55 protein-coding genes, 3 tRNA genes, 3 other RNA genes and 1 riboswitch (1 of these 62 cut by a window edge) are annotated in these 56,335 nt (G+C 54.9%); of the genes, 37 read left to right on the top strand and 24 right to left on the bottom strand.

All coding sequences use genetic code 11. The features are described from left to right. Window positions 1-2: 2 nt before the first annotated feature. The 8 genes from WFN87_RS15585 to pnuC all read left to right on the top strand — a co-directional run bounded on the left by WFN87_RS15585 (window position 3) and on the right by pnuC (window position 2,910). A tRNA-Lys gene (locus WFN87_RS15585) sits at window positions 3-78 on the top strand. A gap of 13 nt (window positions 79-91) precedes the next feature. Beyond that, a non-coding RNA gene (locus WFN87_RS15590) (RtT sRNA) lies at window positions 92-207 on the top strand. Window positions 208-253: 46 nt separating this feature from the next. Further along, a tRNA-Lys gene (locus WFN87_RS15595) sits at window positions 254-329 on the top strand. 13 nt (window positions 330-342) lie between these two features. Beyond that, a non-coding RNA gene (locus tag WFN87_RS15600) (RtT sRNA) lies at window positions 343-458 on the top strand. Between the two features lie 47 nt (window positions 459-505). Further along, window positions 506-581, top strand: a tRNA-Lys gene (locus WFN87_RS15605). A 31-nt stretch (window positions 582-612) separates the two neighbouring features. After that, a non-coding RNA gene (locus WFN87_RS24160) (RtT sRNA) lies at window positions 613-728 on the top strand. Window positions 729-1,108: 380 nt separating this feature from the next. Continuing rightward, window positions 1,109-2,170, top strand: coding sequence for a quinolinate synthase NadA (nadA, locus tag WFN87_RS15610; protein ID WP_336982295.1), 1,062 nt, complete (start codon window positions 1,109-1,111; stop codon window positions 2,168-2,170). A gap of 23 nt (window positions 2,171-2,193) precedes the next feature. Continuing rightward, window positions 2,194-2,910, top strand: a complete 717-nt coding sequence (gene pnuC, locus WFN87_RS15615; RefSeq protein ID WP_166875773.1) for a nicotinamide riboside transporter PnuC — start codon at window positions 2,194-2,196, stop codon at window positions 2,908-2,910. Here pnuC and zitB read toward each other — a convergent pair whose 3' ends face one another. After that, a complete protein-coding gene (gene zitB, locus WFN87_RS15620; protein WP_336982243.1) occupies window positions 2,911-3,846 on the bottom strand; it encodes a CDF family zinc transporter ZitB in 936 nt (311 codons plus the stop codon). A gap of 332 nt (window positions 3,847-4,178) precedes the next feature. Here zitB and aroG point away from each other — a divergent pair, with 332 nt between their 5' ends. Further along, window positions 4,179-5,231: a 3-deoxy-7-phosphoheptulonate synthase AroG gene (aroG, locus tag WFN87_RS15625; RefSeq protein ID WP_008456184.1), complete on the top strand. Its 1,053-nt coding sequence runs from the start codon at window positions 4,179-4,181 to the stop codon at window positions 5,229-5,231. 224 nt (window positions 5,232-5,455) lie between these two features. On the opposite strand, the gene gpmA is transcribed toward aroG, so the two are convergent. From gpmA to modE, 7 genes are all read right to left on the bottom strand, one after another. Next, on the bottom strand, window positions 5,456-6,208 hold the full coding sequence (gene gpmA / locus WFN87_RS15630; protein ID WP_008456186.1) for a 2,3-diphosphoglycerate-dependent phosphoglycerate mutase: 753 nt from the start codon (window positions 6,206-6,208) through the stop codon (window positions 5,456-5,458). A 209-nt stretch (window positions 6,209-6,417) separates the two neighbouring features. Continuing rightward, window positions 6,418-7,458: a galactose-1-epimerase gene (gene galM / locus WFN87_RS15635; RefSeq protein ID WP_336709353.1), complete on the bottom strand. Its 1,041-nt coding sequence runs from the start codon at window positions 7,456-7,458 to the stop codon at window positions 6,418-6,420. Further along, complete coding sequence (galK, locus tag WFN87_RS15640; RefSeq protein ID WP_336982244.1) at window positions 7,452-8,600, bottom strand: galactokinase; 1,149 nt, start codon at window positions 8,598-8,600, stop codon at window positions 7,452-7,454. Before galK ends, galM begins: the two co-directional genes overlap by 7 nt. Beyond that, complete coding sequence (gene galT, locus WFN87_RS15645; protein WP_336982245.1) at window positions 8,597-9,649, bottom strand: galactose-1-phosphate uridylyltransferase; 1,053 nt, start codon at window positions 9,647-9,649, stop codon at window positions 8,597-8,599. Before galT ends, galK begins: the two co-directional genes overlap by 4 nt. 9 nt (window positions 9,650-9,658) lie before the next feature. Then, the gene (galE, locus tag WFN87_RS15650) at window positions 9,659-10,675 is read right to left on the bottom strand and encodes a UDP-glucose 4-epimerase GalE (protein WP_008456192.1); all 1,017 of its coding nucleotides are present in this window, start codon (window positions 10,673-10,675) and stop codon (window positions 9,659-9,661) included. A gap of 209 nt (window positions 10,676-10,884) precedes the next feature. Further along, complete coding sequence (modF, locus tag WFN87_RS15655; protein WP_008456204.1) at window positions 10,885-12,363, bottom strand: molybdate ABC transporter ATP-binding protein ModF; 1,479 nt, start codon at window positions 12,361-12,363, stop codon at window positions 10,885-10,887. Between the two features lie 77 nt (window positions 12,364-12,440). After that, window positions 12,441-13,232: a molybdenum-dependent transcriptional regulator gene (gene modE / locus WFN87_RS15660; protein ID WP_166995320.1), complete on the bottom strand. Its 792-nt coding sequence runs from the start codon at window positions 13,230-13,232 to the stop codon at window positions 12,441-12,443. A 299-nt stretch (window positions 13,233-13,531) separates the two neighbouring features. On the opposite strand from modE, the gene WFN87_RS15665 reads away from it, so the two are divergent. From WFN87_RS15665 to modC, 5 genes are all read left to right on the top strand, one after another. Then, window positions 13,532-15,094 (top strand): AbgT family transporter, encoded by a 1,563-nt coding sequence (locus WFN87_RS15665; RefSeq protein ID WP_166995322.1) that lies wholly within the window; start codon window positions 13,532-13,534, stop codon window positions 15,092-15,094. Window positions 15,095-15,185: 91 nt separating this feature from the next. Further along, window positions 15,186-15,338, top strand: a complete 153-nt coding sequence (locus WFN87_RS15670; RefSeq protein ID WP_008456213.1) for an AcrZ family multidrug efflux pump-associated protein — start codon at window positions 15,186-15,188, stop codon at window positions 15,336-15,338. Between the two features lie 187 nt (window positions 15,339-15,525). Further along, a complete protein-coding gene (modA, locus tag WFN87_RS15675; RefSeq protein WP_166995326.1) occupies window positions 15,526-16,302 on the top strand; it encodes a molybdate ABC transporter substrate-binding protein in 777 nt (258 codons plus the stop codon). After that, window positions 16,299-16,991 (top strand): molybdate ABC transporter permease subunit, encoded by a 693-nt coding sequence (gene modB, locus WFN87_RS15680; protein WP_008456216.1) that lies wholly within the window; start codon window positions 16,299-16,301, stop codon window positions 16,989-16,991. Before modA ends, modB begins: the two co-directional genes overlap by 4 nt. Continuing rightward, window positions 16,991-18,049 carry a molybdenum ABC transporter ATP-binding protein ModC gene (modC, locus tag WFN87_RS15685; RefSeq protein ID WP_336709390.1) on the top strand — a complete coding sequence of 353 codons (1,059 nt, stop codon included), beginning with the start codon at window positions 16,991-16,993 and terminating at the stop codon, window positions 18,047-18,049. The genes modB and modC overlap by 1 nt, the downstream gene beginning before the upstream one ends. Here modC and WFN87_RS15690 read toward each other — a convergent pair whose 3' ends face one another. Next, on the bottom strand, window positions 18,050-18,880 hold the full coding sequence (locus tag WFN87_RS15690) for a pyridoxal phosphatase (RefSeq protein WP_166995328.1): 831 nt from the start codon (window positions 18,878-18,880) through the stop codon (window positions 18,050-18,052). It lies immediately after the preceding gene. A gap of 128 nt (window positions 18,881-19,008) precedes the next feature. Between WFN87_RS15690 and pgl the strand changes: the two genes are divergently transcribed. Beyond that, window positions 19,009-20,007, top strand: coding sequence for a 6-phosphogluconolactonase (pgl, locus tag WFN87_RS15695; protein WP_008456226.1), 999 nt, complete (start codon window positions 19,009-19,011; stop codon window positions 20,005-20,007). Window positions 20,008-20,063: 56 nt separating this feature from the next. Here pgl and WFN87_RS15700 read toward each other — a convergent pair whose 3' ends face one another. From WFN87_RS15700 to bioA, 3 genes are all read right to left on the bottom strand, one after another. Next, window positions 20,064-21,332 (bottom strand): putative acyl-CoA thioester hydrolase, encoded by a 1,269-nt coding sequence (locus tag WFN87_RS15700; RefSeq protein ID WP_008456229.1) that lies wholly within the window; start codon window positions 21,330-21,332, stop codon window positions 20,064-20,066. Between the two features lie 145 nt (window positions 21,333-21,477). Next, window positions 21,478-21,717: a hypothetical protein gene (locus WFN87_RS15705; protein WP_008456230.1), complete on the bottom strand. Its 240-nt coding sequence runs from the start codon at window positions 21,715-21,717 to the stop codon at window positions 21,478-21,480. A 162-nt stretch (window positions 21,718-21,879) separates the two neighbouring features. Beyond that, window positions 21,880-23,166 carry an adenosylmethionine--8-amino-7-oxononanoate transaminase gene (gene bioA, locus WFN87_RS15710; RefSeq protein ID WP_336982246.1) on the bottom strand — a complete coding sequence of 429 codons (1,287 nt, stop codon included), beginning with the start codon at window positions 23,164-23,166 and terminating at the stop codon, window positions 21,880-21,882. Window positions 23,167-23,255: 89 nt separating this feature from the next. On the opposite strand from bioA, the gene bioB reads away from it, so the two are divergent. The 5 genes from bioB (at window position 23,256) to WFN87_RS15740 (ending at window position 27,834) form a co-directional block, all read left to right on the top strand. Then, complete coding sequence (gene bioB / locus WFN87_RS15715; protein ID WP_336982247.1) at window positions 23,256-24,296, top strand: biotin synthase BioB; 1,041 nt, start codon at window positions 23,256-23,258, stop codon at window positions 24,294-24,296. After that, window positions 24,293-25,444, top strand: a complete 1,152-nt coding sequence (bioF, locus tag WFN87_RS15720) for an 8-amino-7-oxononanoate synthase (RefSeq protein WP_336982248.1) — start codon at window positions 24,293-24,295, stop codon at window positions 25,442-25,444. Before bioB ends, bioF begins: the two co-directional genes overlap by 4 nt. Continuing rightward, entirely contained in the window at window positions 25,428-26,186 is a 759-nt protein-coding gene (bioC, locus tag WFN87_RS15725; protein ID WP_166875736.1) for a malonyl-ACP O-methyltransferase BioC, read from the top strand. Before bioF ends, bioC begins: the two co-directional genes overlap by 17 nt. Then, window positions 26,179-26,862: a dethiobiotin synthase gene (gene bioD, locus WFN87_RS15730; RefSeq protein ID WP_336982249.1), complete on the top strand. Its 684-nt coding sequence runs from the start codon at window positions 26,179-26,181 to the stop codon at window positions 26,860-26,862. Before bioC ends, bioD begins: the two co-directional genes overlap by 8 nt. Before the next feature lie 453 nt (window positions 26,863-27,315). Further along, entirely contained in the window at window positions 27,316-27,834 is a 519-nt protein-coding gene (locus WFN87_RS15740; protein WP_336982251.1) for a helix-turn-helix transcriptional regulator, read from the top strand. 12 nt (window positions 27,835-27,846) lie between these two features. Here WFN87_RS15740 and WFN87_RS15745 read toward each other — a convergent pair whose 3' ends face one another. Further along, window positions 27,847-28,557 carry an ABC transporter ATP-binding protein gene (locus WFN87_RS15745; protein ID WP_166995344.1) on the bottom strand — a complete coding sequence of 237 codons (711 nt, stop codon included), beginning with the start codon at window positions 28,555-28,557 and terminating at the stop codon, window positions 27,847-27,849. Between the two features lie 791 nt (window positions 28,558-29,348). Between WFN87_RS15745 and uvrB the strand changes: the two genes are divergently transcribed. After that, window positions 29,349-31,364: an excinuclease ABC subunit UvrB gene (gene uvrB / locus WFN87_RS15750; RefSeq protein WP_166995346.1), complete on the top strand. Its 2,016-nt coding sequence runs from the start codon at window positions 29,349-29,351 to the stop codon at window positions 31,362-31,364. Between the two features lie 10 nt (window positions 31,365-31,374). Here uvrB and yvcK read toward each other — a convergent pair whose 3' ends face one another. After that, entirely contained in the window at window positions 31,375-32,283 is a 909-nt protein-coding gene (gene yvcK / locus WFN87_RS15755; protein ID WP_008456260.1) for a uridine diphosphate-N-acetylglucosamine-binding protein YvcK, read from the bottom strand. 208 nt (window positions 32,284-32,491) lie between these two features. Beyond that, window positions 32,492-32,626: riboswitch (molybdenum cofactor riboswitch) on the top strand. On the opposite strand from yvcK, the gene moaA reads away from it, so the two are divergent. The 7 genes from moaA to WFN87_RS15790 all read left to right on the top strand — a co-directional run bounded on the left by moaA (window position 32,582) and on the right by WFN87_RS15790 (window position 36,716). Continuing rightward, complete coding sequence (moaA, locus tag WFN87_RS15760; RefSeq protein WP_336982252.1) at window positions 32,582-33,604, top strand: GTP 3',8-cyclase MoaA; 1,023 nt, start codon at window positions 32,582-32,584, stop codon at window positions 33,602-33,604. (Overlaps the previous riboswitch by 45 nt.) 24 nt (window positions 33,605-33,628) lie before the next feature. Further along, on the top strand, window positions 33,629-34,141 hold the full coding sequence (gene moaB / locus WFN87_RS15765; RefSeq protein WP_336982253.1) for a molybdenum cofactor biosynthesis protein B: 513 nt from the start codon (window positions 33,629-33,631) through the stop codon (window positions 34,139-34,141). Between the two features lie 3 nt (window positions 34,142-34,144). Next, on the top strand, window positions 34,145-34,630 hold the full coding sequence (gene moaC, locus WFN87_RS15770) for a cyclic pyranopterin monophosphate synthase MoaC (protein ID WP_008456267.1): 486 nt from the start codon (window positions 34,145-34,147) through the stop codon (window positions 34,628-34,630). Further along, complete coding sequence (gene moaD, locus WFN87_RS15775; RefSeq protein WP_008456269.1) at window positions 34,623-34,868, top strand: molybdopterin synthase sulfur carrier subunit; 246 nt, start codon at window positions 34,623-34,625, stop codon at window positions 34,866-34,868. The genes moaC and moaD overlap by 8 nt, the downstream gene beginning before the upstream one ends. Then, window positions 34,869-35,321, top strand: a complete 453-nt coding sequence (gene moaE, locus WFN87_RS15780; protein ID WP_336982254.1) for a molybdopterin synthase catalytic subunit MoaE — start codon at window positions 34,869-34,871, stop codon at window positions 35,319-35,321. Window positions 35,322-35,411: 90 nt separating this feature from the next. Then, the gene (locus WFN87_RS15785) at window positions 35,412-36,122 is read left to right on the top strand and encodes a Bax inhibitor-1/YccA family protein (protein WP_008456273.1); all 711 of its coding nucleotides are present in this window, start codon (window positions 35,412-35,414) and stop codon (window positions 36,120-36,122) included. 186 nt (window positions 36,123-36,308) lie between these two features. After that, entirely contained in the window at window positions 36,309-36,716 is a 408-nt protein-coding gene (locus WFN87_RS15790) for a YbhQ family protein (protein ID WP_336982255.1), read from the top strand. Here the strand turns inward: WFN87_RS15790 and WFN87_RS15795 are convergent. Genes WFN87_RS15795 through cecR form a run of 5 tightly spaced genes read right to left on the bottom strand, consistent with a single transcriptional unit; the run spans window position 36,678 to window position 42,347 of the window. Further along, entirely contained in the window at window positions 36,678-37,784 is a 1,107-nt protein-coding gene (locus tag WFN87_RS15795; protein WP_166875710.1) for an ABC transporter permease, read from the bottom strand. The genes WFN87_RS15790 and WFN87_RS15795 overlap by 39 nt on opposite strands. 9 nt (window positions 37,785-37,793) lie before the next feature. Continuing rightward, window positions 37,794-38,933, bottom strand: coding sequence for an ABC transporter permease (locus tag WFN87_RS15800; protein WP_336982256.1), 1,140 nt, complete (start codon window positions 38,931-38,933; stop codon window positions 37,794-37,796). Continuing rightward, window positions 38,920-40,668, bottom strand: a complete 1,749-nt coding sequence (locus tag WFN87_RS15805; protein WP_336982257.1) for an ATP-binding cassette domain-containing protein — start codon at window positions 40,666-40,668, stop codon at window positions 38,920-38,922. Before WFN87_RS15805 ends, WFN87_RS15800 begins: the two co-directional genes overlap by 14 nt. Beyond that, a complete protein-coding gene (hlyD, locus tag WFN87_RS15810; protein ID WP_166995356.1) occupies window positions 40,655-41,662 on the bottom strand; it encodes a secretion protein HlyD in 1,008 nt (335 codons plus the stop codon). Before hlyD ends, WFN87_RS15805 begins: the two co-directional genes overlap by 14 nt. Next, complete coding sequence (gene cecR, locus WFN87_RS15815) at window positions 41,652-42,347, bottom strand: transcriptional regulator CecR (RefSeq protein WP_166995357.1); 696 nt, start codon at window positions 42,345-42,347, stop codon at window positions 41,652-41,654. The genes hlyD and cecR overlap by 11 nt, the downstream gene beginning before the upstream one ends. A gap of 253 nt (window positions 42,348-42,600) precedes the next feature. Between cecR and rhlE the strand changes: the two genes are divergently transcribed. The 7 genes from rhlE (at window position 42,601) to WFN87_RS15850 (ending at window position 52,025) form a co-directional block, all read left to right on the top strand. After that, entirely contained in the window at window positions 42,601-43,998 is a 1,398-nt protein-coding gene (gene rhlE / locus WFN87_RS15820; protein WP_336982258.1) for an ATP-dependent RNA helicase RhlE, read from the top strand. A 174-nt stretch (window positions 43,999-44,172) separates the two neighbouring features. Further along, complete coding sequence (dusC, locus tag WFN87_RS15825) at window positions 44,173-45,108, top strand: tRNA dihydrouridine(16) synthase DusC (RefSeq protein WP_166995361.1); 936 nt, start codon at window positions 44,173-44,175, stop codon at window positions 45,106-45,108. A 278-nt stretch (window positions 45,109-45,386) separates the two neighbouring features. Then, entirely contained in the window at window positions 45,387-46,715 is a 1,329-nt protein-coding gene (locus tag WFN87_RS15830; RefSeq protein ID WP_336982259.1) for an OprD family outer membrane porin, read from the top strand. Window positions 46,716-46,739: 24 nt separating this feature from the next. Next, window positions 46,740-47,630 carry a 5'/3'-nucleotidase SurE gene (gene surE, locus WFN87_RS15835; RefSeq protein WP_008456293.1) on the top strand — a complete coding sequence of 297 codons (891 nt, stop codon included), beginning with the start codon at window positions 46,740-46,742 and terminating at the stop codon, window positions 47,628-47,630. Window positions 47,631-47,791: 161 nt separating this feature from the next. Next, entirely contained in the window at window positions 47,792-48,631 is an 840-nt protein-coding gene (gene licT / locus WFN87_RS15840) for a BglG family transcription antiterminator LicT (RefSeq protein WP_008456295.1), read from the top strand. Between the two features lie 136 nt (window positions 48,632-48,767). Continuing rightward, complete coding sequence (gene bglF / locus WFN87_RS15845) at window positions 48,768-50,615, top strand: PTS beta-glucoside transporter subunit IIABC (protein ID WP_336982260.1); 1,848 nt, start codon at window positions 48,768-48,770, stop codon at window positions 50,613-50,615. A gap of 15 nt (window positions 50,616-50,630) precedes the next feature. After that, the gene (locus WFN87_RS15850; protein WP_166995369.1) at window positions 50,631-52,025 is read left to right on the top strand and encodes a 6-phospho-beta-glucosidase; all 1,395 of its coding nucleotides are present in this window, start codon (window positions 50,631-50,633) and stop codon (window positions 52,023-52,025) included. Between the two features lie 75 nt (window positions 52,026-52,100). On the opposite strand, the gene WFN87_RS15855 is transcribed toward WFN87_RS15850, so the two are convergent. Then, window positions 52,101-53,021, bottom strand: coding sequence for a LysR substrate-binding domain-containing protein (locus tag WFN87_RS15855; RefSeq protein ID WP_166995556.1), 921 nt, complete (start codon window positions 53,019-53,021; stop codon window positions 52,101-52,103). Window positions 53,022-53,099: 78 nt separating this feature from the next. Between WFN87_RS15855 and WFN87_RS15860 the strand changes: the two genes are divergently transcribed. Beyond that, window positions 53,100-54,053, top strand: coding sequence for an MBL fold metallo-hydrolase (locus WFN87_RS15860; protein ID WP_336982261.1), 954 nt, complete (start codon window positions 53,100-53,102; stop codon window positions 54,051-54,053). Between the two features lie 38 nt (window positions 54,054-54,091). Here WFN87_RS15860 and yohP read toward each other — a convergent pair whose 3' ends face one another. The 3 genes from yohP to WFN87_RS15875 form a co-directional block, all read right to left on the bottom strand. Further along, on the bottom strand, window positions 54,092-54,175 hold the full coding sequence (yohP, locus tag WFN87_RS15865; protein ID WP_008456306.1) for a small membrane protein YohP: 84 nt from the start codon (window positions 54,173-54,175) through the stop codon (window positions 54,092-54,094). A 111-nt stretch (window positions 54,176-54,286) separates the two neighbouring features. Then, window positions 54,287-55,024 carry a class I SAM-dependent methyltransferase gene (locus tag WFN87_RS15870; RefSeq protein ID WP_336982262.1) on the bottom strand — a complete coding sequence of 246 codons (738 nt, stop codon included), beginning with the start codon at window positions 55,022-55,024 and terminating at the stop codon, window positions 54,287-54,289. Between the two features lie 91 nt (window positions 55,025-55,115). Then, a complete protein-coding gene (locus tag WFN87_RS15875; protein ID WP_336982263.1) occupies window positions 55,116-55,583 on the bottom strand; it encodes a nuclear transport factor 2 family protein in 468 nt (155 codons plus the stop codon). Between the two features lie 105 nt (window positions 55,584-55,688). On the opposite strand from WFN87_RS15875, the gene WFN87_RS15880 reads away from it, so the two are divergent. Beyond that, window positions 55,689-56,258, top strand: a complete 570-nt coding sequence (locus tag WFN87_RS15880; RefSeq protein ID WP_336982264.1) for a TetR/AcrR family transcriptional regulator — start codon at window positions 55,689-55,691, stop codon at window positions 56,256-56,258. Here the strand turns inward: WFN87_RS15880 and WFN87_RS15885 are convergent. Further along, window positions 56,255-56,335, bottom strand: the final stretch of a protein-coding gene (locus WFN87_RS15885; protein ID WP_008456314.1) for a DedA family protein. The gene runs 483 nt beyond the window's last position; 81 of the gene's 564 nt are visible here — the last part of the coding sequence; its start codon lies off the right edge, out of view; it ends in the stop codon at window positions 56,255-56,257. The genes WFN87_RS15880 and WFN87_RS15885 overlap by 4 nt on opposite strands.

Here is a 56,335-nt window from a genome sequence, read left to right on the forward strand (position 1 = left end):
GTGGGTCGTTAGCTCAGTTGGTAGAGCAGTTGACTTTTAATCAATTGGTCGCAGGTTCGAATCCTGCACGACCCACCACTTTAAAGTAGTAAGCAGTAGCAAGGCGTGAAGAGTTCGAACCTGTAGCAGGTTTGAGTTGAGCGAAAGCGAAACAACGTTGTGATAACAACGGCCCGAAGGGTGATAGTCATCCTGCACGACCCAACACTTTAAAGTAGTAAGCAGTAAAGAAGTTTGCAGTAAACCGCACAGTGGGTCGTTAGCTCAGTTGGTAGAGCAGTTGACTTTTAATCAATTGGTCGCAGGTTCGAATCCTGCACGACCCACCACTTTAAAGTAGTAAGCAGTAGCAAGGCGTGAAGGGTTCGAACCTGCAGCAGGTTTGAGTTGAGCGAAAGCGAAACAACGTTGTGATAACAACTGCCCGAAGGGTGATAGTCATCCTGCACGACCCACCACTTTAAAGTAGTAAGCAGTAAAGAAGTTAGTAGTAACCGCATAAAGCGGGTCGTTAGCTCAGTTGGTAGAGCAGTTGACTTTTAATCAATTGGTCGCAGGTTCGAATCCTGCACGACCCACCAGTGTAGAAAGGCGCCCTAAAGGCGCCTTTTTGCTATTCTTAATTCGGGTAGGGTTCGAGCCTGCAGCAGGTTCGACAAAATCGCTTTTTGATTTTGCACGTCGCTTGCGACGACCCGCAGGGTGAAATCATCCTGCACGACCCACCAGTGTAGAAAGGCGCCCTAAAGGCGCCTTTTTGCTATTCTGAATTCGGGCAGGGTTCGAGCCTGCAGCAGGTTCGACAAAATCGCTTTTTGATTTTGCATGTCGCTTGCGACGACCCCCAGGGTGAAATCATCCTGCACGACCCACCAGTGTAGAAAGGCGCCCTAAAGGCGCCTTTTTGCTATCTGCGATTTGAAAACACTGTTATTCCTGGCACTCATTCCCCACTGCTCTGTTTCTCTCTGCGCATCGAGCAATAACCCACGACATTTCGACTAAATTTCGCTATCTTGTTTAGCATATAAAACAATGAATGCCAAAGATGGCGTAAATTACGCTTTATTTGGCCTGTAATGTTAAGTCAGTAAAACGAGATTGCATGATGAGCGTAATGTTTGACCCGGAAACTGCGGTTTATCCCTTCCCACCGAAACCCACGCCTTTGAGCAGGGATGAAAAAGAATTTTATCGCGAAAAAATCAAGCGCCTGCTTAAAGAGCGGGATGCGGTGATGGTGGCACACTACTACACCGACCCGGAAATCCAGTCTCTTGCGGAAGAGACCGGCGGGTGTATTTCTGACTCGCTCGAGATGGCTCGCTTTGGCGCTAACCACCCGGCGTCCACGTTACTGGTCGCAGGGGTTCGTTTTATGGGCGAAACGGCGAAAATCCTTAGCCCCGAAAAAACCATTTTAATGCCTACCCTCAATGCCGAATGCTCACTGGATCTCGGCTGTCCGATTGAGGCGTTCAACGCTTTCTGCGACCAGCACCCGGATCGCACGGTGGTCGTCTATGCTAATACCTCTGCCGCGGTAAAAGCCCGGGCGGACTGGGTCGTGACGTCCAGTATTGCGGTAGAACTGATTGAACATCTCGACAGCCTGGGTGAGAAAATCATTTGGGCACCGGATCGCCACCTTGGCAGCTACGTGCAAAAGCAGACCGGTGCCGATGTGCTGTGCTGGCAGGGTGCCTGCATAGTGCACGATGAATTTAAAACTCAGGCGCTGGCGCGGATGAAGGCGCTGTACCCGAATGCAGCGGTGCTGGTTCATCCTGAATCACCGCAGGCCGTGGTGGATATGGCCGATGCTGTAGGCTCGACCAGCCAACTGATCAATGCGGCTAAAACTCTGCCTCACCAGCAGCTTATTGTGGCTACAGATCGCGGGATATTTTATAAAATGCAGCAGGCGTGTCCGGACAAAGAGCTACTGGAGGCGCCAACCGCAGGAGAAGGGGCAACCTGCCGCAGCTGTGCACATTGCCCGTGGATGGCAATGAACGGGCTTAAAGCGATTGCTGAGGGGCTGGAGCAGGGCGGGGCCGCACACACGATTGAAGTGGATGCGGCGCTGCGTGAAGGCGCGCTGGTTCCACTTAATCGCATGCTCGACTTTGCGGCAGAATTGCGTCGAACGATTAAAGGCAACGCGTAACAGTATTACGCTCTGGGGAGTTCATGGATTTTTTTAGCACGCAGAACATTCTCGTCCACATCCCCATTGGGGCGGGCGGGTATGACTTATCATGGATTGAAGCCGTGGGAACGCTGGCGGGATTGCTATGTATCTGGCTTGCCAGCCTGGAGAAGATAGGCAACTATGCCTTCGGGTTAATTAACGTCACGCTGTTTGCCATCATTTTCTTTCAGATTCAGCTCTACGCCAGCCTTCTTTTGCAGCTGTTCTTTTTTGTGGCGAACATTTACGGCTGGTACGCCTGGTCGCGGCAAAGCAGTAACCATCAATCCCTGCTGCAAATTCGCTGGCTACCTTTGCCTAAGGCAATTGCATGGCTGGTGATTATCGTCGCAGCGATTGGGTTGATGACGCTGTTTATCGATCCGGTCTTTGCCTTCCTGACCCGGGTTGCGGTGTCTGTGATGCAGAGTCTGGGGCTGAACGTCACCTTGCCGGAACTACAGCCAGACGCCTATCCGTTCTGGGACTCGTGCATGATGGTGCTGTCGATTGTGGCGATGATTCTTATGACCCGGAAATACGTGGAAAACTGGCTGCTGTGGACGGTCATTAACGTCATCAGCGTGGTTATCTTTGCCCTGCAGGGCGTTTACGCGATGTCGCTGGAATACCTCATTCTGACGTTCATTGCGCTGAATGGCAGCCGGATGTGGATTAACAGCGCGCGGCAGTCCGGCTCGCGCGCCTTCTCCTGATCAATGGTGATGATGGGCATGACCAGCGCTGTGGTCATGCTCATTCAGGTCGCAGTCAGGGCCGTGACAAACCTGATACTCCATCTGTACCGTGGCATGCTCTATCTGATACTCGTGCTCGAGGAAGTGATGTATGCGCGCCAGCAAAGCATCATGATCGTGGGGCGGTACAACCTGAACATGCAGCGTCATCAGCGGTTTTTCACCTACCAGCCAGATATGGACATGATGCACGTTACGCACTTCTGGTATCGAGCGGGAAAGATTGCGCTTCAGGGCTGCAATGTCGATGGCGCCCGGCGCACCTTCTAAAAGCTCATTGACGCTCTCTTTCAACAAACTCCAGGCGCTGCGTAGCACCAGGCAGGACACCAGCACCGACAGGATTGGGTCAATCGGCGTCCAGCCGGTCCAGAGGATCACCACCGCGGCCACAATTGCCCCCACTGAACCCAGCAAATCACCCAGAACATGCAGCGCTGCCGCACGGACGTTGAGGTTTTTCTCTCCGCTGCCGCTGTGCAGGATCCAGAAAGAGACCAGGTTCGCCAGCAGCCCGGCGATCGCAATGGTCAGCATTGCCCAGCCTGCAATAGGCTGAGGATTTGAGAAGCGCTGAATCGCTTCCCAGACGATAAGTATGGTGATAACCACCAAAGCGATAGCGTTTACAAAAGCGGCAAGCGTCGTCAGGCGCAGCCAGCCAAAGGTATGCCGGGCGTTGGGCGGCCGACGAGCAAAATGCACGGCCAACAAAGCAAACAGCAGCGCCGCTGTGTCGGTGAGCATATGGCCGGCATCGGCCAGCAGAGCCAGCGAGCCGGAAAGCAGGCCGCCGATAACTTCGGCAACCATAAAAATTGCCGTGATGAGAAAGGCAAACAGCAGGCGTTTTACGTTGCTATCAGCAGAGGTATGTTGGTGTGAATGCGCCATGATCTCTCGCAAAAAATTAATCCCGGTGGGCTAATTATAACTGCTCCATGGTTTCAACTGGTTGAAAGAGGCTGAAAAATCCTGCGAGTCAAAAATGGGAATGGGACCTTAATTTTCAAAATAGCATTCAATATTGAAAATTTAACATTCTTCAGTGGTAAGCATTGAAACATGGCGCTAATCCATCGATTCTCATTATGTTTTCACTGTTTTTTTCGAGTTTTCAGGATTAACTTATGAGAAGTGTAAAAGCCCGTTTACACTTGTGGTTATGCGAGTTAGATTGAAAGGATTGCAACGAAGAAAAATATCAGGATGACCCCGGAAATATCATGAATTATCAGAACGACGACTTAAGAATTAAAGAGATTAACGAGCTTCTCCCCCCTGTAGCGCTGTTGGAAAAATTCCCCGCCACTGAAAAAGCCGCCCACACTGTCTCTCAGGCGCGTAAAGCGATCCATAAAATCCTTAAAGGCAGCGACGATCGCCTGCTGGTGGTGATCGGGCCTTGCTCCATCCACGACACCAAAGCCGCCAAAGAGTACGGCGCGCGCCTGCTGGCATTGCGTGAAGAGCTTCAGGGCGAACTGGAAGTGGTGATGCGCGTCTATTTCGAAAAGCCGCGCACCACCGTGGGCTGGAAAGGTCTGATTAACGATCCGCACATGGACAGCAGCTACCAGATTAACGACGGTCTGCGTATTGCGCGTAAACTGCTGCTGGATATCAACGATTCCGGCCTGCCAGCGGCGGGGGAATTCCTCGATATGATCACGCCTCAGTATCTGGCGGATCTGATGAGCTGGGGCGCTATCGGCGCGCGTACCACTGAATCACAGGTACACCGCGAACTGGCTTCCGGCCTCTCTTGCCCGGTTGGCTTTAAAAACGGCACCGACGGCACGATCAAAGTTGCGATTGATGCCATCAACGCTGCTGGAGCGCCGCACTGCTTCCTGTCCGTAACCAAGTGGGGCCATTCAGCTATCGTTAACACTAGCGGGAACGGTGACTGCCACATTATTCTGCGTGGCGGCAAAGAGCCTAACTACAGCGCGAAGCATGTGGAAGAGGTCAAAGCTGGCCTGGTTAAAGCGGGGCTTGAGCCACAGGTGATGATCGATTTCAGCCACGCCAACAGCAGCAAACAGTTTAAAAAGCAGATGGATGTTTCTGCCGACGTTTGCGGCCAGATTGCCGGCGGCGAAAAGGCTATCATCGGCGTGATGATTGAAAGCCATCTGGTAGAAGGCAACCAAAGCCTGGAGAGCGGCGAGCCGCTGGTCTACGGCAAAAGCGTTACCGACGCCTGCATTGGCTGGGATGATACAGAAGTGGCGCTGCGTCAGCTTGCTGCTGCGGTAAAAGCTCGTCGCGGCTAATGGCCTGATTTGAGCAATAAAAAAGGCGTGGTGCTTACCACGCCTTTTGTTTGCTGACAAAGACGGAAAAATCGTGGTTTTTCCCTCTTTGTGGTTATCAGCCGAAAATCAATGAATTGATTTTCCTGTTTTTCAACAAGCCTTCTGATATTTCTTCTATAACCATAGGTTTGTCAGCAGTCTTGGGGCGTGGTGCTTGCCACGCCTTTTTTATGGGCGGAGAATTACTTCGCTTTGCCCTGGTTGGCTACTGCGGCGGCTTTCGCTGCGATTTCGTCAGCGTTGCCCAGGTAGTAACGTTTCAGCGGTTTGAAGTTCTCATCGAACTCATAAACCAGCGGTACGCCGGTAGGGATGTTCAGCTCGAGGATCTCATCTTCGCTCAGGTTATCCAGGTATTTAACCAGTGCGCGCAGGGAGTTACCGTGAGCCGCAACGATAACGCGCTCGCCGGATTTCATGCGTGGCAGAATAGACTCATTCCAGAAAGGCGTTACGCGGTCGATGGTCAGCGCCAGGCTTTCGGTAGTTGGCAGTTCGCTGTCGGTCAGTTTAGCGTAACGTGGATCGTGGCCAGGGAAGCGCTCGTCGTCTTTAGACAGCTCTGGTGGGGTGATCGCGAAGCCGCGACGCCACTGTTTAACCTGCTCGTCACCGTATTTTTCAGCGGTTTCCGCTTTGTTCAGACCCTGCAGGGCGCCGTAGTGACGCTCGTTCAGTTTCCAGGATTTCTCGACCGGCAGCCAGGCCTGGTCCAGTTCATCGAGGATGTTCCACAGTGTGTGGATGGCACGTTTCAGCACAGAGGTGTAAGCGAAGTCGAAAGTGAAGCCTTCATCCTTCAGAAGCTTACCGGCAGCCTTAGCTTCGGTACGACCTTTATCAGACAGATCAACATCATACCAACCAGTGAAGCGGTTTTCGTTGTTCCACTGGCTTTCGCCGTGACGAACCAGTACCAGCTTAGTAACAGCCATGATTTACTCCTTAATGAGCCTGGGATTAATGATAACAATTATCATTATATTGCCGCGCCATAAGCCACGGCAATGATAAACGTTTAACATAGCGAAAAAGCGCGTGGAGTGTAAGGTGGTTGTAAAAGGTTGTTATATTTTTGGCTCGATCTGGCGGGAAAGTCAGCGATTTGGTGAGAAATTGCCCTTAATGAAAAGGGCAATGGGTTTTAATGGGGCTGAAACTGGTATTCCGTAATGCTGAGATACGTCTCATCCGGTTTTAACCAGCAGTCCGGCTGCGGCCATTCCGGGTTATTTGGGCTGTCCGGCAGGAAGCCGCTCTCCAGCGCCAGACCGTTCCAGTCGCTGTAGCTTTCTTGATCGCGTGCAGGGGTGCCCGCCAGATAGTTTCCGCTATAGACCTGTAGCGCGGGCGCCGTCGTAAACACGTTCATTTCCAGCGCACCGTCGGTGGACCAGAGTCGTGCCACGGGTTGACTGAGATCTCCTTTGGCCTGCAACAGGAAAGCATGGTCGTAGCCTTTGGTGATTTGCTGATCGGCGTCGGCCAGAAAATCTTGTGCAAGCGTTTTAGGTTCACGAAAGTCAAAGCTGGTGTCGACTACTTCTTTCAGGTCTCCAGCAGGCAAGCCGCTGGCGTTGACCGGTAAATAGCTGTCGGCCAGCAATTGAAGTTTATGCTGCCGCACATCGCTTTGAACGCGGTCAAGATTGAAGTAGGCGTGGTTGGTGAGACCGACCGGGCACGGCTTATCGACGGTGGCACGAAGCTCGATGCTGATGCGGTTATCTTCCGTTAAGGCATAGCGCGCCGTGGTGTGTAATTTACCGGGGAAACCCTGATCGCCATCGCAGGAATCCAGCGCGTACGTCACAGCCTGCTCATTTTGCACGGCAATGCGCCAGCGGCGTTTGTCGAAGCCTTCCGGCCCGCCGTGAAGCTGATTTTCGCCCTGGTTAATCTCAAGCTGGAGCATTTCACCGCCAACGGTAAGCTTCCCTCCGGCAATACGGTTAGCGTAGCGCCCGACGGTCGCACCCATAAAGGCACTTTGCTGTAAATACTGCTCAGGCGAAGCGCAGCCCAGCAGCGTTTCCCGCACGCTACCGTCTTTGAGCGGCACCCGACAGGAAAGCAAGGTCGCGCCCCAGTCCATCAGCGTGACAACCATCCCCGCGCTATTGCGCAGGGTGGTAAGCCGAAACGGCTGGCCGTCCGGCGCCAGCTGCGGCGTCTCTTTTAGCATTGACCTGCTCCTTCGGAGGCTTTGCAAACGTAGAAGGTTTCTTTAATCCCGGTTTTGCTCTCGTACTGTTCTTCCACAGCCTGTTTCACGGCCGGAACGAGATCTTCAGGCACCAGGGCGACAATACAGCCCCCAAAACCACCGCCGGTCATACGTACGCCACCTTTCTCGCCAATCGTCGCTTTGACGATCTCTACCAGAGTATCGATTTGTGGCACGGTGATTTCGAAATCATCGCGCATGGAGGCGTGAGATTCGGCCATCAGCTGGCCCATGCGAACCAGGTCACCTTTGGCAAGTGCATCTGCGGCTTCCACGGTACGGATATTTTCGGTCAGCACATGACGAACGCGTTTGGCAACAATTGGATCCAGCTCGTGCGCTACGGCATTGAATTTTGCCAGCTCAACGTCGCGCAGGGCTTTCTGGCTAAAGAAACGGGCACCGGTTTCACACTGTTCGCGGCGGGTGTTGTATTCGCTCCCCACCAGCGTGCGCTTGAAGTTACTGTTGATGATGACTACTGCAGCGCCTTTTGGCATGGAGACCGCTTTCGTTCCGAGGGAGCGGCAATCAATCAGCAGGGCGTGGTCTTTCTTGCCAAGGGCGGAAATCAGCTGATCCATAATGCCGCAGTTGCAGCCGACAAACTGGTTCTCTGCTTCCTGGCCATTGAGGGCCAGCTGAGCGCCATCCAGAGGCAGGTGGTACAGATGCTGGAAGACTTTGCCGACCGCGACTTCCAGCGAAGCTGACGAGCTTAACCCTGCGCCCTGCGGCACATTCCCGCCGATCACCATATCCACGCCGGAAAAGTTTTTATCTCGCTTTTGCAGATGCTTCACTACGCCGCGAACATAGTTAGCCCACTGTTGCGTGTTATGCGAGACGATAGGGGCATCAAGGGAGAAGCTGTCCTGTTGATTGTCATAATCGGCGGCAACAACTCGCACGATACGGTCGTCTCGTTTGGCACAGCTGATAACCGTCTGGTAATCAATGGCGCAGGGCAGCACGAAACCATCGTTGTAATCGGTGTGTTCACCAATCAGGTTTACACGGCCAGGGGCCTGAATAGCATGGGTGGCCGGGTAGCCAAATTGTTCAGCGAACAGACGCTGGGTTTTCTCTTTCAGACTCATAATGACGCTCCTGACTGGCGGAAATGGATATCACTGACGGCACGCAAGCGTTCTGCGGCTTGCTCTGCGGTTAAATCTCGTTGGGTTTCGGCCAGCATTTCATAGCCGACCATAAATTTACGTACCGTGGCGCTGCGCAGCAGCGGCGGGTAGAAATGCGCGTGAAGCTGCCAGTGCTGATTGCTTTCACCGTTGAACGGTGCGCCGTGCCAGCCCATTGAGTAGGGGAAGGAGCACTGGAAGAGATTGTCATAGCGGCTGGTGAGTTTTTTCAGCGCTAACGCCAGGTCAGCACCTTGTTCTGCACTGAGGTCGGTGATACGCAGGACGTGGGTTTTGGGCAGCAGCAGCGTTTCGAACGGCCAGGCTGCCCAGTAAGGGACGACGGCCAGCCAGTGTTCGGTTTCAACCACGGTGCGGCTACCGTCCGACCGTTCACGCTGCACGTAGTCCAGCAGCATTGGGGTGCCCTGGTGGGCGAAATATTCACGTTGTAGGGCATCTTCACGGGCGACCTCATTAGGCAAAAAGCTGTTTGCCCAAACCTGTCCGTGAGGATGTGGGTTGGAGCAGCCCATGGCCGCGCCTTTGTTTTCAAATACCTGAACCCACGGGTATGTCTGCCCCAGTTCAGCGGTCTGCTGTTGCCAGGTTTGTACGACTTCTTCCAGAGCGGGAAGCGTAAGCTCTGGCAATGTTTTACTGTGGTCGGGAGAGAAGCAGATAACCCGGCTGGTACCGCGCGCGCTTTCGCAACGCATCAAGGGATCGTGGTTCACTGGGGCATCGGGCGTGTTCGTCATCAGCGCCGCAAAATCGTTGGTAAAAACGAAAGTGCCGGTGAACTCGGGATTTTTATCCCCGGTAACGCGCGTATTCCCTGGGCAAAGAAAACAGTCCGGATCGTGTGCCGGAAGTTTTTCTTGCGCAGGGGGTTCCTGCGCGCCTTGCCAGGGACGTTTCGCCCGATGTGGCGAAACTAAAATCCATTGACCCGTTAGTGGGTTATAGCGGCGATGCGGGTGATCGACCGGGTTAAACTGCTCCATCACATATCCTTAATCTTCATAACCTTGGGGATGGCGTGACTGCCAGCGCCAGGTATCGTCTGCCATTTCCTGCAGCGAACGGCTGACACGCCAGTTGAGTTCTTTGTCGGCTTTGGTGGCGTCGGCCCAGTAGGCCGGCAGATCGCCATCACGACGAGGGGCAAAGTGGTAGTTCACCGGTTTACCGCAGGCTTTGCTGAAGGCGTTCACCACGTCGAGCACGCTGCTGCCGACGCCTGCGCCCAGGTTGTAAATATGGACGCCTGGTTTACCGTTCAGTGCCTGCATAGCGGCGACGTGGCCGTCGGCGAGATCCATCACGTGGATGTAATCACGCACGCCGGTGCCATCTTCGGTTGGGTAATCGTTACCAAAGATAGCCAGCGAGTCACGGCGGCCTACGGCAACCTGCGCGATGTACGGCATCAGGTTATTTGGGATGCCCTGAGGATCTTCACCCATATCGCCCGACGGATGGGCGCCAACCGGGTTGAAGTAGCGCAGCAGCGCAACGCTCCAGTTTGGCTGAGCTTTTTGCAGGTCGGTAAGAATTTGCTCAACCATCAGCTTGCTTTGGCCGTAAGGGCTGGCGGGTTTACCGGTAGGGAAACTTTCTACATAAGGGATTTGAGGCTGGTCGCCGTAAACGGTAGCGGAAGAGCTGAAGATAAAGTTAGTGACATTTGCCGCGCGCATGGCGGCGATAAGCTTCAGGGTGCCGGTCACGTTGTTATCGTAATACTCCAGCGGCTTATTCACCGATTCTCCGACGGCTTTCAGACCGGCAAAATGGATTACGGCGTCAATACGATGATCGTGGAAAATTTCTGCCAGCAGGGCTTCGTCGCGGATATCACCGTTGATAAACAGCGGATGCTTGCCGCCCAGACGTTCAATTTCAGGCAGTACGCTGCGTTTGCTGTTGCAGAGGTTATCGAGGATCACCACGTCATGACCGTTTTGCAGCAATTGTACGCAGGTATGACTTCCAATGTAACCGCTACCACCTGTGACCAAAACTCTCATTTTTCGCTCCATATAGCTTATGGGTTAAGATAACCATAGCATAACAGATGGCTGAAAAATGTGATATGCACCAGATTAGTGGTATCGTTTACACTGCGTCAATAATATGGCTAAAGCAGTATACAAGGCATTGTAAAACAGACAGGTAGAATAAAAGCGTACGGCTATTCCGAAAGTCAGGTCAGGAATAGCCGCCGCGTGTTGCGAGATTATGCGGGAAGAATTTTTTCCAGCTGGTAGCCGTATTTGTCGCCGTCGGGTATGAACGTCAGCCGATGGGTAATGCACTGCGGCGCATCTTCGGCGTGGTGGGACACAAACAGCAGCTGCGTTTCTCCCTCGCCAATCAAAATATCGACAAAGCGGCGTATCAGCTGCCGGTTGAGCGGATCCAGCCCTTGCAGAGGCTCATCGAGGATCAGCAATGTGGGGTGCTTAACCAGCGCGCGGGCGATTAACGCCAGGCGCTGCTGCCCCCAGGACAAACTATGGAATGGCGCATCGGCGGTGGCGTTATCCATCCCTAACATATGCAGCCATTCGCGGGTCAGCTTCTGTTGACGATCTGAAACGGCCTGGTAGATCCCAATGGAGTCAAAATAGCCCGACAAAATAACGTTTCGCACGGTGGTGCTCACGCGGTAATCCAGATGCAGGCTGCTGCTGACGTACCCAATGTGCTTTTTGATATCCCAGATTGTCTCGCCGCTGCCCCGGCGGCGGCCAAACAGCGTCAGATCGTTGCTGTAGCCCTGCGGATGATCCCCTGTGATCAGGCTGAGTAGCGTTGATTTTCCTGCGCCGTTAGGGCCGACAATTTGCCAGTGCTCGCCGGGATTCACTGACCAGCTAAGTTTGTGCAGGATAGGGCGATCGTTGTATTCCACCACGCCATCGTTAAGCACAATACGAGGCTGGTTTTCCGGCAGCGTATAGCGAGCGGACGGATCGTCAGCTTCCGGGAGCGCCACGCCCGCCAGCTTCTCGCTGTGGGCCAACTGAGCGATGAGCGCCTGCTCAAGTAGCGCCTGCTTTTTACCACTTTCTGTCAGCGTGCAGTCCGCCAGCACGCCGGCAAATTGCACAAAATCCGGGATTTCATCGAATCGGTTCAGGACCAGAACCAGGGTGTAGCCCTGGGCGCTAAGCTGCTCGAGAAGGCTTGCCAACTGCTGGCGGGATTTCACGTCCAGCCCGTCGAACGGCTCATCCAGGATCAGCAGTTCTGGCTCTGACATCAACGCCTGGCAAAGCAGCGTTTTGCGCGTTTCCCCCGTCGACAGGTATTTAAAGCGGCGAGTGAGCAAATGTTCAATGCCAAACAGCGCGGCCAGTTCGCCGCAACGAGCCTCATCGACCACCTCTTCCTGTATAATTTCTGCGGTGGTGCGACCGGTGTCGTCTTCGTCGGCGCTTAGCATATCGGTGTTATTACGCTGCCATTCGTCGCTGACCAGCTTTTGCAACTGTTCAAAAGAGAGATGAGCAATGCGGGTGAAGCCGCAGTGGCGTTCGCCCTTCATGATGGGCAGGCTACCGGCCAGCGCACGGGCAAGAGCGGATTTGCCGCTGCCGTTCGCCCCAACAAAGGCCCAGCTTTCTCCGGCGCGAAGGGTAAGGTCGTTCAGGGTAAGGGTTTTTATGTCGCTAAGGTGAAACGTACCTTGCGAAATTTGCAACGCAGACATGTTTTATCCCATTTCTTGCAGCGATGAGGCTACAGAAATACGGCGTGTCTGCGCTGATGTCAATGAGAAGCGGACTTTTAGCAGAGTGTCGCGACAATCACCCTGTCTGCATTGAAATATGCTGTGACCTTAGCACCTTCTGCCAGCGCCTGTTGTTCTACGTGGATATTCGGCAGGGTGGCGCACAGCGTCTGGCCATCCGCCAACTGAACCAGCACTTCACTTTGTTCTTTGCCCTGCTCAATGCTGCTGATTTTGCCCGGCAACTGGTTATCGGCATTGCCCGCCGCATTAGCATCAGTGGTGACGTCTATCCACGGCGCTTTGATAAGCACCAATACTTCTTTGCCTTCGTCCAGCCCAAGCCGCTCTGCGCTTTGGCGGGTAATCGCCGCTTTCAGACGAGTTTCACCGTCAGCCAGCAGAATATCGACGTGCTGCTGAACCTGTTCGTCATCGCGTTTAAGTACCGTACCAAACAGCTGATTGCGGGCGCTTGTTTGCAGCGAAAAGCGGGAAATGGCGGCGAGCAGACTGTCTAAAGGCAGGGCATCATCCTGCAGAACATCAAAGGCCTTTTGTTGAATTTGCGCGAGCAGATCGTAAAGCTGAATAAGGCGCTCGCCGTACCGTGTCAGAACGGCACCGCCGCCGCCTTTGCCGCCGGTGGCGCGATCAACCAGGTTTGATTCTGCCAACTGGTTCATTTCGTTAATGGCATCCCAGGCGCTTTTGTAACTGATACCCGCCAGTTTTGCACCCTGGCTAATGGAGCCCGTGTGGCGAATTTGTTTAAGCAGCGCAATGCGTCGCGGGTCGGCGAACAGCCGTTGCTGGAGTTTCAGCGTTAATAAAATTTCAGCCTGCATAGTTTCTCCGCGCCGCAAACCGGCTCAGCGTTTCCCTTTGTAATCATGGGGAAAATTATATCAGCTCGCCGCCAGGGGACAAATCGTTCCTGATTGAGCACAGCAATTTCAGGGTTACTGTTCGGTTATATCGAATTAATAACCGGTTTTTGTCTGTTTATTAGATTTTAATTTTTATTAACCCGGTCTTATTCAGAGATTAATTTCATTAAAAGAATAGTTTCATCGTGTCATTACCTTTATTATCCCTGCCGTACATTGGATGACAGCACAGACATTTGTCGGGATTGGGGGCAACTATGAGTACGTCGACAACAAAAGGAAATGAGGCAAAAGATAACCGCTTACTGAACGGTTTTCTTAACGCCATCGAAAAAGCTGGTAACCGACTGCCGGAACCCGCGCTGATTTTCTTCTATTTTTTACTGGTTGTGATGGGGCTATCCGCCGTGCTGTCACAGCTGGAGTTTGACATCGTTAATCCGGTAACGCAGCAGGCCGTGCAGGTCAATAACCTGCTTTCCGCCGAGGCGTTAACGCTTACGCTTTCTACGATGGTGACCACTTTTACCAGCTTTGCTCCTTTAGGCATTGTTCTGGTGGCGATGCTGGGCGTCGGCGTTGCCGAAAGCTCCGGCTTTATTAACGTTGCGCTGAAAAAAATGCTGCGCGTTACGCCGAAAAAACTGCTGACGCCGATGCTGATTTTTGTCGCTATGTTTAGCCACGTCGCGGCGGATGCGGGATATGTGCTGGTGATCCCTCTCGGTGCCATTATTTTTATGTCTGCCGGACGCCATCCTTTGGTGGGGATCGCGGCGGCATTTTCCGGCGTATCCGGTGGCTTTGCGGCCAATATGGTGCCAACCGGGAACGACGCGCTGCTGCAAGGTTTCACCCAGGCCGCGGCTCAACTGCTCGACTCAACGTATACCGTGAACACGCTGTGTAATCTGTTCTTCGGGATCGGCTCAACAATATTGATTACTCTCGTTGGCTGGTGGGTGACGGAGAAAATCGTCGAGCCCCGGGTCAGTAAAATGGCGGTTGATGGCGACTTTAAGCATGATGAAGATATGTCCAGCGTCACGCCAGAAGAGAGCCGGGCATTCCGTCGTGCGGGGTTGGTGATGCTCCTTAGTTTGCTGGGGCTTGCCGCTGTTGCCTGGCCTGAAAGCTCAACGCTGCGCAGCCCTGAAGGCGCGTTAACCGACTTCGGCGCGCCTATCATGAAGTCAATCGTGCCGCTTATCTTCCTTATTTTTATCCTGCCGGGCATTGTCTATGGTTTTGCGGCAGGAACCTTTAAATCGGGGAAAGACGTCATTGGGGCAATGAACGACTCAATGAGCAAAATGGGTTCTTATATGGTGATGGCGTTTTTCTGTGCGCTGTTTATCAAAGCCTTCAGCGATTCGAATATTGGTACGCTGGTGGCGCTGGCGGGGGCGGACGGCCTGAAAGCCATGGCGCTGCCGGGAGAGGCGACAATCATCGGTATGGTGCTGCTGACGGCGCTGGTTAATCTGCTGATTGGTTCGGCTTCGGCAAAATGGGCGCTGCTGTCGCCTATTATGGTACCGATGCTTATGGCCGTTGGGATATCGCCAGAGCTTACGCAGGCGGCATTCCGCATCGGTGATTCTTCCACAAACATTATCACGCCGATGATGGTGTTCTTCCCGCTGATTGTGATTTACTGCCAGCGCTATGTGAAAGGCGCTGGCGTGGGCACGCTGGTGTCGATGATGATGCCTTATTCTATCGCCTTCCTGGTGAGCTGGAGCCTCTTCCTGCTGGTATGGTGGGGGCTTGAAATGCCGCTTGGTATTGCGGCACCTTATACCTGGTCAGCCGGATAAGCCGAGGCGGGCGGGCAAATGGCACAAAAGGAGAGTGCGTTTTTCTCAACTGACGCTAGAATAATCACTCTCGTTTTTGCCGGAGGCAACTATGTTCGAGTTATTGAAAAGCCTGGTGTTTGCCGTGGTCATGGTGCCGGTTGTGATGGCAGTGATCCTCGGTCTCATCTACGGATTGGGTGAAGTGTTTAACGTCTTTTCAAAAGTCGGTCATCGCGACCAACAGCCGAAACAGCATCACTGATTCCCTGAAGGCCCGGCATTTGCCGGGTTTTCTCTTTCTGCCGCCTTAGCGCCCTCTACATACGCTCTTTCCGTTGATCTCCGTCAAGAACTTTAAAGCCCTTCTTCTTTCTGCCGATAAATTCTGTATCTTCCGCATTGCAATCGTTATATTTCACGTTACATAACGAAACAAACGGAGTGAAAACATGAATCAACGTTGGGTTCGCCTCGCCCTGGGTGCGGCATTATCTGTTTCTCTGGCAGGCCAGGCACTGGCTGAAAGCAGTAAAATTACCGTCTTTGCGGCGGCGTCGTTAACCAATGCGATGCAGGATATTGCCACGCAATATCAGAAAGAGAAGAAAGTTGAGATTGCTTCTTCTTTTGCCTCTTCTTCCACGCTCGCTCGCCAGATTGAAGCGGGGGCGCCGGCCGATCTGTTTATTTCTGCCGATCAGAAATGGATGGATTATGCTGTTGAGAAAGACACCATCAAAACGGACACTCGCGAAACGCTACTGGGTAACAGCCTGGTTGTCGTTGCGCCAACCGCCAGCAAGCAGGGCGACATCACCATTGATGCGAAAACCGACTGGGCATCGCTGCTGAAAGGTGGCCGTCTGGCCGTGGGCGATCCCGATCATGTTCCTGCGGGGATATACGCCAAAGAGGCGCTGCAAAAGCTGGGCGCATGGGACAGTTTATCCAGTAAACTTGCTCCGGCGGAAGATGTCCGTGGTGCGCTGGCGCTGGTTGAGCGCGACGAAGCGCCGCTGGGCATCGTTTACGGTTCTGACGCCGTCGCTGGAAAAGGCGTAAAAGTCGTGGGCACCTTCCCGGAAGATTCCCACAAGAAAGTGGAATACCCGATTGCGATTGTGAAAGGCCACGATAACCCGTCAGTGACCGCGTTCTATAGCTATCTGAAAGGACCGGAAGCGGCGAAAGTCTTCCAAAAATACGGATTTACGACGAAACAATGATATTGAGCGATCCCGAGTGGCAGGCGGTACTGCTAAGCCTAAAAGTCTCATCTATTGCGGTACTCTTCAGCCTTCCTGTCGGGATCTTCTTTGCCTGGGTGCTGGTTCGTTGCCGCTTCCCGGGCAAAGCCTTGCTCGATAGCCTGATTCATCTTCCCTTAGTCCTGCCGCCGGTGGTGGTGGGCTATTTGCTCTTGGTGGCTTTTGGCCGCCGCGGTTTTATTGGTGCCTGGCTGTATGACTGGTTTGGCATTACCTTCGCCTTTAGCTGGCGAGGGGCGGTGCTGGCGGCGGCGGTTATGTCTTTCCCGCTGATGGTCAGGGCAATCCGCCTTGCGCTGGAAGGGGTTGATCTCCGTCTTGAGCAGGCCGCCAGAACGCTGGGCGCAGGGCGCTGGCGTGTCTTTTGCACCATTACTTTGCCGTTAACGTTGCCGGGTATTATTGCGGGTACCGTGCTGGCTTTTGCCCGCTCGCTGGGCGAGTTTGGCGCGACAATTACTTTTGTGTCCAACATTCCCGGTGAAACCCGAACGCTGCCTTCGGCCATGTATACCCTGATTCAAACCCCCGGCGGAGAAAGCGCCGCCGCACGTTTGTGCCTGATTGCTATCGCGCTGGCGATGGCCTCGCTGCTGGTGGCCGAATGGCTGGCGAGAGTCAGCCGCAAGCGTATGGGGGCAAACTGATGCTGGAACTTAACTTCGTTCAGACGCTGGGTACGCACCGGCTGGAAATCAACGAAACCCTGCCGGGCCAGGGCATCACGGCTGTTTTTGGCGTTTCTGGGGCAGGGAAAACCTCATTAATCAATGCGATTAGCGGCCTGACTAAGCCGGAGAAGGGGCGTATCGTGCTGAACGATCGCGTTCTGAGCGATGCCGAAAAACAGCTTTATCTGCCGCCGGAAAAACGCCGGGTGGGCTATGTCTTCCAGGATGCGCGCCTGTTCCCGCACTACCGAGTTCGCGGCAATTTAAAATACGGCATGGCAAAAAGCATGGCCGGCCAGTTTGATAAGCTGGTGGCATTGCTCGGCATCGAAGAGTTGCTGGAGCGTTTTCCCTGGAGCCTTTCCGGCGGTGAAAAGCAGCGTGTTGCCATTGGACGGGCACTTCTGACCGCGCCGGAACTGCTGCTGCTGGACGAGCCGCTAGCCTCTCTGGATATTCCCCGTAAACGTGAATTGTTGCCTTATCTCCAGCGGCTCGCCCGCGAGATCAATATTCCCATGCTGTACGTGAGCCACTCGCTGGAGGAAATCTTACATCTGGCGGATAAAGTGCTGGTGCTGGATGCGGGAAATGTTAAAGCGTTTGGTAACCTTGAAGAGGTTTGGGGCAGCAGCGTGATGCATCCGTGGCTGCCTAAAGAGCAGCAAAGCAGCGTGCTGAAAGTGACCGTGCTTGAGCATCATCCTCATTACGCTATGACGGCGCTGGCGCTTGGCGATCAGCACCTGTGGGTGAACAAAATCGACAAACCGGTGCAGGCCCCACTGCGCATTCGCATCCAGGCTTCTGACGTCTCGCTGGTGCTTCAGCCGCCGGTTAACAGTAGTATTCGTAACGTGCTGCGGGCAAGGGTTGCCCAGTGCTTTGACGACGAAGGGCAGGTGGAGGTTCAGCTCGAAGTGGGCTCCCGCACGCTGTGGGCGCGCATCAGCCCCTGGGCCCGGGACGAACTGGCGGTAAAACCCGGCCAGTGGCTGTATGCGCAAGTGAAAAGCGTGTCGATCGCAACCTGATTACAGCACGTACTTATAAAGCGTTTCGGCGATTCCGGTTTCCAGATTCGTGCCGATAGTCATATCGGCGCGGGATTTAATTGCGTCGTCAGCATTGCCCATGGCGACGCCCATCCCGGCGCTTTCCAGCATGCTCAGATCGTTGTAGTTGTCACCGAACGCAATCACCTGATCCATGGCCAGACCCTGAGACGCTACCCACTGAGCCAGACGGGCGCCTTTACTGTTGCCTCGCTGGGCGACGTCAACCTGATCGTGCCACGACCACTCGCAGGAGAGATCCAGTTCGCGCTCTACCTCAACGGTAAACTGCTTGAGCTTAGGAATATCTGAATCCGTCAGGGCGAATTTCCAGATAGCCTCCACATCCTGAGCCGCCTCTTTGAGTGAAGGCACGCTACGGAAAACCGGCCGCTGCTGTTCAGGTAATGATTGCGCCCAGGTCTGGGTGCGGGCGACGTGGGCTTTGACGTGTTCTGAGCTTTCGAGATAAAGCATCGCATCGTCGACGTACATCAGGCCATGTACCCGGTGAGCGGCCAGTAAATCCACCATTTGTGCGGCCTGCTCCGGGCGAAGAGGATCGGACGCCAGAACCTTTTTTGCATGATAATCATACAAATAAGTGCCATTGCAGCAAATTGCAGGTGTATCCAAAGCCAGTGCCTGATAAAAAGGATGTATGGCGACATGATGGCGACCCGTTACGATAACCACTTTCACGCCCGCTTCGCGAGCTTGCTGAAGGGCCGTAATGGACTCCGGGAGAATGGTTTTTTGCGGGGTCAGTAGGGTGCCATCGAGATCGAGAGCAATTACGCGATAACTCATTTAGGGTTCCAGTCATTATTCATAAGGTTCGTTCCGATGGTACACCGCTCACGCTATAGCGCAAAATAGCTCGCGCCGTGAGCCGGCCTTATGATGCTTACTTACGACGTCAGGAGGAAAGTAAAGTCATGAAACAGACAGTTTATACCGCCAGCCCGGAAAGCCAGCAGATCCACGTCTGGACGCTGCATGCCAGCGGTGAAATGACCCTTGTGCAGGTGGTTGATGCCCCAGGGCAAGTTCAGCCGATGGTTATCAGCCCGGATAAACGCTTCCTTTACGTTGGCGTGCGCCCCGAGTTTCGCGTAGTGGCTTACCGCATTACGCCGGATGATGGCTCTCTGACAGAAGCTGGCGTGGCACCTCTGCCGGGCAGCCCAACCCACATTTCTACCGATCGCAAAGGCCGCTTCCTGTTCAGCGCGTCATACAACGCGGCAAACGTGGCGGTGATTAGCCTTGAAAACGATGGCCTGCCGGGCGAAACCGTCGATGTGGTTGAAGGGCTGGACGGATGCCACTCGGCGAATATTTCCCCGGATAACCGCACGCTCTGGACGCCTGCGCTGAAGCAGGATCGTATCTGCCTGTTCACGCTGTCCGATGACGGCAAGCTGGTGGCGCAAACGCCTGCTGAGGTCACGACGGTTGAGGGCGCAGGCCCGCGCCACATGGCATTTCACCCGAACCAGCAGTATGTGTATTGCGTGAACGAGCTGAACAGCACCGTTGATGTCTGGGAACTGCGCGACCCGCACGGTAAAATTGAATGTGTGCAGACGCTGGACTTTATGCCGCCTGGTTTCACCGGTACCCGCTGGGCTGCCGATATCCACATCACCCCGGACGGTCGCCATCTTTATGCCTGTGACCGCACCGCCAGCATCATTACCGTCTTCAGCGTTTCCGAAGATGGCAGCGTGCTGAATATCGAAGGCTACCAGCCTACGGAAGAGCAGCCTCGCGGCTTCAACGTTGACCACAGCGGTAAGTACCTGGTTGCCGTTGGGCAGAAATCCCATCATGCCGCCGTGTACAAAATTAACGGCGAGCAGGGGCTGCTGGAAGAAAAAGGCCGCTACGCCGTCGGGCAGGGCCCAATGTGGGTTGTGATTAACGCGCACTGATTGTCAGCCATAAAAAAACCTCGCCGCGGCGAGGTTTTTTCTTACTGAGCTAAAAATTACTTCTCTTCGACGACCGGGCTGCCTACACCACGGTTATTGAACTCCCACATGCGGTTGAAGCTCGGGTCATTCAGATCGCGTTTGATCGCGCCTTTATCGTCTTTGGTGCCAATGTTGCCCGCGAACGGACGCTTGGACTCCAGCGCATCACCCCACGGTTTAGCCGTGTTGAAACCTTCGTTGATCACGCTGTCGCGGATTACAACCTGGCCATTTGCGGCCTGGCCTAAATCCCATGAGCGACCCAACTGAGCGTCACCGGCTGCGGTGAAGCGGCTGTTGATTGCCAGGAAGCCGTAGTAGATGTTTGGCAGCGTGGCTGGTGCGAACACGGAACCTTCTTTGGTGCGGCTGTTCACCAGGCGGAAATCAGTGTTATCAAACACCACGGCACCGCGGCCTGCGACCACATCCACATCACCTTCAATGTAGCTGTTGGTTACCAGCGTACGCGGCTGACGATTGGTCAACATGCGGTTCTGAACATCGCTGTTGGTGACGAAGAAGGTGTTCTGGCGGCCCAGCAGGTGAACGTTATTCAGCTGTACTTTATCGCCATCGCTGCGCAGCGCCACGGCCTGGTGATTGCCGGCGTCCACGCTGTCACCCAGGGTGTTCTGGATGGTCAGGTTCTGGAGCTGCAGGCCATTATTCTGTGACCAAACGGCAGCGGAACACATCACGCCCACGGTCGCGCCGCGGCGGCTCTGGCAGTTATCGAACATGTACCAGGCGGGTTTCCCTGGCATGTATTTCCCGCCCGGGTTAACGGTGCGACGCCAGGTTGTCGGGTCGATTTCAGAGTCCAGCGTCAGGCCGATTTTGACATCATCTGCGTTGCCGGAAGTGCCGTACAGCGTCACGCTACCGGAAGCTGCAGGAATATACACCGTACCTTCATATTGACCCGGCATGATGGCGATATACAGGCGAGAGCTGCTGTGCTTGATAATAGCAGCGTCCACCGCGGCCTGGACTGATGTGTGAGTGACGCCAGGCGTACCGGCAGGGCCAACCACGAAATCAGGCTGCTGAGGCGTGCGAATCGAGGACGGCGTCCACGGGGCTTCATTTGGGTTCATCGCGGTGAAGTAGCGCGCTGCCACAAAATTCTGTGCTTCGTCAGCCGCCAGGATCGGGCGGGACTGGGTTCCCGGCGCCACCTGAGTAGACGGTTTGTCCTGGGGTGGGGTTGAGCTACATGCACTCAGCGCCACGGCGAAAGCCAGGGCTGCGGCGCGACGAGAAACCGATAATGTGTTCAAGGTTGCTCCTTGCTGTACGGTGGAATAGAGGGTTATTTCAAAACCTGCTTTTTATACTAAGTTGAGCGAAACGGGAAGCCGATTTGTGCAAATCGGCTTCAGAAAGGGGGGAGAGGGTATTTTTCGGCGATGAAAAAGCGATTTGTTATTCTTTTTCTACTTCGTACTGACCGTTTTTTTTGCGAATAATATATTTGTGGTCATCATCGCAGGAGACGGTAAGTGAACCTCCGAATGCGGCGGGGTACACGCTGTTCACGGTATCGCACTGATAACCCGCCTGGCGAATCACTGACTGTGTCTCCGCCTTTAGCTGGGGCGAGCCGGTATCGGCCAGGGCGCTGCCTGCCATCAGGCAGAAGCTGAGTACAACGGTTCTCTTCATTTCTGTCTCTCTGTGATGTGAATCTGGTGAAAGGTTAATCGGCAGCGAGACGGGAAGGGATTAATAACTTAACTGGATTTATTTGAGTAAATTAATTTCAGAAATCGATTAGCGGAAGGACAGACCTGCCGGCAAGCGATACCGACCCGGTTGAAACAGAAACTAGTTGAAAAACTCAGGATTTTTTACCGCCTGCGCGACGGCCACAATTAATTTATCCAGCTGTTCAGGGCCGATGATATAAGGCGGCATCAGGTAGATCAGGCGGCCAAACGGCCGGATCCACACGCCCTGTTCGACAAAGAAACGCTGCAAAGCGGCCATATCTACAGGCCGGCGTGTTTCCACCACGCCAATAGCACCCAGTACGCGCACGTCGGCTACGTTTTCGTTCGCCGTCAGCGGCAGCAAACCTTCCCGAAGCTGCTGCTCAATCGCCAGAACCTGCTGCTGCCAGTCTCCTTCCGCCAGGAGCGCCAGGCTTTCACTGGCAACCGCGCAGGCGAGCGGGTTCCCCATAAAGGTAGGACCGTGCATAAAGCAGCCGGCTTCACCGTCGCTGATGGTTTCTGCGACATGGCGGGAGGCAAGTGTTGCGGAGAGCGTCATTGTGCCGCCGGTTAGCGCTTTGCCGAGACACATGATATCCGGTGAAATATCCGCGTGGTCGCAGGCGAACAGTTTCCCGGTGCGGCCAAAACCTGTCGCGATCTCGTCGGCGATCAGCAGAATCCCCTCCCGGTCGCACATGCGGCGGAGGCGGCGCAGCCATTCAGGGTGGTAAAAACGCATGCCCCCCGCGCCCTGGACGACAGGCTCCAGAATAACGGCGGCAATCTCTTCGCGATGAGCAGCCATCAGGCGGGCAAACGGCACGATATCCATCTCGTTCCATTCATCACCAAAGCCGCATTGCGGAGCAGGGGCAAAAAGATGCTCAGGCAAATAGCCCTGCCACAGGCTGTGCATCGAGTTATCAGGATCGCAGACTGACATCGCACCAAACGTATCGCCGTGATAGCCATTGCGGAAGGTCAGAAAACGCTGGCGAGGCTGTCCCCTGGCGTGCCAGTACTGCAGCGCCATTTTCATGGCGACCTCAACGGCGACGGAACCGGAGTCCGCCAGAAACACACATTCCAGCGGGGCAGGTGTCATCGCGACCAGCTTGCGGCACAGCTCAACGGCAGGTGGGTGCGTAATACCGCCGAACATCACGTGTGACATGCTATCAATCTGGCGCTTCATGGCCTGATTCAGTCGCGGGTGGTTGTAGCCATGAATAGCCGCCCACCAGGAGGACATGCCGTCGACGAGCATGCGTCCGTCAGCCAACTGCAGCTCACAGCCCGCCGCGGCCACAACGGGATAAACCGGGAGCGGCTGGCTCATCGAGGTGTACGGGTGCCAGATATGTCGCTGGTCGAACGCTAAATCATCAGGGGTCATAGGGTGACTTGTAAACCATTTGAAAAACATTTAGGTTTACGAGTATAACGTCAATCGAATTCCCATAACACCCCTTTTGGAGAGGCCCCATGGCTCACCACGCACGCTGGACAATGTCGCAGGTCACTGCTTTATTTCAAAAACCTTTGTTGGATCTGTTGTTTGAAGCGCAGCAGACGCATCGCCAGCATTTCGATCCCCGACAGGTACAGGTCAGCACCTTGCTGTCTATAAAAACCGGTGCTTGCCCGGAAGACTGTAAATATTGCCCACAAAGCGCCAGATATAAAACAGGCCTGGAGTCTGAACGCCTGATGGAAGTTGAGCAGGTGCTGGACTCCGCCCGCAAGGCTAAAAACGCAGGTTCGACACGTTTTTGTATGGGGGCCGCCTGGAAGAACCCGCATGAGCGCGATATGCCTTACCTTGAGCAGATGGTGCAGGGCGTTCGCGCTATGGGGCTGGAAACCTGTATGACGCTCGGTACGTTAACCAATGAACAGGCGCAGCGCCTGGCCTCCGTTGGGCTGGACTATTACAACCACAATCTGGACACCTCCCCGGAATTTTACGGCAACATCATCACGACCCGAACCTATCAGGAACGTCTGGACACGCTGGATAAAGTTCGTGATGCAGGGATTAAAGTTTGCTCCGGTGGGATTGTCGGCCTGGGTGAAACCGTCACCGACCGCGCCGGACTGCTGCTGCAATTAGCGAATTTGCCAACGCCACCAGAAAGCGTCCCTATCAACATGCTGGTGAAAGTGAAAGGCACGCCTCTGGCGGATAACGAAGACGTGGATGCCTTTGATTTTATTCGTACCATCGCGGTGGCCCGGATCATGATGCCAACCTCCTACGTGCGCCTTTCCGCAGGCCGCGAGCAGATGAGCGAGCAGACGCAGGCAATGTGTTTTATGGCCGGTGCAAACTCTATTTTCTACGGCTGCAAACTGCTGACGACGCCGAACCCAGAAGAGGACAAAGATCTGCAGCTGTTCCGCAAGCTGGGGCTTAATCCGCAGCAAACCACCACCGAAATGGGTGACAACGAACAGCAGGAGCAGCTCGCCGGGCAGATCCTGAACGCCGATACCGACAATTACTACAACGCGGCGGCGGTATGAGCTGGCCACAGCGAATCTCCGGGGCTTTAAGCGAACGGCGGACCAGCGCCAGCCTTCGCACCCGACAGGCCAATACGCTCGGTAACGGGCGTATTTTTTCGGCCAACGGTCGGGAATATTTGAATTTTTCCAGCAACGATTATCTGGGACTGAGTCATCACCCGCAGATTACGGAGGCCTGGCAAAAAGGCGCGACGCAGTTCGGCGTTGGCAGCGGCGGGTCTGGTCACGTCACGGGGTATAGCCGTGCACATCAGGCGTTTGAGGAACAGCTGGCGGATTGGCTCGGCTTTGAGCGAGCGCTGTTGTTTATCTCCGGCTACAGCGCAAACCAGGCGGTGATCTCCGCGCTGGCGCAAAAAACGGACACGCTTATCGCCGATAAACTTTGCCATGCCTCAATGATGGAAGCGTCGATGCAAAGTCCGGCTCAGCTACGCAGATTTCATCACAACGACGTTCAGGCCCTTGCCACGCAGCTCGGTAAACCGCATGAAGGTGAACGGCTTGTCCTAACCGAAGGCATCTTCAGCATGGACGGGGACAGCGCGCCGCTGGCTGAAATAGCACAGGCAACAAGACAAGCAGACGGTTGGTTAATGGTCGACGACGCGCACGGTATTGGTGTCCTCGGCAAAGAGGGGCGTGGCAGTTGCGATCGGCAAAAAATCAAACCGGATATTCTTGTCGTCACCTTTGGCAAAGCATTTGGCGGCAGCGGTGCGGCGGTATTGTGCGACGAAGACGTTGCAACTTACCTGCTGCAGTTTGCCCGCCACTTGATATACAGCACCGCGATGCCGCCGGCGCAGGCCGTGTCGCTTCAGGCCGCGTTAAAGGTGGTTCAGCATGGCGATGAGTACAGAGCAAGGCTTGCTGAAAATATTCTGCGTTTTCGGCAGGGTGCTGCCCGACTCTCGCTGAATCTGGCGGATTCAGGTAGCGCGATACAACCTCTGATTGTGGGGGAGAATCAGCGCACGCTGGAGCTCGCCTCCCGCCTGAAAGAGCGGGGCTTCTGGTTAACAGCCATTCGCCCGCCTACCGTTCCCCCCGGCAGCGCCCGCCTGCGCATCACCCTTACGGCCGCGCATACTTCTGGCGACATAGACGCATTGCTGGAGGCGCTTTATGACGCAGCTTGTTGATAAAGCCGCCGTCGCCGCAGCGTTTAGCCGGGCGGCAGGCAGCTACGAGCGTTTTGCCGAGCTGCAGCGTATCTGCGGTGATAACCTGCTGGCCGAGCTGGAAAACCGCCGTGCCGTAAGCGTGCTGGATGCAGGCTGCGGTACCGGCTGGTACAGCCGAATTTGGCGGGACAAAGGAAGCGAAGTGCTGGCGCTGGACATCTCGAAAGCGATGCTTGAGCGGTGCCAGCAAACCCAGTCGGCGCATCGCTTTCTTGAGGGGGATATCGAGTCTATTCCGCTGGCGGATGACCAGGTGGATCTGGCCTGGAGTAATCTTGCCGTTCAGTGGTGCAGCGATCTGCAGCAAGGCTTATCCGAGCTTTATCGCGTGACGAAACCGGGTGGATGCATTGCGTTCAGCACGCTTGCGGCAGGTTCACTGCCTGAACTGCACGAGGCCTGGCGCGGGGTAGACGAACGGGCGCATGCCAACCAGTTTTTATCCCTGGCCGAAATTGACCAGGCGTGTCGCCCATGGCGTTACGTATTAACCAGCCGCACCGTCAGCCAGCGTTTTCCTGACGTCATGAGCGCCATGCGTTCGCTAAAAGGCGTTGGGGCAACACACCTGCACGATGGCCGCAAAAACACTCTGCTGACGCGTGGGCAACTGCAGCGGCTCAGCGAAGCGTGGCCCCGGCAAGACGGGCAGTTCTCTCTTAGCTGGCAGATAATTTTTGGAGTAATTGAACGTGATTAAAAAATGGTTTGTGACCGGCACCGACACTGAAGTTGGGAAGACCATCGTCAGCTGCGCGCTGCTTCAGGCGGCGAATACTGCGGGGTATCGCTCTGTGGGCTATAAGCCTGTGGCCTCTGGCAGTGAAATGACCCCTGAAGGCATTCGCAACAGTGATGCGTTAGCGCTGCAGCGCAATAGTTCGGTTAAATTGCCGTATGAGGAGATCAATCCGTTGGCTTTTCTTGAGCCGACCTCCCCGCACATCATTAGTGCTGAAGAGCAGCGCCCCATTACTTTTTCTGCTATGTCTGAAGGTCTAAAGAATCTTACCGGAAAAGCCGACTGGGTTCAGGTTGAAGGGGCTGGAGGCTGGTTTACCCCGCTGTCTGACACCACGACATTTGCCGAATGGGCCATCAGCGAGCAACTGCCGGTTATTTTAGTGGTGGGCGTGAAACTTGGCTGCATTAATCATGCAATGCTCACGGTACAGGCGGTGCTGGCCGCTGGTTTACCGCTGGCGGGCTGGGTAGCAAACGGTGTTCAACCCGCAGGAAAAAGGCATGCGGAATATCTTGCCACGCTCAAACAGCGGCTGCCGGCCCCGCTGTTGGGGGAAATTCCCTGGCTTAAGGGGATCAGCGATCAAACCGAGCTTGGTCACTACCTCGATCTCTCCGTTATTACGATCTAAGCCGCAAGGCGACTGCAACAAAAGCCAGGCCCGCAGCAAAGCCTCGGGCTGGCTCCCGCTTTAACCTTTTCCCCACAGACAAAGATTCATTCCAGGCTGCAACGTCTATAGAGTATTTCATACTTTGAGTTGTCATATGACAACCTTTTATGAGGTGCTTTTTTAGCCGGAAGAGATATGGCCAGAAAACGGCACCCGCAAAAAGAGATAGAGGCGGCATTAAGCTACGCAGAATGCCAGGGTTGGCGGGTCAAAGAGGGCGGTTCGCATTGCTGGGGAAAAATGTATTGCCCCTGGAACGATAAAACATGCCGGTGCGGCGAGTTTTGTATCAGCTGTGTCTGGAACACGCCTCGCGACGCAGAGAACCATGCCAGACAAATTCGCAGGCTTGTGGATGGATGCGCCAATAGGGCATCACGTAGCGTCCTGCATTAACAAGGAGAAGGCTCCATGGCGGAATACATGTTCACGCTTGTTTTTACTCTACCAGAAGGGAAAAAAGATCCGGAGAAGTGGATTGCTGCGCTGGGCGCAGGAGGGTGTGATGATGCCCTCGTTGGCATCGGTGTGACGGGGCGTATTGCTCTGAATTTCATCCGCGAGGCCGACACAGCAGAAGAAGCCTTACTGAGCGCGCTGAAGGACGTTTCAGGCATTATTCAAGGCGCGTTATTGGTTGAAGCTGCCCCTGATTTAGTGGGATTGAGTGACGTAGCGGAACTGCTAGGCGTGTCCCGGCAGTATATTCGCAAAGTTATGGTTTCCCGGGAGGCGTTTCCAGCGCCGGTACATGACGGGAAAACTGCACTATGGAATCTCGACGCGGTTTTACGCTGGATGAACAGCTCTGGCGTGAAGTCCATACCTTCGCCTTTGCTGGATATCGCGAAAGTGACGCGGCAGTGCAACCTGCATCGGGCGATGACGGAGCTCAACCCGGTTTTTCAGGAAAAATTGAAAAATTTGTAGTAGGGACTGCGTTCAGGGATCTAACCAGCCCGCCACGAGCTTGTCGTCCAGCTGGGAGACATTCCCTTGCGCGACATTTCGGCCTTTATGCAACAGGCAAAACTTGTCTGCAACCCGGCGTATAAAAGTCAGCCGCTGTTCGACCAGTAAAATGGTCAGGCCGAAGTCGCGGTTTAAGCGCCGGATGAGGTTGCCCATTTCTGTGATAAAGCGGTGCCCTCCGCCGAGAGTGGGTTCATCCAGTATCAGCAATCTGGGCTCTAAAACCAGTGCCCGGGCAAGCGCTAACTGTTGCTGCATATCCCCGCTAAGTTCGCCGCTTTTTACCTGCCGAAGGCTATAGAGCTCGGGAAAAAGGTCATCAATCAGCGCAGGAATGACCCGGGGTCGATGATGTCCCGCCATCATCGCTATCTGAAGATTTTCCTCAACGCTAAGCTGGGAGAAGATGCGCCTGTCCTGGGGAACGTAGCCGATTCCAAGCGCAGTTCTGCGCTCCACGGGTTTATTCACCAGGTCTTCAGGCGGCTGTCCCGCCTGTTGCCACAGCATACTGCCGCTTTGTACTGGCAAATAGCCGGTAATGCAGTTTACGAGCGTGGTTTTGCCCTGCCCTGGCGCGCCAAGCACGCAGGTGCATTCTCCCGGGGTCAGCTCGAGGTCGAGGTTCCACAGTATGTGGTGGTCACCGTAAAACTGATTAACAGCACGTAAGCTAAGCATGGCTCATCTCCTGGGTTGGGGAGTCGTTTCCCTCCTGGATATGCTGCAATTAGCTTGCCAGCTTGGTGATAATGCCTGAAAGCATCACGCTATTCAGGATAAAACTGAGTATCGGTTTCCTGAAAGGATAAAGCCGATGCGCAAGATGAGATCTCGCTGCACTCGACGGGTGCTAAAAAGTACGAATTTGGTGCAATAAAATGCCTTTTAACCTCAGGATATATCTCGATTTCGGGATCTTGCTCAATATGGCCGGGTATAGCGAAATCGAATGAATAAAAGCAAAAAAATTAGCGAAATTTTTTTTTCGCCCCTGGCACAGGAAGATCAGGGATTTTTCCGAGTGGCTAAGCAAAAGGGCTTGCTGCAGTTATCCACCATTCCTGTGGATAACCTTGTGCATTAGAGTTAGAAAACTTGACGAAAGCGAGAGCGGGCGCGGCCTGCGGCCAAATTGGCGCGAAACCGGTCTTTGTGAAATATTCATTTGAATTCAAGTTGTTAAATAAAAGCAACAGTTGCAATAAAACTGTCAAACATTCGGCCCGAGGTATCCTTACCTCCCTTGACAAATGTTAAAAGGCGAAAAAATTTGGGGATAACCGGTCGTGGCTGGAGATTTATCTGGTGAAGGGGCAAATTCTGGGCAAACAAAGTGGCAAAAAGCAGTCGTTAGCAGGCGTAGTAAAAATGAGAACTGGTGTTTTATACAGTTTTTATACTGGCAAAAATCCTGCTGCCGGGTAAAATTACTCTCCGGCCCGCTCGTTTCTTCATCAGGTAGCCCGTTCATGAGTAAAGCGTTCAAACTGAATTCCGCATTTAAACCTTCTGGCGACCAGCCTGAAGCAATCCTTCGCCTGAAAGACGGGCTTGAAAACGGGCTGGCGCACCAGACGCTGCTGGGCGTAACGGGATCGGGTAAAACCTTCACGGTAGCAAACGTGATAGCCGACCTTCAGCGCCCCACGATGGTACTGGCGCCAAATAAAACGCTGGCGGCGCAGCTTTACGGTGAAATGAAAGAGTTCTTCCCGGACAACGCCGTTGAGTTTTTTGTCTCTTACTACGATTACTATCAGCCTGAAGCTTATGTGCCAAGCTCGGACACCTTCATTGAAAAAGATGCGTCGGTGAACGAACACATTGAGCAGATGCGTCTGTCGGCGACCAAAGCGTTGCTTGAGCGGCGGGACGTCATCGTGGTGGCATCCGTGTCGGCGATCTACGGTCTGGGTGACCCGGACCTGTACCTGAAGATGATGCTTCACCTGACGAAGGGTATGATCATCGATCAGCGGGCGATCCTGCGCCGTCTTACGGAGTTACAATACACCCGCAACGATCAGGCATTCCAGCGCGGTACGTTCCGCGTAAGAGGGGAGGTGGTCGATATCTTCCCGGCTGAATCAGACGATCTTGCGCTGCGTGTAGAGTTGTTCGACGAAGAGGTTGAGAGGCTGTCGCTGTTCGATCCACTGACCGGGCAAATCGATCAAACTATTCAGCGTTTTACTATTTACCCTAAATCGCACTACGTTACGCCGCGCGAGCGTATTGTGCAGGCGATGGAAGATATCAAAGTTGAGCTGGCCGAGCGCCGCAAGTTCCTGCTGGAAAATAATAAACTGCTGGAAGAGCAGCGTATTGCCCAGCGTACCCAGTTTGATCTCGAGATGATGAACGAGCTGGGTTATTGTTCGGGCATTGAAAACTACTCGCGCTTCCTCTCCGGGCGAGGACCTGGCGAACCGCCCCCAACGCTTTTTGACTATCTTCCGGCAGATGGCCTGCTGGTGGTGGATGAATCCCACGTCACCATTCCGCAAATTGGCGGCATGTATCGCGGCGACCGCGCCCGTAAAGAAACGCTGGTGGAATATGGCTTCCGCCTGCCGTCGGCGCTGGACAACCGACCGTTAAAATTTGAAGAGTTTGAAGCGCTGGCCCCGCAGACCATCTACGTTTCAGCGACGCCGGGCAACTATGAGCTGGAAAAATCTGGCGAGGACATCGTTGACCAGGTTGTTCGTCCTACGGGGCTGCTCGATCCGGTGATTGAAGTGCGTCCGGTGGCAACGCAGGTAGACGATTTGCTTTCTGAAATTCGTAAACGTGTGGCCATCAATGAACGCGTGTTGGTGACGACATTAACCAAGCGGATGGCGGAAGACCTGACCGAATATTTAGAGGAGCATGGTGAACGCGTACGCTACCTGCACTCGGATATCGACACCGTGGAACGCATGGAGATTATCCGTGATTTGCGCCTCGGTGAATTTGACGTTCTGGTGGGGATCAACCTGCTGCGAGAAGGTCTTGATATGCCGGAAGTGTCGCTGGTTGCCATTCTGGATGCGGACAAAGAAGGTTTTCTGCGTTCCGAGCGCTCGCTTATTCAGACCATCGGCCGTGCGGCGCGTAACGTTAACGGTAAGGCGATTCTCTACGGCGATAAAATCACGCCGTCAATGGCCAAAGCGATTGGTGAAACCGAACGCCGCCGTGAGAAGCAGCAGCGCTACAACGAAGAAAATGGCATTACGCCGCAGGGCCTGAACAAACGAGTCGTGGACGTTCTGCAGCTTGGCGAAGGCATGGCGAAGACCAAAGGGCGGGTTAAAACCAAAGCACGCAGCGTGATTGAAGATGATGAAGTTGTGCTGACGCCGAAAGCGCTGCAGCAGAAAATTCATCAGCTTGAAGCGAATATGCTGGAACACGCGCAAAATCTGGAGTTTGAAGAAGCGGCGCAGATTCGCGACCAGCTTCACAAGCTGCGCGAACTCTTTATCGCCGCCTCATAAGCGGCGAGGTTTACCCGAGCTGCTGCACGGCCTGTTCGAGGGCTGCCCGCAGCAGCTGGCGGTCGTGGCGATACCGAATGTCACTGGCTTCCAGCGGCTGTTGAATAACCAACCTGTCGCCCACTTCGCTGGCCTCAACGTGTGGGCCAACCAGCACGGCATCGATAACGCGTTTTCCGATATGCTGTTCCATCAATTCAAGCTTTTGGCGCAGGGAAAGGCTGGCTGCGGCAGGGCTTAGCTCTTTGCCCAGGTTGCCGATATACACCATCGGCGCTGGCGTGCGGCGCAGCGCCTGATCCATCTCTTCAAGCAGCAAAATCGGCATCAGGCTGGTGTAAAAGCTGCCGGGGCCAATCAAAATTAAATCGGCTTCAGCGATGGCTTCTAAGGCTTCACGCGTGGCCGGGACTTTCGGGTAGACCGCCAGATCCTGCGGTGGATTGAGCAACTGGTCGATACTTACTTCGCCATACACGGCGTTGCCCTGGTCGTCGGTAGCCATTAAATCGACCGGATGCTCCGACATCGGAATCAGCTGCGCATCGACCTTTAGCAGGTTGCGAATTAAATTGATTGCCTCCAGCGGGCGCACGCTGAGGTGATCCAGCGCCTTTAACATTAGATTTCCGAGGTTATGGCCTGAAAGTTCGCCGTTACCGCCAAAACGATACTCAAACATTGTTGATGCCACGCTTGGTTCAGTGATCAGCTGATTCAGGCAGTTGCGCATATCTCCCCAGGCAATCCCGCCCTCAGAGCGTCGAATACGTCCGGTTGAGCCGCCGTTGTCGGTGGTGGTGACGATGCCGGTTAAACGTGAGCCGAGGGATGAAAGGGATGACATGACGCGACCCAGGCCGTGCCCACCGCCCAGCGCGACAACCCGATCAAGATCTGCAAGCGTGCGATTACGCATAGAAAAGATAATCCTTAAGAGGCATACAGGCGCTTAAGGTAGCGTAAAAGCGCCAAAAAGACGATTCTTGCTCTGTGGATAATGATACATATCAAAGTAAAAGTTAGCTTTTTAAGTACTCTGTAGCGAAATTAAGCAATTATCTCGTTATGTATAGATTTATATAGCGAAAAATGATATAGCGCGAAGCCAGATGTCGCGCTACTATCGCAGTAACACACACTCAAGCCATGGTACCTAAGTCACAAGATAAGGTGCCCTGGCCGCAGCCCCTGAGGTTGCCAGGGTGCAGGAAGAAATGACTGCATCTCCCGTATTTGGAAAGGTGTATTCAGTGTCCCAACTTACCGATGCTTTTGCGCGTAAGTTCTATTACTTGCGCTTATCAATTACCGACGTCTGCAACTTTCGCTGCAGCTATTGCCTGCCCGACGGCTATAAGCCGCACGGCGTGGCCAATAAAAGCTTCCTCAACGTCGATGAAATCCGTCGCGTTACCCGGGCTTTTGCTGCTCTCGGTACCGAAAAGGTGCGCCTGACGGGCGGGGAACCTTCTTTGCGCCGCGACTTTACCGAAATCATCGCCGCGGTGCGTGAAAAGACGTCTATTCGCCAGCTTGCGGTGACGACCAACGGCTATCGCCTGGCCCGGGATGTTAACGCCTGGCGTGATGCGGGGCTGACCGCCCTGAACGTTAGCGTCGACAGCCTGGACGCTCGTCAGTTTCATGCCATTACCGGCCAGGATAAATTTCGGCAGGTGATGGATGGCATTGACGCGGCTTTCAACGCGGGGTTTGAGCGAGTAAAAGTGAACACCGTGCTGATGCGCGACGTAAACCACAATCAGCTCGAGACCTTCCTTGCCTGGATCAAACCGCGCCCCATCCAGCTCCGCTTTATTGAGCTGATGGAAACCGGCGACGGCGGCTCGCTTTTCCGCAAACACCATATTTCCGGTAAAACCATTCGCGACCAGCTGCTTGAGCGAGGCTGGGTTCACCAATTGCGTCAGCGCAGCGATGGCCCTGCCCAGGTGTTCTACCATCCCGACTACAAAGGCGAAATCGGGCTCATCATGCCGTATGAGAAAGATTTCTGTGCCAGCTGCAACCGGCTGCGAGTTTCGTCCGTCGGTAACCTGCACCTCTGCCTGTTTGGCGAGCAGGGAATTGCGCTGCGGGATCTGTTGGCGGATGACGCCCAGCAAAGCGAACTGGAGGGACGTATCTCTTCCGCGCTGGCGCAGAAAAAGCAAACCCATTTCCTGCATGACGGTAACACCGGCATCACCCAAAATCTGTCGTATATCGGCGGCTAGAGCCTGCCCACAAGGAGAATATCGATGAGTCAGGTAAGCGCAGAGTTTATCCCGGCACGTATTGCTATTTTGACGGTGTCCAGCCGTCGTGGTGAAGATGACGACACTTCGGGTCATTATCTGGGTGAAGTCGCCACGGAAGCGGGGCATCAGGTGGTAGACAAAGCTATCGTCAAAGAAAACCGTTATGCCATCCGGGCCGCAGTTTCGCAGTGGATTGCCGATGAGCAGGTTCAGGTGGTGTTGATCAACGGCGGCACCGGGTTTACCGACGGAGACCAGACGCCGGAGGCGCTTCTCCCGCTGTTTGACCGGGAAGTTGAAGGTTTCGGCGAGCTGTTTCGTATGCTCTCCTTTGAAGAGATTGGCACCTCTACGCTGCAGTCACGCGCCGTTGCGGGCATGGCGAACAAAACGCTGATTTTCGCCATGCCGGGCTCAACGAAGGCCTGCCGAACCGCCTGGGAAAATATCATTCAGCCTCAACTGGATGCCCGTCAGCGCCCGTGCAATTTCCACCCACATATTAAGAAGTAAGTTATGTCGCATTTGACCCATATTAACGCCGCCGGGGAAGCACATATGGTGGACGTGTCCGCCAAGGCTGAGACGGTTCGTGAGGCCCGCGCCGAAGCGTTTGTGACCATGCAGCCGGCAACGCTGGCGATGATTGTTGACGGCAGCCACCACAAAGGTGACGTTTTTGCCACCGCACGTATCGCGGGGATCCAGGCCGCTAAACGCACCTGGGAACTGATTCCGCTGTGCCATCCGCTTTTACTGAGCAAAGTAGAAGTGCAGCTTGAGGCTCAGACTGAGCAAAACCGAGTTCGCATCGAGTCCGTGTGCCGCCTGACGGGAAAAACCGGCGTAGAAATGGAGGCATTGACTGCGGCCTCCGTCGCCGCGTTGACCATTTATGACATGTGCAAAGCCGTACAAAAAGACATGGTCATCGGCCCTGTCCGTCTGCTGGAAAAGAGCGGCGGAAAATCCGGCGATTTTAAGGTGGCAAACGATGCTTAATGTTCTGTTTTTTGCCCAGGTACGCGAACTGGTCGGCTGCGACAGCCTGGCGCTGGATGAAGCCTACGGCGATGTGGAGCAACTGCGTGCGGCATTGGCCGACAGAGGCAGCCGGTGGGCGCTGGCGCTGGAGTCCGGCAAGCTGCTGGCCGCGGTCAATCAAACGCTGGTGAGCTTTGATCATCCGCTGGCGAAGGGCGACGAAGTGGCCTTTTTCCCACCGGTGACCGGAGGTTAAGTGGACAACACCCGTATTATTGTTGGCCGCGAGAATTTCAACGTCGGCGAAGAGTATCAGTGGCTTTCTCAGTGCGATGAAGACGGTGCGGTCGTGACCTTCACCGGTAAAGTTCGCAATCACAACCTTGGCGACAGCGTTAGCGCCCTGATGCTTGAACATTATCCGGGCATGACCGAAAAAGCGCTGGCTGAAATTGTCGCCGAGGCCAGAAGCCGTTGGCCGCTGCAGCGCGTGACGGTGATTCACCGCATCGGCGAACTGTGGCCAGGCGATGAAATTGTCTTTGTCGGCGTGACGGGCGCCCACCGCAGCTCAGCGTTTGAAGCCGCCCAGTTCATCATGGATTACCTGAAAACTCGCGCCCCGTTCTGGAAACGTGAAGCGACCGCCGAAGGCGACCGCTGGGTCGAAGCCCGGGACAGCGATAAGCAGGCGGCTAAACGCTGGTAGGCTACGCGGTCTGCGGGATGTGTTAATCTTAAAGCGGGTGAGCCAAACAGCTCGCGTCAGAAGTTTAATTCACAACACAGAGGAAGCATCATGGACCGATTCCCGCGTCCCAATGAGACTATCGTGCAGCGTGCCAATACGGGCCTTCAGACCTTTATGGCGCAAGTTTACGGCTGGATGACCTGCGGTCTACTTTTAACCGCCTTTATCGCGTGGTACGCGGCGAATACCCCGGCGGTGATGGAGTTTGTCTTCTCCAGTAAAATCACTTTCTTTGGTCTGATCATCGTTCAACTGGGGCTGGTCTTTGTGCTCTCCGGCATGGTGCACAAGCTGAGCGCTGGCGTGGCGACGTCGCTGTTTATGCTTTACTCGGCGCTGACCGGGTTGACCATGGCGAGCATTTTTCTGGTTTATACCTATTCGTCCATCGCCAGCACATTTGTGGTGGCAGGCGGGATGTTTGGTGCCATGAGCCTCTATGGCTATACCACCAAACGTGACCTGAGCGGCTTCGGCAACATGCTTTTTATGGCACTGATCGGGATTGTACTGGCTTCGCTGGTTAATTTCTGGCTGAAAAGCGATGCGCTCATGTGGGCCATCACCTACATCGGCGTGGTGGTTTTTGTGGGCCTGACCGCATACGACACCCAAAAACTGAAAAACATCGGCGAGCAAATTGATACCCGCGACGCGCAAATGCTGCGTAAATACTCAATTCTGGGTGCCCTGACGCTGTATCTGGACTTCATCAACCTGTTCCTGATGCTGCTGCGTATCTTCGGTAACCGCCGCTAATCTACATATTCCCTCCCCTTCGCGGGGAGGGAGTTTTCCCCGCAGTTTTGCTTTTCCTCGCGCGACTTTTACCTGCCTGAACGGAAATAAATTGCAATATCTGTCACAAAAAGGGGGCGTATTGAGGAAATTTCCGTACACTTGCGTACTCTGATTAACAGGAAGAAATACTCCAGGAGATAAAACATGAAGTGGCAACAACGTGTAAGAGTGAGAACCGGGCTGGGTTGCTGGCAGATTATGCTGCATCTTGCGGTGGTCGCTGCGCTGCTCGTTGGCTGGAAAACCGCGACCCTGATCCCCGTGGGCGTAGGGCTGTGCCTGCTTTATGTCGCCACCGTGGTGCTGATGTTTATCTTCCAGCGTTTTCACACCGGCTTGCTACGCGATATCGGTGATTTTCTTGAAGAGCTGACTACTACATGGTATTTCGGCAACGCAATGATTGCGCTGTGGCTACTGTCTCGAGTGGTACACAGTCACCTTCTTCTGGCGCTCGCCGGCCTGGCAATGCTCGCCGGGCCAGCTATCTTCTCTCTGCTCGCGAAAGACAAATCACGCAATCTTACGCCTAAACATCCAGTACGCCGCTGAACCCGTTGTGGCCGCAATCACCAGCAGCGGCCACAAACTCTGCCAGACAATCCCAAAGCTCGCATCCTTCAGGTAAATCTGCTTGGTGATATCGGTAAAATGACGAATCGGGTTTATCCACGTCAAATCCTGCAGCCATACCGGCATGTTTTCCACCGGTGAGACATAGCCGGAGAGCAGGATCGCCGGCATCATAAAGACAAACACGCCAATAAACGCCTGCTGCTGGGTTGAGCAGAGGGCGGAAATCAGCAGCCCGAACCCCACCAGAGACAGCCCGTAGATAATCATCGTGAAGTAAAACAGCAGCAGCGAGCCGGAGAAGGGGATGTGGTAGCCCCAAATTCCTACCGCCAGCACAATGGTGGCCTGCACCAACGCGACAATCTGCGCGGGAACCGCTTTGCCAATAAAGATTTGCCAGGTGGCCAGGGGCGAAACCAACAGCTGATCGAGCGTGCCTTGCTCGCGTTCCCGGGCCACGGAGAGGGACGTTACAATCATCACGCCGATGGTGGTAATCATCGCAATCAGCGACGGCACCACAAACCATTTGTAATCGAGGTTAGGGTTATACCAGTTGCGAATAGTCAGCTCGCTGTTGTTGGGTTTGGGCAGGCCGGTCATCAGCTCTTGCTGATAGTTATTGACGATTTGCTGGAGGTAATTCGCGGCAATCTGCGCGCTGTTTGAGTTACGCCCGTCGAGCAGAATCTGCAGCTTCGCCGGATTCTGACTGGCAATATCGCGCGAAAAATTTGCCGGGAAACGAATCAGCAGCAGGGCTTTTTGGTTGTCTATCGTCGGCTGTATTTCCTGCGGGCTTTTCAGCAGCAGCACGTGGCTGAAGGCGCTGGCACGGGCAAAGCGCTGGGTCAGCTCAATCGAATGGTTACCGTTGTCTTCGTTATAAATAGCGATGGTGGCATTGGTGACCTCAAGCGTGGCGGCAAACGGGAACAAAAGCACCTGCAGCAGCACCGGCAAAATCAGGATGGCGCGGGTCTGCGGCTCGCGTAGCAGCGACTGCAGCTCTTTGCGAATCAACGTCCATAAACGATAAAACATGCTTTCTCCCTAATCGAGCCGACGTTTGGTTTTCAGCGCCGTCAGGCCGATAAACATCACCGCCGAGGCAATCAAAAACAGCGTGTTGACGATCAACACCGAGGTGATATTCCCCGCCAGGAACAGGCTTTGCAGGGTGCTGACGAAGTAGCGCGCCGGGATGACGTAGGTCACCGCCCTGATAATCGCCGGCATACTGTCTATCTGGAAAATAAAGCCGGACAGCATGATGGACGGTAAAAATGCGGCGTTCAGCGCGACCTGCGCGGCGTTAAACTGGTTGCGTGTAATGGTGGAGATCAGCAGCCCCATGCCCAGCGTGCTAAGTAAAAACAGGCTGCTGATCAGAAACAGCAGTAACAGCGAGCCGCGCCACGGTACGCCGAGAATAAACACCGTCACCAGCATACAAAGCAGCATGGCTAGCATCCCCAAAACATAATAGGGCACCAGCTTGCAGAGCAGCAGTTCGGTCTTCGTCACCTGCGTGGAAAGCAGAGCCTCCATGGTGCCGCGCTCCCATTCCCGGGCTACGACCAGAGAGGTCAGGATAGCGCCAATGACCGTCATGATGATGGTTACCGCGCCGGGAATTATAAAGTGCTGGCTGATGGCGGCGGGGTTAAACCAATAGCGCAGCTGCACCTCGATTAAGGGCTCAAAGTGCTCCCCGCGATCTTCCGCCCGCTGTTGCTGCCAAAGCTGCCAGATCCCCTGGATATAGCCCTGAACAAAGTTAGCCGTATTGGGCTCGCTGCCGTCGGTGATCACCTGAATCGGGGCCGTTGCGCCGGGGCGGGCCATGTTCTGCGCAAAATCGGGCGGAATCGTCACCATGCCGCGAATTTTCCCGGCCTGCATGAGCTGAATCAGCTGCTCGCGGTTATCGCTGATGGTGGGCTCAATAAACGGCGAGGCGCTAATGGCGTGGGTGAAATCCAGCGCGTCTTCGCTCTGCTGCTCGATCAGCACGCCGACGTGGAGGCGGCTGGAATCGAGATTAATGCCGTAGCCGAAGATAAACAGCAGCAGAAGCGGGATAACTACGGCGATTAACCAACTGCTGGGGTCGCGCACGATTTGCCGGGTTTCTTTCACGCACAGGGCGCGGACGCGGCGCCACGATATCCTTTGGCTATGTTCGCTCATCGCTGTGCTCCTTATCCCACTCGTGAATCAGCCCGATAAACGCCTGCTCCATGGTGGGGTCGGGCGTGTCGTCATCCGCTATCTGCTGTTTTAGGTCGTCCGGCGTGCCGCTGGCAATCAGCTTGCCTCGGTAGACCAGCCCGATGCGGTCGCAGTATTCGGCCTCATCCATAAAGTGAGTGGTCACCATCACCGTCACGCCTTTCTCTACCATGCTGTTGATATGCAGCCAGAACTCACGGCGGGTAATAGGATCCACGCCGGATGTCGGTTCGTCGAGAAACAGAATATCCGGTTCGTGCATCAGCGAGCAGGCAAGCGCCAGCCGCTGCTTAAAACCCAGAGGCAGAGAATCTGTCGTGCTATTGGCGATAGGCTGCAGCGCAAATGCTTCGCTCATGCGGGCAATTTTGTCCTGCTGAACGCGCCCGCGAAGGCCATAAACACCGGAGAAGAAACGGAGATTTTGTGCCACGGTCAGGTTGCCATAGAGGGAGAATTTTTGCGCCATGTAGCCCAGGTGCTGGCGTGCTTTGCCGGAGCTGGTTTTCAAATCCATGTCCAGCACCAGTGCTTTGCCCGAAGTGGGGACTAACAAACCACACATCATCTTGAAGGTGGTGGACTTGCCGGCGCCGTTAGGGCCAAGCAGCCCGAAGATTTCACCGCGCTTAACGGCAAAGTTAACGTGGTCGGTGGCGGCAAAGTCGCCGAATTTTTTGGTTAGCTCTTCGGCCTGAATCACCGTCTCACCTGACTCGCCGTCAACGGTATGAAGAATATCGCCCAGCGGAGATTCGTTCGCGGCGGCGCCACCCAGTAAATCAATAAACGCGTCTTCAAAGCGCGGGTCAGTTTCTTTCAGGCTGGACTCGGGCACGTGCAGGGCATTTGCCAGATCGTTCACTTTTGCCTCTTTGGCAAGGATCAGCCGCACAGAGCGCCCCTGAATCACGCCGTCGCTGACCTGCGGCAGCTTCAGCGCGCGCTGAAGTAGCTGGCGATTATTCTCCTGATCGTGGCTGACCAGTAGTGAACGCCCGGCCATCTTCTGCGTCAGCGCTTTCGGCGCACCGTGATAAAGCAGCTCGCCTTCGTTCATCAGCAGGATTTCTCGGCACTGCTCGGCCTCATCGAGATACGATGTGCTCCAGAGGATCAGCATGCCTTCGCCCGCCAGCTCGTGCACCATTTGCCACAGTTCACGCCGGGATATGGGGTCTACGCCTACGCCAGGTTCATCCAGCAAAAGGACTTTCGGCTGGCCGACGAGCGTACAGGCGAGACCAAGCTTTTGCTTCATCCCGCCTGAGAGTTTGCCCGCCAGCCGCTCGGTAAACGGCCCGAGAGAGGTGAATTCCAGCAGTCGGGCAAAGGTGCTTTTACGCTGCTCCCCGGTCACGCCGCGCAGGTCGGCATAAAGCTTCAGGTTTTCCATTACCGTCAAATCTTCATACAGGCCAAATTTCTGCGGCATGTAGCCCAGTTCAGCGTGCAAAGCGCGATCGTCTTTAATCGGGTCGAGGCCGATCACCGAGGCTGCGCCTTCGCTTGGCTGCAGCAATCCAGCCAGCATCCTCATGAGCGTGGTTTTCCCCGCGCCGTCCGGGCCGACCAGGCCGGTGACGGCCCCGGCATGAATTTCGCAATCCAGGCTGGCGACGGCCGGTTTTTCAAGGCCAGGGAAACGCTTCACCAGCCCCTGCAGATGAATGACCGCGTCATTGCTGCTCATGCTGAGTTCCACCGTTGAATTTCACCGTAACGGGCATGCCCTGACGCAGCGCGTCATCTGCATCGGTCACGATAATGCGTAAGCGGTAGACTAAATCCGTGCGCAAATCGGGAGTTTCAACCGTTTTTGGCGTGAACTCCGCCGTTGGAGACACAAATCCCACTTTGCCGTGGTATGGCTTGTCCGGGCGGCCATCGGTGTAAATCAGCAGTTCGCTGCCGGGTTTGGCCTGCCCGAGGTTGGTTTCGTCGATATAGGCGCGAACCCACACCGGGCGAGTGAGCGACAGGGTGAGTACCGTGCTGCCTGCGTTAAGCATGCTGCCGGGTTCAACGGCACGGGTCAGCAACGTGCCGTCAGAAGGCGCAATCAGAGTGGTGTCCTGCAGATCTAGCTGCGACTGAGCCAGCTGTGCTTTGGCTTGCTGAAGGCTGGCCTGCGCCTGAGCGATTTCCTGCGGGCGGTTGCCGCTGCGGTACTGACTGAGCTTATCCTTGGCCGCTTTCAGCGTGGCTTTTGCCTGGTCGCTGGACGAGCGGGCGTTGGCTAAATCATTCGCCGAGATGGTTTTGGTCGCCCACAACCCCTGCTGGCGCTGGTAGAAGTTTTGCGCGTAATCATAGGCCGCCTGCGCCTGGTTAACCTGCGCTGCAGCCTGGGCTATTTCTTCGTCACGGTAGCCCGCAATAATCAAATCGTACTTAGCCTGGGCGGCCGCAACGTTGGCTTCGGCCTGGCGCAAAGCGTTTTCATACGGTGCTTTATCTATCAGCCCCAGCGGTTCACCGGTTTTGATTGCATCGCCTTCATCTACCTCAAGCGCCGCGAGTCGCCCTCCCACGCGGAAGCTAAGGTTAACGGTGCGGATATCCACGTTGCCGTAAAGCGTTAGCTCGCTGTTTTGCTGGCTCTGATACCATTTCCAGCCGCCAAACGCCGCGGCCACGAGCACTAGAATCACAATGACGGCAATCACCGGCTTCTTATTGTTCATCACAAGCTTTTCCTCTGTTTACGGATAATCCCTGCAGGATGAAATCAACGTGGCTCAGCACCACGCGGCTTATTTGCTGCACTTTGGCCTGGTCAAACTGAGGCCAGCCGGTGCGCAACAGAATCGTTTCTCGCCCAAGCCGGAAGGCCAGCACCTGGCCGAGCAGCGTGTGGGTATGCAAAATAGTGTCGGTATCAAAAGGATCTCGCCCGGTGTAATGCGCCACCAGCGTGGTCAGCAGAGTGTGCATCGGGTCGATAACCTGCTGGTGAATAAGCTGATAAGCGGCGGTCGGGGAAAGCTGCTCGCGGGAGATAAATTTGCTCAGGTTGAGCGTGTCGTCGGCGGTCAGCAGGGCGATCATTTGCCCGAGCGCGGTATGAATAAGATGCCGTATTTTCTCTTTGTCCGGTTCGGGCTGGCAAAGAAGGGCTTCTGCGTGGGCAACATGCTCGTGAAAGTTACCGCTGATGAAATCGGCAATCCACTGAGCGGAAGCCATATACAGCGCTTCTTTGGAGCCAAAGTAGTAGGTGATCGCGGCAATATTTTGCCCAGCCTGGGCGGCGATATCTCGCGTGGTGGCATGCATGCCATATTCAGCGAATTGCGCGATGGCGGCGGTGATGAGCGTATTTTTAGCCTGCTCTCCGCGGCTGGTGACCGGCGTCGGCGAAGGTGTCATACCGACCTCTTAGAATGTTAATCAATCGATTGATTAATAGTAAGCAAAGTTATCAACCCTGTCCAGTACAAGGCTTTATTCTGCTTGCGGAGAGGAAAATGAGAATTTATGCGGAAGATCACAAAAACTGCTACACTGCACGCGAACGGCGCCGTGGTTTGCGCCTCCTCTCTTCGCCAGCTTAGCGCTGGCGCGTGATGTTCCCCCTGGAAACTACACCGCACAATGCGGTCAGGGCGGTTCTGGAGTTCCTATGTCTTTTGATTCTCTCGGCCTGAATGCCGATATTTTGCGTGCGGTGGAAGAGCAGGGCTATCGTGAGCCTACCCCAATTCAGCGCCAGGCAATCCCGGTAGTCTTATCAGGCCGTGACCTGATGGCCAGTGCCCAAACCGGCACCGGCAAAACCGCAGGCTTTACCCTGCCGCTGTTACAGCGTCTGACCGACAGCGCGCCTCACCTGAAGGGCCGTCGCCCGGTGCGTGCGCTGATCCTCACCCCAACCCGCGAACTGGCAGCGCAGATTGGTGAGAACGTCCGCGACTACAGCAAATATTTAAATATCCGCTCGCTGGTTGTCTTTGGCGGCGTGAGCATTAACCCGCAGATGATGAAGCTGCGCGGCGGCGTGGATGTGCTGGTTGCAACCCCAGGCCGTCTGCTGGATCTTGAGCATCAGAATGCGGTGAAACTCGATCAGATAGAGATTCTGGTGCTGGACGAAGCCGACCGCATGCTGGATATGGGCTTCATTCATGACATTCGTCGCGTGCTGGCTAAACTGCCTGCACGCCGCCAGAACCTGCTGTTCTCCGCAACCTTCTCCGACGACATTAAAGCGCTGGCTGAGAAGCTGCTGCACAACCCGGAAGAAGTGGAAGTGGCTCGCCGCAACACGGCGTCTGAGCAGGTCACGCAGCACGTTCACTTTGTGGACAAAAAGCGCAAGCGGGAACTGCTGTCGCAGATGATTGGCAAAGGCAACTGGCAGCAAGTGCTGGTGTTCACCCGCACCAAACACGGCGCTAACCATCTGGCAGAGCAGCTGCAAAAAGACGGTATCACCGCGGCGGCAATCCACGGCAACAAGAGCCAGGGCGCTCGTACACGCGCGCTGGCGGACTTCAAAAGCGGTGGTATTCGCGTGCTGGTGGCGACTGATATCGCGGCTCGCGGCCTGGACATTGAAGAACTGCCGCACGTTGTTAACTATGAGTTGCCGAACGTGCCGGAAGACTACGTGCACCGTATTGGCCGTACCGGTCGTGCGGCAGCCACCGGTGAAGCACTTTCTCTGGTGTGCGTGGACGAGCATAAGCTGCTGCGCGACATCGAGCGTCTGCTGAAGCGCGAGATCCCACGTATCGCATTGCCAGGTTTTGATGTTGATCCATCCATTCCGGCCGAGCCAATCGTCAACGGTCGTCAGCAGCGTGGCGGCGGTGGTCGTGGCGGCCAGGGAGGTCGCGGTGGTCAAAGCCAGGGTCAGGGCCAGCGTCGCAGTGGCAACGGCGGAAACGCGAATGCTTCCGGTGAGCGTAACAACGGCCCGCGTCGCAGCGGTAAACCGCAGGGCGAAGGTGCTGCGAAGCCGGCAGTGGATAATACCCGTCGCCGTCGCTCACCGCGTAAACCAGCGGCAGCGCAGTAAGTTTCATACCCTCACCCTAACCCTCTCCCTTAAAGGGAGAGGGGATTAAAGCCCCCCGCATTTCTTCTGCTTCTTTGAAGGTGGGAACTAGCGGAATCCCAGGTTTTCCGCCTCTCCCCTCTGGGGAGAGAGTCGGGGCGAGGGGAAAACTCCACACATATTATCGGATGCGTCATGCGTGTTCTTCTTGCCCCGATGGAAGGCGTTCTCGACTCGTTAGTTCGCGAACTTCTTACCGAGGTTAACGACTACGATCTCTGTATCACCGAATTTCTTCGCGTGGTCGATCAGCTGTTGCCGGTTAAATCTTTCCTCAAACTTTGCCCCGAACTCGATCATGCCAGCCGCACGCCATCCGGTACGCTGGTTCGCGTCCAGCTTCTTGGGCAATACCCGCAGTGGCTGGCTGAGAACGCAGCTCGTGCGGTTGAACTCGGCTCCTGGGGCGTGGACTTAAACTGCGGCTGTCCGTCAAAGCTGGTTAACGGCAGCGGCGGCGGGGCGACTTTGCTCAAAGATCCCGAGCTCATTTACCGCGGCGCGAAAGCCATGCGTGAGGCTGTGCCAGCGCATTTGCCGGTTACGGTAAAAATTCGCCTCGGCTGGGACAGCGGTGCGCGTCAGTTTGAAATTGCTGATGCCGTGCAGCAGGCGGGGGCGACAGAGTTGGTGGTTCACGGACGTACTAAAGAAGACGGCTACAAAGCTGAGCTGATCAACTGGGGTGCCATCGGTGAGATTCGTCAGCGGCTGTCGATCCCGGTCATCGCTAACGGCGAAATCTGGGACTGGCAAAGCGCACAGGATTGCCTTGCGGCTACGGGATGTGATTCGGTGATGATTGGGCGCGGGGCGCTGAATGTGCCAAACCTGAGCCGGGTTATCAAATACAACGAAGCGCGAATGCCGTGGGCCGAGGTTGTTACGCTGTTGCAAAAATACAGCCGTCTCGAAAAGCAGGGCGATACCGGGCTGTATCACGTGGCAAGGATTAAACAGTGGCTTGGTTATTTGCGTAAAGAATACGCCGAAGCAACGGAGCTGTTTACCCTCATTCGCACGTTAAAAACGTCCGGTGAAATCGCCAATGTTATTGGCGCGTTAAAATAATTTCTTTTAGATAACCCGTTAATTGAACTTTTAATTGGCGGGCATTTTCTCTAAATTAATTTATCTTCTTTCATTATTTCCTGAATAGAGTTCACAAAATTTCATTTTTATTTTATTTAGTGCTGGAGCTGGTTTCAGCATGATGCCACTATAGCCCCGAAAATTACACCAAGGATTGCTACTGTTTAACAGGCAAAACCTAAATTCATTCTCCGCGTGTCGGGAAATGAATTTAGGTTTTTTTTTGCTTTTTTTTATTAAAACAAGGGACGTTTATCATGTACTCACGCACAAAAATAACCGGTGGCATGATGCTGCTGTTTGCCTTGGGAGGTATGCCCGATGCGTTGGCGAGCTATGCTCACTATGACGGTGGCCTGCTGACGAACAGCCATCTCGATGCCACCTTAAAAAATGTCTGGATGTTGAATACCACCGATGCAATGGCGGACCAGGGGATTGGCGATCAGAACGCCTGGGCTCAGGCGGTGCATCTGGACTGGCAAAGCGGCTGGCTGTGGGATCACGTAGGGGTCGATGCCTCGTGGTATGGCGTAGAGAAGCTGTACGCCAACGATGCCTTCTATGGCAGAGACTTGTTGCGGGACAAAAACGGCAAAGCGCAAGGCTTCAATAAGCTTGGGCAACTGTACGCCAAAGCGCGATGGGGCGACGCTGAGCGGCATCTCTCTCTTTGGGCTGGCTGGCGTCAACTCTATAAATTCGGCGCGTTAAACGTCACCCGCAGCCGTGCCGCCCCCAGTACCTGGGAAGGCGTTAGCGCCGAGTTTGCGTGGGACGATTTTAGCGCAAAGGCCGCCGTTGTGAACCGCTTTTCTGAGCGCGATGAGCCAGAAAAACGCCGCTTTCGTACCCTCAAAACTAACAAGCAAATTGACTACATTGCGACCAGTGAACTGAGCTGGTCTCCGGAAAAAGGTAGTAAAATCAGCTATATTGCCGCCGAGAGCGACAGCTATCTTCTCCGCCACGGGCTTGAAGCGAATGCCGTGGTGCCGCTTAGTAAAGATTTCAATCTCCTGGCACGAAGCACTTACTACTATGCTCGGGGCCTCAGCGATTGGGAGGGGGCTCGAGGGTTCAGCCGCAGCGCACAACATCTTTTTGCCCTTGTCGGCTATCAATACGGACGAGCGGAATCTGGCCTCGGTTGGTCATACACCCGAGCGCCGCTGGATAACGGTTTAGGCCATTTTTATTGGCACTTTGGTAAAAACACCCGGGGTGCCTTTAATAGCAAAGCCGATGGCGAGGGCAATGACTACATTAATGACGGTGAACAAATGATGTATTTATACAGCCAGTATCAGATCTTGCCTGAATTATTAGTGGGCATCTACGGCAATTACGGTTTTGGCATGCAATACAAAGGTGTTGATTTAAAAGAGTGGGAGTATGGGGGTTATTTTCTCTGGCATAGCCAGCAGGTTAAAGGTCTGAACGTATTCGCCGGGTTTGGGCCGAGCTATAGCTGGAAATTAACGCCTGGCAGAATGCCATCCCTGGACGAAAACAATCATAGTTTCCGCCGTGCGAAAGGCGTAGGGGGAAGCGTACGCGTTGAATATCGGTTTAATTTATTTTGATTACGTCATAAATAAGGAGTGAATATGAAAAAGAACATCATCGCCGGTCTGGTGCTCACGTTAGTTGCAGGTTCCGCTTTTGCCGCTGAGCGCCCCCTGCGTATTCTGGTCGTCAATGATGATGGCTGTGAGTCGGTTGGGACAACCTCACTGCAGGAGAAGCTGGCGGCCAAAGGATATGACGTCTGGATGGTGGCACCGTCCACCAATCAAAGTGGTATTGGTTCGGCCATTACCTTTAAGCCGAATAAAATATTCGACGTTAAAAAGGTGGCCGACAAGCGCTACTGCTTCCCTGGCACCCCCGCCGACGCCCTTGACTTCGGCGTGCTGGGCGTGATGAAAGATACGCCGCCGGACCTGGTTATCTCCGGCGTGAACGACGGTCCCAATACCGGCGTTGCGCAGCTGAACTCTGGCACCATCGGTGCCGCAGCCCGCGCGGTTCGGTATGGTTATCCGTCGATTGCCGCCAGTATTGGCTATATTCTCAACGAGCAGGAGATGAAGGCCGGGTGGCCAAGTACGCATAAATTCTGGCCGGACTCAGTCGACTACGTGGTTGGCCTTGTGGATACGCTCGCGAAAACCTGGCAACCGGGTCAGCCGCTGCTACCCGCCGGTTCGGGGTTAAGCATTAACTATCCGCCGTTAGAAAAGCAGGCCATTAAGGGCATGAAATTTGTTGAAAATGAGCAAAATCCGGTGCCTCAGCACTACTACAAACTGTTGCCTGACGGTAAAGCACAGCAAATCATGAGTGAGAAAGTGTTGACGCCGGTGGACGCTGATACCGATACCGGCTGGCTAAACCGTGGATATATTACCTGGACCGTCTTTGACGGAGAGTGGAATGCGCCGCAGTTTGACGAACAGTATCGCAAACTGTTTGCAGCAGAAACCGCGGCTAACTAGTCAGGCAGTGTCGCGATCGCTATCACGGTTTTCGCCCTACGAGCTTGAGCGATATATCCTCCGTGATAGAGTGCATATGTTGGATTGTTACTGCGCTTAGCAGGCAAAACCTGATCATCTGGCTCTGCCAGAGGTCAGGTTTTTTTGTTTCTGGGGTAACCATGGAAATCGCCAAGATACTGAACAATAACGTAGTGGTTATTCTCGACGAGCACCAGCGCGAACAGGTGGTGATGGGGAAGGGGCTGGGCTTCCAAAAAAAGCCCGGAGATAACCTCGATCGCAGCCAGATAGAAAAAGTGTTTGCCCTGCAAAGCGATGAGCTGGTGGCGAGATTAAGCGAGCTGCTAAACCAGATCCCGCTGGAGGTGATGACCGCCTGCGATCGTATTATTCAACTGGCACGCGAACGCCTCGGTAAGCTACAGGAAAGTCTCTATATTTCGCTGACGGATCACTGCCACTTCGCGATTGAGCGGCAGAAAAAAGGCATGGCGATACGCAACGTGCTGTTGTGGGAAATCAAGCGGTTATATCCCAAAGAGTTTGCTCTGGGGCTGGAAGCCATTGGCATTATTCACCGGCGTCTCGGCGTACTGCTTGCTGAAGATGAAGCGGGGTTTATCGCGCTGCATCTGGTGACCGCCCAGCTTGAAGGCGAAATGCCGGAGGTGATGGATATCACCCGCGTAATGCAGGAGATCCTGCATATCGTGAAGTATCAGCTGCAAATTGAATACCAGACCGAGAGTCTGAGCTACCAGCGCTTTGTCACGCATTTGAAGTTTTTTGCTCAAAGAATGCTGAACCGCACCACCGTGGCGGATGATGATGAAGCTCTGCATGCGGCGGTGAAAGATAACTACCCGTTGGCGTGGCGCTGTGCAGAGAAACTTCAGCGGCATCTGGCCAAAAGCTACCAGCGCGAGCTGACCAACGAAGAAATTATGTTCCTCGCTATTCATATTGAGCGAGTGCGCAAAGAGAGCCGCAAGGCTTAAATAACAAAACGGATTGTGACTGCTTCGGCAGGCAAAACCTGAGCGTTAGCTTCCCTGCGGGGCGGCTGGCTCAGGTTTTTTTTTAACTTTACTCAGCAGACATCGCCCGCGGGCGGGACGTAAAAGGAACAGGGTTATGGACTATCAAGGGCTGGCGCAGGCTATCCTGAAACATGTCGGTGGCAAGGAAAACATCGTCAGTCTGGTGCACTGTGCGACCAGGCTGCGTTTCAAACTGAATGATTCCTCGCTCGCAGAGCCTCAGGCGCTGAAGAGCAACCCGGGTGTTATCACGGTGGTGGAGAGCGGGGGGCAATTCCAGGTTGTGATTGGCAACCACGTTCACGATGTTTATACGGCGGTCTGCGTTGCGGCAGGCATCAGTGAAGAGGCCGTAACAAAAGAAATCCAGGGCGAAAAAAGCAACTTATTGAACCGGCTTATCGATATCGTTTCGGCAATTTTTACCCCTTTCCTGGGCGTGATGGCCGCCTCGGGTATCCTGAAAGGGATGCTGGCGCTCAGCGTCGTTTGCGGCTGGCTAAATGCCGAGTCTGCGACCTATAAAATCTGGTTCGCTGCCAGCGATTCGCTGTTTTACTTCTTCCCGTTGGTACTCGGTTACACGGCCGGGAAAAAATTTGGTGGCAGTCCCTTTTTGACCATGGCCATCGGGGGCGCACTTACGCATCCGCTGATTATGCAGGCTTTCGAATCTGCCTCTCAGTCTGAACGTTTTCTTGGTCTGCCCGTCACCTTTATCAACTACAGCTCCTCGGTGATCCCAATTATCTTTGCCGCCTGGGTGAGTTGCTGGCTGGAAAAACGTTGCAATAAGGTATTCCCGGCAGCCATGAAGAACTTTTTCACGCCTCTGGTTTGCCTGGGCGCCGTAGTGCCGCTGACTTTCCTGATTATTGGGCCGGCAGCAACCTGGCTGAGCCAAATGCTGGCCCACGGCTATCAGGCTATTTATGCCTTTGCGCCGTGGCTGGCGGGCACCGTCATGGGGGCTATCTGGCAGGTCTGCGTGATCTTTGGCCTGCACTGGGGCCTGGTCCCTATCATGATCAACAACCTCAGCGTACTGGGGCAGGACACGCTGATGCCGCTCCTGCTGCCGGCGGTAATGGGGCAGGTCGGTGCCGCGCTAGGGGTCTTTCTCTCTACGCGTGATGCAAAGCTCAAAGTTCTGTCGGGCTCAGCGGTGACCGCGGGGATCTTCGGTATCACTGAACCAGCGGTGTATGGCGTGACGCTGCCTAACCGCCGTCCCTTCATTTTTGGCTGCATCGCCGGGGGCATTGGCGGGGCCATTGTCGGCTTTAGCCAAAGCCATCTTTATTCCTTCGGGCTGGCGAGTATTTTCAGCCTGGCGCAGATGCTTCCACCGGGCGGCATGGACAGCACCGTGTGGGGGGCCATCATCGGTACTCTGTTATCACTGCTGCTGGCCTGCGCGCTGACCTGGGCTTTTGGTCTGCCGCGCAGCGCGCCTGCTTCATCATCACCCACGGCCATTGCCGGAGATGAAGACATTCTGGCACCGATGAGCGGCACGGTACTGGCGATGGACCAGGTCCCTGATGCTACGTTTGCCGAGGGGCTGTTGGGTAAGGGCGCGGCCATTATTCCACTGACAAACGAAGTTCGAGCGCCGTTTTACGGCGAAGTCGCCTCGCTATTTCAGACCCGGCATGCCATTGGCTTGCTGAGCGACAGCGGCATTGAAGTCTTAATCCATATTGGCATCGACACGGTGAAGCTGGAGGGGCAGCACTTCACTGCCCACGTCCAGCCGGGAGACAAAATTAAACCCGGCGATCTGCTCATTACCTTTGACCGCGAGGCCATCCTCGCCGCCGGGTACGACCTCGCTACGCCGATAATTGTCAGCAATAGCGAGGATTACCGGGCAGTCACCCGTGTGACGCAGCAGTCCAGCATCAATTCAGGTATGCCGTTCCTGACGGTAGAACGTTAAGCAAAGGAGAGTGACATGACAGCATTTCCGAAGACATTTCTGTGGGGCGGGGCTATCGCCGCAAACCAGGTTGAAGGCGCGTGGCAGGAGGGCGGAAAGGGCATTTCTACCTCGGATGTCATGCAGCAGGGGGTATTTGGCCCATTGAAGGAGCGCGTGCCGGGAGACAGCGGCATTAAAGATATCGCCATCGATTTTTACCACCGCTACCCGCAGGACATTGCGCTGTTTGCCGAAATGGGGTTTAGCTGCCTGCGTATTTCCATCGCCTGGACGCGCATTTTTCCGCAGGGCGACGAGTCTGAGCCAAATGAAGCCGGGCTGGCGTATTACGACAAACTGTTTGATGAGCTGGCGCAGCACGGGATTCAGCCGATGGTGACCTTGTCTCACTACGAAATGCCGTGGTGGCTGGTGAAGCAATACGGTGGCTGGGGCAATCGCAAAGTCATTGACTACTTTGAGCGTTACGCCCGCTGTGTTTTCACCCGCTATAAGCATAAAGTGAAGCTGTGGCTGACCTTCAATGAAATCAACATGTCGCTTCATGCGCCGCTGACCGGCGTCGGGCTGGAAGGCGAGCCGAACAAAGGCGAAATTTATCAGGCTATCCATCATCAGCTGGTTGCCAGCAGCCTGGCGGTGAAAGCCTGCCACGAAATTATCCCGGAGGCGAAAATCGGCAATATGCTGCTGGGCGGCCTGATGTACCCGCTCACCTGTAAACCGGAAGACGTGCTGGAAACGCTGCAGGAAAACCGCAGCTGGCTGTTCTTCGGCGACGTCCAGTGTCGGGGCCGTTATCCTGGCTATATGCAGCGCTATTTCCGCGATAACGGTATTCAGCTTGAAATCAGCGAGAACGACCGCGAGCTTCTGAAAAACACCGTCGATTTTATCTCATTCAGCTATTACATGACCGGCTGCGTGACGGCAGATGCAGAACTTAACGCGAAATCCCGCAGCAATATTCTCAGCATGGTGCCAAACCCGCATTTGCCAGCGTCTGAATGGGGCTGGCAAATTGACCCGACCGGCATGCGCATCCTGCTCAATATGCTGTGGGATCGCTACCAGAAACCGCTGTTTATTGTCGAAAACGGCCTGGGGGCGAAAGATAAGCCCGAAGCTGACGGCACGGTCAACGACGATTACCGCATCAGCTATTTGAACGATCATCTGGTGCAGGTGGGTGAGGCGATTGAGGACGGCGTAGACGTGATGGGCTACACCAGCTGGGGGCCAATCGATTTGGTTAGTGCGTCGAAAGCCGAACTGTCGAAACGCTACGGGTTTATCTACGTTGATCGCGATGACCAGGGGCACGGCACGCTTGCGCGATCGAGAAAGAAAAGCTTCCACTGGTATAAAGAGGTGATTGCCACGAATGGCGGCAGCCTGAAGCGCTAAGCCGCGGAAATAAAGCCAGTTTGTCGTCAGACTAAAAGAGGGAAAATACGTTTTCCCTCTTCCCTTTCTGCTCTATTACGCCACATTCACCAGCCGCTGAATAAACCCGCGCAGCCACATCAGCGCGGCATCGCTGTTATGGCGCTGATGCCACAATAAAGCAACCTCAAACGGCGGAACGTCTACCGGAACCGGGCTTGCAGCCAAACCCCAGGTTTTCTGCCAACTGGCTGATAATCCTGCCGGCACGGTAGCCAGCGCGGGCATTTGCATCAGCAATCCCGGCAGCGCAGCAAAATGCGGGGTGGTGTAGCTGATATGGCGCGTCTGCCCGAGCTTTGCCAGCAGGGTGTCTATCTGGCTGCTGTTGGCTTCACGATAGCTGACCAGCACGTGCTGATGGGCGACATATTCTTCCAGCGGCAGCGGTGCACTGGCCTCGATGTGCTGTGGGTGCCAGAGCGTCACAAAATTCATGCTGGTCAACACTTCACGCTCCAGCCAGCGGGCGCTTTGGTTCGCCACGCTGATCGCCATATCCAGCTCGCCACCTTCCAGCCTTTGGGCGTCGGTAAACGGGTCGCTGGCGACAACGTTAATGCGCATCCCCGGCGCGTCCTGCTTCAGCGCGGGAATGAGTTTTGGCATCAGCCACATTTCCACCCAGTCGGTCATGCCGATGGTCACGGTCGCTTTGGCGCTGGCCGGGCAAAACTCAGCCTGCTGGAAAAGAGCGCTTTGCAGCTGCTCCAGCAGAGGCATCAGCTCGGTGTGCAGTTCGCTTGCGCGCGCGGTGGGCTGCATGCGGTGGCCGCTGCGAATAAACAGCGGGTCGTCGAACATATCCCGCAATCTTGCCAGCGCGCCGCTGACCGCAGGCTGCCCGAGGTGCAGCTTGTCGGCCGCCAGCGAGACGCTTTGCTCGCGGAACAGCACGGCAAAAGCGATCAGCAGGTTGAGATCGATTTTGCGGAAATCATTTTCTTTGATAGTCATCATTTCTCCAATCAATTGGCGTGATGATACGCCCGACGGGATACTGGCGGCAAGTTGAACACCTGCCTGGAGAATAAAATGAAAACTTTCCTCATGTTGCTAACGCTTTTAGGCGGCACAATATCCGTTTCTGTCCTTGCCACGCCGCAGGCTATAACGCAGCAGCAATCGCCTGGATATTACCGCATGATGCTGGGGGACTGGCAAATTACGGCGGTGTCGGACGGCACAGTAGTCGTACCGCTGGATAAATTACTGACGCATATCACGCCGCAGAAGTTACGCGAGCGTATGGCGGAGGACGCAATGACGCCCGCCGCAGAAACGTCGATCAATGCCTTTGTTATCAATACGGGGAGCGAACTGATTCTGGTTGATACGGGAGCCGGGGAATTATTTGGCTCTGCGGGTGGGCACCTGCTGGAGAATTTACGGGCGGCAGGTATTGCCCCTGAAGATATTTCTCTGGTGCTGCTGACCCATATTCATGCCGATCATTCCGGCGGGGTGGAATACCGCGGCAAGCCTGCTTTCCCCAACGCGACGGTTCGCGTGGAGCAGAAAGATGTCGATTTCTGGCTCAACCCCGCACACCTCAGCGACGTAGAGCCGGGCCAGCGGCATACCTTTGCTGAATCTGAACGTTCGCTTCGCCCGGTCATTGACGCCGGTAAGCTCACCACTTTTCATGCACCCACAGAAATCCTTCCGGGCATCGAAGCCATTCCTGCCGCAGGGCACACGCCGGGTAGCGTGATTTACCGTGTTAGCCGCGGCGGCCAAAACATGCTGATGTGGGGCGATATTATTCATGCTAAAGCGGTGCAGATGCCCGATCCGGAAGTGGCGATTCATTTCGATGTTAACCAGCAGCAGGCAGTTGCCACGCGCGAGAAGGTGTTAAAACTGGCGGCTCAGGAAGGCGACTGGGTCGCGGCGGCGCACATTGCTTTCCCGGGAATTGGTCATGTGAAACAAGAAGGCAAAGCCTGGCGCTGGGTGCCGGTAAACTACAGCAGTAGATCGGATTGATAGCTAAAGGCGCCACAACAACGTGGCGCCACGCGTTTTTAAAAGATCATTTTGAATACGCCGGTCACCACCAGCAGCCCGATGAGGAAGATAATCAGAATGGCCCATAAAATAATTTTCATTAGCGCTCCTTACCTTTTAGTTGGTTCTTTTTGAGTATAGGCAAGGATACGAAGACGGGGGAGTTGCCTCCCCGTAGACGGAATAATCGAAAAAAAGGGTACGACTGAGCTTTAGCGTTGGGGTTTACCTGCCGCGAGCAGGAAGATCATTGGCCGTTCGGCCTCTTCTGCCAGCCCGGGGTTGAGGGCAATTTGTTCGGCCTCCGGGCCCCATTCGTCGAGCTTTTCAATCACAAAGCCGCTTTCAATCAGGGCGTTAATCCAGGTGGCCAGCTTGCGGTGCTGCTTCTTCACGCCTTCGGCAAACCAGTTGCTGAGACGCTCGCCTTCCTGCTGATAATGATTCACCGGCCAGCTGCGTTGCCCGTCCCGACCCTGCAGCCAGGTCTGCGTCGCGGGGGCGGTATAGATCGGGTGCTCGGCGGTAAAGACCAGCTTGCCGCCCGGCACCAGCGCCTGTTCAAGCGTGGCAAACAGCGGGCGAATGTCTTCCAGGTAGTGAAGCGCCAGCGAACTGTAGGCCAGATCGAGACTGTTTGCCGGCAGTTGCAGGGCGGAAAGATCCTCCAGGCGATATTCGATCCCGGGGCCTTCGGTCATTTCACGGGCTTTGGCGAGCATGAGCGTCGATACATCCAGCCCGACCGTTTTTGCCGCGCCGGCATCTCTTGCATAGCGGCAAAACCAGCCGTAGCCGCAGCCTAAATCCAGCACCAGCTTGCCCGCCAGTGGCGGCAGCATCGCCTGAACTTTTGCCCATTCAGGCGCGCCATCCAGACCTTTAACAGAGCGGTCCAGCGTGGCATAGCCGGCAAAAAAGGCCGGGTCGTCATAGATATTTTGCGTCATAAATACTCTTAATCACTGAGGCCATCATTGGCCAGCAGGAATTTTAGACGCGACGCCGCCGGAAAGAAAACCGGCTCCGGCGGCAAAACCGTTAAAAACCGAAATGACTGAGCTCAGGATGATCGTCCGGGCGGCGGCCCAGCGGCCAGAAAAAGGCACGCTCGCTCTCTTTGATTGGCGTGTCGTTGATACAGGCGTGGCGGTTAATCATCAGGCCCTGTTCATCAAATTCCCAGTTTTCGTTGCCAAAGCTGCGGAACCAGTTGCCGGAATCATCGTGCCATTCGTAGGCGAAGCGCACCGCAATGCGGTTCCCGTCGTGTGCCCAGATCTCTTTGATCAGCCGGTAGTCCAGCTCCCGCTGCCATTTGCGGGTTAAAAAACCGACGACGGCTTTACGGCCAGCAACAAACTCGGCGCGGTTGCGCCAGTGGGTATTCAGGGCGTAAACCTGCGAGACGCGTTCAGGATCCCGGCTGTTCCAGGCGTCCTCCGCCAGGCGAACTTTTTGTTTTGCCGTCTCGAGCGTAAACGGGGGAACCGGGGGTTTTACTGTCATGGTCTGCTCCTGTGAAATGTAGACAGGTCTGTCTACTCTTCCAGGTTACCCTGGGTAGACAGATTTGTCTACATACGTCATGATAGATTTTTAACAGGAGAAATCATGCCTACTGCTGCGACCCCCGGCGCCCGCGACCGTATTTTGCACACCGCGCACGACTTGTTTTACCGCGACGGTATTCGTGCCACCGGCATAGACCGAATCATCAAAGAAGCCAGCGTCACCAAAGTGACCTTCTACCGGCATTTTCCGGCCAAAGACGACCTGATCCGTGCCTTTCTGGACTACCGCCATCAGCGCTGGATGACGTGGTTTAGTCGCACGCTGGAAGCGCAAACCGGAGAAGGGAAAGGGTTGATGGAAGCGTTAGCGGCCACCTTGCAAAACTGGTTTGACGACGAGGCATTTCGCGGCTGTGCGTTTATCAACTCGGCGGTGGAAATGGCCGAGGCGCTGCCGGACACGCTGCCGATTGCCCGGGCCCACAAGCAGGCGATGGTGGAATGTCTGGCGGGTTATTTGCCCGATAATGCCGAGGGCTGGGAGCAGGCAGCAATGCTGGCGCTGGTGATTGACGGGGCGATAGTCAAAGCCCAGCGCGATGGCCGCGGCGAAGAGGCGCTTCTGCTGCTGCGGGCGTGGCTGGCGCTGCTGCCCGCAGCAGAGGGTTAATCCTCTTTTTGCCGGTACTTGAACCACAGGCGGACGGCCACGACCAGCACCACGGCAACAATAAGCCAAATCCAGTG

The organism is Cedecea sp. AS113 (assembly GCF_037152415.1).
Classification (GTDB): domain Bacteria; phylum Pseudomonadota; class Gammaproteobacteria; order Enterobacterales; family Enterobacteriaceae; genus Cedecea.

Bases quoted from the DNA above. Each gene is read 5' to 3' on its own strand.
- WFN87_RS15800 (WP_336982256.1), bottom strand. From the start codon at position 38,933: ATGAGCGAACATAGCCAAAGGATATCGTGGCGCCGCGTCCGCGCCCTG.
- WFN87_RS15830 (WP_336982259.1), top strand. From the start codon at position 45,387: ATGTACTCACGCACAAAAATAACCGGTGGCATGATGCTGCTGTTTGCC.
- cecR (WP_166995357.1), bottom strand. From the start codon at position 42,347: ATGACACCTTCGCCGACGCCGGTCACCAGCCGCGGAGAGCAGGCTAAA.
- aroG (WP_008456184.1), top strand. From the start codon at position 4,179: ATGAATTATCAGAACGACGACTTAAGAATTAAAGAGATTAACGAGCTT.
- modF (WP_008456204.1), bottom strand. From the start codon at position 12,363: ATGTCTGCGTTGCAAATTTCGCAAGGTACGTTTCACCTTAGCGACATA.
- WFN87_RS15855 (WP_166995556.1), bottom strand. From the start codon at position 53,021: ATGACTATCAAAGAAAATGATTTCCGCAAAATCGATCTCAACCTGCTG.
- WFN87_RS15850 (WP_166995369.1), top strand. From the start codon at position 50,631: ATGACAGCATTTCCGAAGACATTTCTGTGGGGCGGGGCTATCGCCGCA.
- licT (WP_008456295.1), top strand. From the start codon at position 47,792: ATGGAAATCGCCAAGATACTGAACAATAACGTAGTGGTTATTCTCGAC.
- yvcK (WP_008456260.1), bottom strand. From the start codon at position 32,283: ATGCGTAATCGCACGCTTGCAGATCTTGATCGGGTTGTCGCGCTGGGC.
- WFN87_RS15875 (WP_336982263.1), bottom strand. From the start codon at position 55,583: ATGACAGTAAAACCCCCGGTTCCCCCGTTTACGCTCGAGACGGCAAAA.
- moaA (WP_336982252.1), top strand. From the start codon at position 32,582: ATGACTGCATCTCCCGTATTTGGAAAGGTGTATTCAGTGTCCCAACTT.
- hlyD (WP_166995356.1), bottom strand. From the start codon at position 41,662: ATGAACAATAAGAAGCCGGTGATTGCCGTCATTGTGATTCTAGTGCTC.
- yohP (WP_008456306.1), bottom strand. From the start codon at position 54,175: ATGAAAATTATTTTATGGGCCATTCTGATTATCTTCCTCATCGGGCTG.
- WFN87_RS15745 (WP_166995344.1), bottom strand. From the start codon at position 28,557: ATGCTTAGCTTACGTGCTGTTAATCAGTTTTACGGTGACCACCACATA.
- WFN87_RS15805 (WP_336982257.1), bottom strand. From the start codon at position 40,668: ATGAGCAGCAATGACGCGGTCATTCATCTGCAGGGGCTGGTGAAGCGT.
- galM (WP_336709353.1), bottom strand. From the start codon at position 7,458: ATGCTAAAAGAGACGCCGCAGCTGGCGCCGGACGGCCAGCCGTTTCGG.
- WFN87_RS15870 (WP_336982262.1), bottom strand. From the start codon at position 55,024: ATGACGCAAAATATCTATGACGACCCGGCCTTTTTTGCCGGCTATGCC.
- surE (WP_008456293.1), top strand. From the start codon at position 46,740: ATGAAAAAGAACATCATCGCCGGTCTGGTGCTCACGTTAGTTGCAGGT.
- bioF (WP_336982248.1), top strand. From the start codon at position 24,293: ATGAGCTGGCCACAGCGAATCTCCGGGGCTTTAAGCGAACGGCGGACC.
- WFN87_RS15665 (WP_166995322.1), top strand. From the start codon at position 13,532: ATGAGTACGTCGACAACAAAAGGAAATGAGGCAAAAGATAACCGCTTA.
- moaD (WP_008456269.1), top strand. From the start codon at position 34,623: ATGCTTAATGTTCTGTTTTTTGCCCAGGTACGCGAACTGGTCGGCTGC.
- WFN87_RS15795 (WP_166875710.1), bottom strand. From the start codon at position 37,784: ATGTTTTATCGTTTATGGACGTTGATTCGCAAAGAGCTGCAGTCGCTG.
- WFN87_RS15705 (WP_008456230.1), bottom strand. From the start codon at position 21,717: ATGAAGAGAACCGTTGTACTCAGCTTCTGCCTGATGGCAGGCAGCGCC.
- WFN87_RS15740 (WP_336982251.1), top strand. From the start codon at position 27,316: ATGGCGGAATACATGTTCACGCTTGTTTTTACTCTACCAGAAGGGAAA.
- galE (WP_008456192.1), bottom strand. From the start codon at position 10,675: ATGAGAGTTTTGGTCACAGGTGGTAGCGGTTACATTGGAAGTCATACC.
- pnuC (WP_166875773.1), top strand. From the start codon at position 2,194: ATGGATTTTTTTAGCACGCAGAACATTCTCGTCCACATCCCCATTGGG.
- WFN87_RS15785 (WP_008456273.1), top strand. From the start codon at position 35,412: ATGGACCGATTCCCGCGTCCCAATGAGACTATCGTGCAGCGTGCCAAT.
- uvrB (WP_166995346.1), top strand. From the start codon at position 29,349: ATGAGTAAAGCGTTCAAACTGAATTCCGCATTTAAACCTTCTGGCGAC.
- moaC (WP_008456267.1), top strand. From the start codon at position 34,145: ATGTCGCATTTGACCCATATTAACGCCGCCGGGGAAGCACATATGGTG.
- modA (WP_166995326.1), top strand. From the start codon at position 15,526: ATGAATCAACGTTGGGTTCGCCTCGCCCTGGGTGCGGCATTATCTGTT.
- WFN87_RS15690 (WP_166995328.1), bottom strand. From the start codon at position 18,880: ATGAGTTATCGCGTAATTGCTCTCGATCTCGATGGCACCCTACTGACC.
- modB (WP_008456216.1), top strand. From the start codon at position 16,299: ATGATATTGAGCGATCCCGAGTGGCAGGCGGTACTGCTAAGCCTAAAA.
- WFN87_RS15880 (WP_336982264.1), top strand. From the start codon at position 55,689: ATGCCTACTGCTGCGACCCCCGGCGCCCGCGACCGTATTTTGCACACC.
- WFN87_RS15790 (WP_336982255.1), top strand. From the start codon at position 36,309: ATGAAGTGGCAACAACGTGTAAGAGTGAGAACCGGGCTGGGTTGCTGG.
- galT (WP_336982245.1), bottom strand. From the start codon at position 9,649: ATGGAGCAGTTTAACCCGGTCGATCACCCGCATCGCCGCTATAACCCA.
- bioA (WP_336982246.1), bottom strand. From the start codon at position 23,166: ATGACCCCTGATGATTTAGCGTTCGACCAGCGACATATCTGGCACCCG.
- WFN87_RS15860 (WP_336982261.1), top strand. From the start codon at position 53,100: ATGAAAACTTTCCTCATGTTGCTAACGCTTTTAGGCGGCACAATATCC.
- gpmA (WP_008456186.1), bottom strand. From the start codon at position 6,208: ATGGCTGTTACTAAGCTGGTACTGGTTCGTCACGGCGAAAGCCAGTGG.
- nadA (WP_336982295.1), top strand. From the start codon at position 1,109: ATGAGCGTAATGTTTGACCCGGAAACTGCGGTTTATCCCTTCCCACCG.
- bioC (WP_166875736.1), top strand. From the start codon at position 25,428: ATGACGCAGCTTGTTGATAAAGCCGCCGTCGCCGCAGCGTTTAGCCGG.
- bioB (WP_336982247.1), top strand. From the start codon at position 23,256: ATGGCTCACCACGCACGCTGGACAATGTCGCAGGTCACTGCTTTATTT.
- zitB (WP_336982243.1), bottom strand. From the start codon at position 3,846: ATGGCGCATTCACACCAACATACCTCTGCTGATAGCAACGTAAAACGC.
- pgl (WP_008456226.1), top strand. From the start codon at position 19,009: ATGAAACAGACAGTTTATACCGCCAGCCCGGAAAGCCAGCAGATCCAC.
- rhlE (WP_336982258.1), top strand. From the start codon at position 42,601: ATGTCTTTTGATTCTCTCGGCCTGAATGCCGATATTTTGCGTGCGGTG.
- galK (WP_336982244.1), bottom strand. From the start codon at position 8,600: ATGAGTCTGAAAGAGAAAACCCAGCGTCTGTTCGCTGAACAATTTGGC.
- modE (WP_166995320.1), bottom strand. From the start codon at position 13,232: ATGCAGGCTGAAATTTTATTAACGCTGAAACTCCAGCAACGGCTGTTC.
- WFN87_RS15670 (WP_008456213.1), top strand. From the start codon at position 15,186: ATGTTCGAGTTATTGAAAAGCCTGGTGTTTGCCGTGGTCATGGTGCCG.
- moaB (WP_336982253.1), top strand. From the start codon at position 33,629: ATGAGTCAGGTAAGCGCAGAGTTTATCCCGGCACGTATTGCTATTTTG.
- bglF (WP_336982260.1), top strand. From the start codon at position 48,768: ATGGACTATCAAGGGCTGGCGCAGGCTATCCTGAAACATGTCGGTGGC.
- modC (WP_336709390.1), top strand. From the start codon at position 16,991: ATGCTGGAACTTAACTTCGTTCAGACGCTGGGTACGCACCGGCTGGAA.
- dusC (WP_166995361.1), top strand. From the start codon at position 44,173: ATGCGTGTTCTTCTTGCCCCGATGGAAGGCGTTCTCGACTCGTTAGTT.